At 40.0% G+C, this 57,671-nt stretch carries 58 protein-coding genes (2 of these 58 cut by a window edge); 7 read left to right on the top strand and 51 right to left on the bottom strand.

Annotation, left to right across the window (positions count from 1 at the left end):
* On the bottom strand, window positions 1-428 hold the 5' portion of the coding sequence (locus ACUW85_RS01810; RefSeq protein WP_182023065.1) for a DNA translocase FtsK. The gene continues 1,996 nt to the left of window position 1, outside the view; only the first 428 of its 2,424 coding nucleotides appear in the window; it begins with the start codon at window positions 426-428; its stop codon lies off the left edge, out of view.
* Between the two features lies 1 nt (window position 429).
* On the bottom strand, window positions 430-807 hold the full coding sequence (locus ACUW85_RS01805; protein ID WP_182023064.1) for a DUF1033 family protein: 378 nt from the start codon (window positions 805-807) through the stop codon (window positions 430-432).
* 192 nt (window positions 808-999) lie between these two features.
* Here ACUW85_RS01805 and ACUW85_RS01800 point away from each other — a divergent pair, with 192 nt between their 5' ends.
* Entirely contained in the window at window positions 1,000-1,278 is a 279-nt protein-coding gene (locus tag ACUW85_RS01800) for an acylphosphatase (RefSeq protein ID WP_016897631.1), read from the top strand.
* A 90-nt stretch (window positions 1,279-1,368) separates the two neighbouring features.
* Entirely contained in the window at window positions 1,369-2,295 is a 927-nt protein-coding gene (gene yidC / locus ACUW85_RS01795; RefSeq protein ID WP_182023063.1) for a membrane protein insertase YidC, read from the top strand.
* Between the two features lie 142 nt (window positions 2,296-2,437).
* Here the strand turns inward: yidC and ACUW85_RS01790 are convergent, their stop codons facing one another.
* The 6 genes from ACUW85_RS01790 to gndA all read right to left on the bottom strand — a co-directional run bounded on the left by ACUW85_RS01790 (window position 2,438) and on the right by gndA (window position 10,300).
* Complete coding sequence (locus ACUW85_RS01790) at window positions 2,438-3,655, bottom strand: cobalamin-independent methionine synthase II family protein (protein WP_182023062.1); 1,218 nt, start codon at window positions 3,653-3,655, stop codon at window positions 2,438-2,440.
* 248 nt (window positions 3,656-3,903) lie between these two features.
* Entirely contained in the window at window positions 3,904-5,682 is a 1,779-nt protein-coding gene (spxB, locus tag ACUW85_RS01785) for a pyruvate oxidase (protein WP_182023061.1), read from the bottom strand.
* A gap of 412 nt (window positions 5,683-6,094) precedes the next feature.
* On the bottom strand, window positions 6,095-6,442 hold the full coding sequence (locus ACUW85_RS01780) for an LbetaH domain-containing protein (RefSeq protein WP_259345332.1): 348 nt from the start codon (window positions 6,440-6,442) through the stop codon (window positions 6,095-6,097).
* 149 nt (window positions 6,443-6,591) lie between these two features.
* Entirely contained in the window at window positions 6,592-8,115 is a 1,524-nt protein-coding gene (locus ACUW85_RS01775) for a sensor histidine kinase (RefSeq protein ID WP_182023060.1), read from the bottom strand.
* Complete coding sequence (locus ACUW85_RS01770; protein ID WP_003143523.1) at window positions 8,115-8,822, bottom strand: response regulator transcription factor; 708 nt, start codon at window positions 8,820-8,822, stop codon at window positions 8,115-8,117. The genes ACUW85_RS01775 and ACUW85_RS01770 overlap by 1 nt, the downstream gene beginning before the upstream one ends.
* A 44-nt stretch (window positions 8,823-8,866) precedes the next feature.
* Window positions 8,867-10,300, bottom strand: a complete 1,434-nt coding sequence (gndA, locus tag ACUW85_RS01765; protein WP_016897637.1) for an NADP-dependent phosphogluconate dehydrogenase — start codon at window positions 10,298-10,300, stop codon at window positions 8,867-8,869.
* Window positions 10,301-10,541: 241 nt separating this feature from the next.
* Between gndA and ACUW85_RS01760 the strand changes: the two genes are divergently transcribed.
* On the top strand, window positions 10,542-10,712 hold the full coding sequence (locus ACUW85_RS01760; protein ID WP_259345331.1) for a MerR family transcriptional regulator: 171 nt from the start codon (window positions 10,542-10,544) through the stop codon (window positions 10,710-10,712).
* Window positions 10,713-10,782: 70 nt separating this feature from the next.
* Here the strand turns inward: ACUW85_RS01760 and ACUW85_RS01755 are convergent, their stop codons facing one another.
* From ACUW85_RS01755 to ACUW85_RS01720, 8 genes are all read right to left on the bottom strand, one after another.
* Window positions 10,783-11,277, bottom strand: a complete 495-nt coding sequence (locus tag ACUW85_RS01755) for a thiol peroxidase (RefSeq protein WP_182023058.1) — start codon at window positions 11,275-11,277, stop codon at window positions 10,783-10,785.
* Window positions 11,278-11,372: 95 nt separating this feature from the next.
* Window positions 11,373-12,590, bottom strand: a complete 1,218-nt coding sequence (gene thiI / locus ACUW85_RS01750) for a tRNA uracil 4-sulfurtransferase ThiI (RefSeq protein WP_182023057.1) — start codon at window positions 12,588-12,590, stop codon at window positions 11,373-11,375.
* Between the two features lie 13 nt (window positions 12,591-12,603).
* Window positions 12,604-13,749 carry a cysteine desulfurase family protein gene (locus ACUW85_RS01745; protein ID WP_048726813.1) on the bottom strand — a complete coding sequence of 382 codons (1,146 nt, stop codon included), beginning with the start codon at window positions 13,747-13,749 and terminating at the stop codon, window positions 12,604-12,606.
* Between the two features lie 246 nt (window positions 13,750-13,995).
* Window positions 13,996-15,711, bottom strand: coding sequence for a septation ring formation regulator EzrA (locus ACUW85_RS01740; protein ID WP_149314991.1), 1,716 nt, complete (start codon window positions 15,709-15,711; stop codon window positions 13,996-13,998).
* 288 nt (window positions 15,712-15,999) lie between these two features.
* Complete coding sequence (gene rpsD / locus ACUW85_RS01735; protein WP_003143535.1) at window positions 16,000-16,611, bottom strand: 30S ribosomal protein S4; 612 nt, start codon at window positions 16,609-16,611, stop codon at window positions 16,000-16,002.
* 222 nt (window positions 16,612-16,833) lie between these two features.
* Window positions 16,834-17,523: a 5'-methylthioadenosine/adenosylhomocysteine nucleosidase gene (locus tag ACUW85_RS01730; RefSeq protein WP_016897643.1), complete on the bottom strand. Its 690-nt coding sequence runs from the start codon at window positions 17,521-17,523 to the stop codon at window positions 16,834-16,836.
* Between the two features lie 40 nt (window positions 17,524-17,563).
* Entirely contained in the window at window positions 17,564-18,421 is an 858-nt protein-coding gene (locus tag ACUW85_RS01725; protein ID WP_048726561.1) for a hypothetical protein, read from the bottom strand.
* Between the two features lie 12 nt (window positions 18,422-18,433).
* Entirely contained in the window at window positions 18,434-18,979 is a 546-nt protein-coding gene (locus tag ACUW85_RS01720; protein WP_048726564.1) for an NUDIX hydrolase, read from the bottom strand.
* 279 nt (window positions 18,980-19,258) lie between these two features.
* Between ACUW85_RS01720 and ACUW85_RS01715 the strand changes: the two genes are divergently transcribed.
* From ACUW85_RS01715 to ACUW85_RS01705, 3 genes are all read left to right on the top strand, one after another.
* The gene (locus tag ACUW85_RS01715) at window positions 19,259-19,894 is read left to right on the top strand and encodes a 5-bromo-4-chloroindolyl phosphate hydrolysis family protein (RefSeq protein WP_182023056.1); all 636 of its coding nucleotides are present in this window, start codon (window positions 19,259-19,261) and stop codon (window positions 19,892-19,894) included.
* Window positions 19,895-19,906: 12 nt separating this feature from the next.
* Entirely contained in the window at window positions 19,907-21,112 is a 1,206-nt protein-coding gene (locus ACUW85_RS01710) for a toxic anion resistance protein (RefSeq protein ID WP_048726570.1), read from the top strand.
* A gap of 102 nt (window positions 21,113-21,214) precedes the next feature.
* On the top strand, window positions 21,215-21,460 hold the full coding sequence (locus ACUW85_RS01705; RefSeq protein WP_048726574.1) for a GlsB/YeaQ/YmgE family stress response membrane protein: 246 nt from the start codon (window positions 21,215-21,217) through the stop codon (window positions 21,458-21,460).
* Between the two features lie 171 nt (window positions 21,461-21,631).
* Here the strand turns inward: ACUW85_RS01705 and ACUW85_RS01700 are convergent, their stop codons facing one another.
* The 35 genes from ACUW85_RS01700 to ACUW85_RS01530 form a co-directional block, all read right to left on the bottom strand.
* Complete coding sequence (locus tag ACUW85_RS01700; RefSeq protein WP_026465385.1) at window positions 21,632-21,844, bottom strand: cold-shock protein; 213 nt, start codon at window positions 21,842-21,844, stop codon at window positions 21,632-21,634.
* 1 nt (window position 21,845) lies between these two features.
* Window positions 21,846-24,632, bottom strand: a complete 2,787-nt coding sequence (ileS, locus tag ACUW85_RS01695) for an isoleucine--tRNA ligase (RefSeq protein WP_182023055.1) — start codon at window positions 24,630-24,632, stop codon at window positions 21,846-21,848.
* A 355-nt stretch (window positions 24,633-24,987) separates the two neighbouring features.
* Entirely contained in the window at window positions 24,988-25,899 is a 912-nt protein-coding gene (locus ACUW85_RS01690) for a DivIVA domain-containing protein (protein ID WP_048726581.1), read from the bottom strand.
* Window positions 25,900-25,911: 12 nt separating this feature from the next.
* On the bottom strand, window positions 25,912-26,703 hold the full coding sequence (locus ACUW85_RS01685; protein WP_048726584.1) for a YlmH family RNA-binding protein: 792 nt from the start codon (window positions 26,701-26,703) through the stop codon (window positions 25,912-25,914).
* 100 nt (window positions 26,704-26,803) lie between these two features.
* On the bottom strand, window positions 26,804-27,055 hold the full coding sequence (locus ACUW85_RS01680; protein WP_016897656.1) for a YggT family protein: 252 nt from the start codon (window positions 27,053-27,055) through the stop codon (window positions 26,804-26,806).
* Entirely contained in the window at window positions 27,048-27,620 is a 573-nt protein-coding gene (locus tag ACUW85_RS01675; RefSeq protein ID WP_048726587.1) for a cell division protein SepF, read from the bottom strand. Before ACUW85_RS01675 ends, ACUW85_RS01680 begins: the two co-directional genes overlap by 8 nt.
* Window positions 27,621-27,635: 15 nt before the next feature.
* Window positions 27,636-28,316: a YggS family pyridoxal phosphate-dependent enzyme gene (locus ACUW85_RS01670; protein ID WP_048726590.1), complete on the bottom strand. Its 681-nt coding sequence runs from the start codon at window positions 28,314-28,316 to the stop codon at window positions 27,636-27,638.
* 1 nt (window position 28,317) lies between these two features.
* Window positions 28,318-29,586: a cell division protein FtsZ gene (gene ftsZ / locus ACUW85_RS01665; protein ID WP_016897659.1), complete on the bottom strand. Its 1,269-nt coding sequence runs from the start codon at window positions 29,584-29,586 to the stop codon at window positions 28,318-28,320.
* Window positions 29,587-29,609: 23 nt separating this feature from the next.
* Window positions 29,610-31,049: a cell division protein FtsA gene (gene ftsA, locus ACUW85_RS01660; RefSeq protein ID WP_048726593.1), complete on the bottom strand. Its 1,440-nt coding sequence runs from the start codon at window positions 31,047-31,049 to the stop codon at window positions 29,610-29,612.
* A gap of 190 nt (window positions 31,050-31,239) precedes the next feature.
* Window positions 31,240-32,646, bottom strand: a complete 1,407-nt coding sequence (locus ACUW85_RS01655) for a cell division protein FtsQ/DivIB (protein WP_225968910.1) — start codon at window positions 32,644-32,646, stop codon at window positions 31,240-31,242.
* A gap of 40 nt (window positions 32,647-32,686) precedes the next feature.
* On the bottom strand, window positions 32,687-33,784 hold the full coding sequence (gene murG, locus ACUW85_RS01650; protein ID WP_149314994.1) for an undecaprenyldiphospho-muramoylpentapeptide beta-N-acetylglucosaminyltransferase: 1,098 nt from the start codon (window positions 33,782-33,784) through the stop codon (window positions 32,687-32,689).
* Between the two features lie 28 nt (window positions 33,785-33,812).
* Entirely contained in the window at window positions 33,813-35,201 is a 1,389-nt protein-coding gene (murD, locus tag ACUW85_RS01645; protein WP_048726601.1) for a UDP-N-acetylmuramoyl-L-alanine--D-glutamate ligase, read from the bottom strand.
* 29 nt (window positions 35,202-35,230) lie between these two features.
* Window positions 35,231-36,178 carry a phospho-N-acetylmuramoyl-pentapeptide-transferase gene (gene mraY, locus ACUW85_RS01640; protein ID WP_016897664.1) on the bottom strand — a complete coding sequence of 316 codons (948 nt, stop codon included), beginning with the start codon at window positions 36,176-36,178 and terminating at the stop codon, window positions 35,231-35,233.
* 67 nt (window positions 36,179-36,245) lie between these two features.
* On the bottom strand, window positions 36,246-38,384 hold the full coding sequence (locus ACUW85_RS01635) for a penicillin-binding protein (protein WP_048726605.1): 2,139 nt from the start codon (window positions 38,382-38,384) through the stop codon (window positions 36,246-36,248).
* The gene (gene ftsL / locus ACUW85_RS01630) at window positions 38,384-38,824 is read right to left on the bottom strand and encodes a cell division protein FtsL (RefSeq protein ID WP_048726608.1); all 441 of its coding nucleotides are present in this window, start codon (window positions 38,822-38,824) and stop codon (window positions 38,384-38,386) included. The genes ACUW85_RS01635 and ftsL overlap by 1 nt, the downstream gene beginning before the upstream one ends.
* A 63-nt stretch (window positions 38,825-38,887) precedes the next feature.
* On the bottom strand, window positions 38,888-39,838 hold the full coding sequence (gene rsmH, locus ACUW85_RS01625) for a 16S rRNA (cytosine(1402)-N(4))-methyltransferase RsmH (RefSeq protein WP_182023054.1): 951 nt from the start codon (window positions 39,836-39,838) through the stop codon (window positions 38,888-38,890).
* 79 nt (window positions 39,839-39,917) lie between these two features.
* Window positions 39,918-40,349 (bottom strand): division/cell wall cluster transcriptional repressor MraZ, encoded by a 432-nt coding sequence (gene mraZ / locus ACUW85_RS01620; RefSeq protein WP_048726613.1) that lies wholly within the window; start codon window positions 40,347-40,349, stop codon window positions 39,918-39,920.
* Window positions 40,350-40,597: 248 nt separating this feature from the next.
* Window positions 40,598-40,972: a DUF3397 family protein gene (locus ACUW85_RS01615; protein WP_048726616.1), complete on the bottom strand. Its 375-nt coding sequence runs from the start codon at window positions 40,970-40,972 to the stop codon at window positions 40,598-40,600.
* A 233-nt stretch (window positions 40,973-41,205) separates the two neighbouring features.
* Window positions 41,206-41,391, bottom strand: coding sequence for a 50S ribosomal protein L32 (gene rpmF / locus ACUW85_RS01610; protein WP_016897670.1), 186 nt, complete (start codon window positions 41,389-41,391; stop codon window positions 41,206-41,208).
* Window positions 41,392-41,417: 26 nt separating this feature from the next.
* Window positions 41,418-41,975: a YceD family protein gene (locus ACUW85_RS01605; RefSeq protein ID WP_016897671.1), complete on the bottom strand. Its 558-nt coding sequence runs from the start codon at window positions 41,973-41,975 to the stop codon at window positions 41,418-41,420.
* A gap of 199 nt (window positions 41,976-42,174) precedes the next feature.
* Window positions 42,175-43,446, bottom strand: a complete 1,272-nt coding sequence (locus tag ACUW85_RS01600; RefSeq protein WP_048726619.1) for a nucleotidyltransferase family protein — start codon at window positions 43,444-43,446, stop codon at window positions 42,175-42,177.
* A gap of 33 nt (window positions 43,447-43,479) precedes the next feature.
* On the bottom strand, window positions 43,480-44,247 hold the full coding sequence (locus tag ACUW85_RS01595; RefSeq protein WP_048726622.1) for a class I SAM-dependent DNA methyltransferase: 768 nt from the start codon (window positions 44,245-44,247) through the stop codon (window positions 43,480-43,482).
* Window positions 44,248-44,256: 9 nt separating this feature from the next.
* Window positions 44,257-44,616, bottom strand: a complete 360-nt coding sequence (gene rsfS, locus ACUW85_RS01590) for a ribosome silencing factor (protein WP_016897674.1) — start codon at window positions 44,614-44,616, stop codon at window positions 44,257-44,259.
* A gap of 46 nt (window positions 44,617-44,662) precedes the next feature.
* Window positions 44,663-45,277, bottom strand: a complete 615-nt coding sequence (gene yqeK / locus ACUW85_RS01585) for a bis(5'-nucleosyl)-tetraphosphatase (symmetrical) YqeK (RefSeq protein ID WP_149358366.1) — start codon at window positions 45,275-45,277, stop codon at window positions 44,663-44,665.
* Complete coding sequence (locus ACUW85_RS01580) at window positions 45,267-45,929, bottom strand: nicotinate-nucleotide adenylyltransferase (protein ID WP_149358367.1); 663 nt, start codon at window positions 45,927-45,929, stop codon at window positions 45,267-45,269. Before ACUW85_RS01580 ends, yqeK begins: the two co-directional genes overlap by 11 nt.
* Before the next feature lie 16 nt (window positions 45,930-45,945).
* On the bottom strand, window positions 45,946-46,254 hold the full coding sequence (yhbY, locus tag ACUW85_RS01575; protein ID WP_016897677.1) for a ribosome assembly RNA-binding protein YhbY: 309 nt from the start codon (window positions 46,252-46,254) through the stop codon (window positions 45,946-45,948).
* Between the two features lie 113 nt (window positions 46,255-46,367).
* Window positions 46,368-47,495, bottom strand: a complete 1,128-nt coding sequence (gene yqeH / locus ACUW85_RS01570; protein WP_149358368.1) for a ribosome biogenesis GTPase YqeH — start codon at window positions 47,493-47,495, stop codon at window positions 46,368-46,370.
* A complete protein-coding gene (locus tag ACUW85_RS01565; RefSeq protein WP_026465405.1) occupies window positions 47,488-48,018 on the bottom strand; it encodes a YqeG family HAD IIIA-type phosphatase in 531 nt (176 codons plus the stop codon). The genes yqeH and ACUW85_RS01565 overlap by 8 nt, the downstream gene beginning before the upstream one ends.
* Before the next feature lie 215 nt (window positions 48,019-48,233).
* Window positions 48,234-49,121 carry a homoserine kinase gene (thrB, locus tag ACUW85_RS01560; protein WP_048726634.1) on the bottom strand — a complete coding sequence of 296 codons (888 nt, stop codon included), beginning with the start codon at window positions 49,119-49,121 and terminating at the stop codon, window positions 48,234-48,236.
* Window positions 49,122-49,130: 9 nt separating this feature from the next.
* Window positions 49,131-50,444 carry a homoserine dehydrogenase gene (locus ACUW85_RS01555; protein WP_048726637.1) on the bottom strand — a complete coding sequence of 438 codons (1,314 nt, stop codon included), beginning with the start codon at window positions 50,442-50,444 and terminating at the stop codon, window positions 49,131-49,133.
* A 62-nt stretch (window positions 50,445-50,506) separates the two neighbouring features.
* Entirely contained in the window at window positions 50,507-52,051 is a 1,545-nt protein-coding gene (locus ACUW85_RS01550; protein WP_048726641.1) for a Mur ligase family protein, read from the bottom strand.
* A gap of 128 nt (window positions 52,052-52,179) precedes the next feature.
* Window positions 52,180-52,407, bottom strand: coding sequence for a YkuJ family protein (locus ACUW85_RS01545; protein ID WP_016897683.1), 228 nt, complete (start codon window positions 52,405-52,407; stop codon window positions 52,180-52,182).
* Window positions 52,408-52,543: 136 nt separating this feature from the next.
* On the bottom strand, window positions 52,544-53,800 hold the full coding sequence (locus ACUW85_RS01540) for a glycosyltransferase (protein ID WP_016897684.1): 1,257 nt from the start codon (window positions 53,798-53,800) through the stop codon (window positions 52,544-52,546).
* 211 nt (window positions 53,801-54,011) lie between these two features.
* Window positions 54,012-55,745 carry a phosphoenolpyruvate--protein phosphotransferase gene (ptsP, locus tag ACUW85_RS01535; protein ID WP_029315811.1) on the bottom strand — a complete coding sequence of 578 codons (1,734 nt, stop codon included), beginning with the start codon at window positions 55,743-55,745 and terminating at the stop codon, window positions 54,012-54,014.
* Window position 55,746: 1 nt separating this feature from the next.
* Complete coding sequence (locus ACUW85_RS01530) at window positions 55,747-56,013, bottom strand: phosphocarrier protein HPr (protein ID WP_016897686.1); 267 nt, start codon at window positions 56,011-56,013, stop codon at window positions 55,747-55,749.
* Window positions 56,014-56,334: 321 nt separating this feature from the next.
* Here ACUW85_RS01530 and ACUW85_RS01525 point away from each other — a divergent pair, with 321 nt between their 5' ends.
* Window positions 56,335-57,671, top strand: partial view of an ATP-dependent Clp protease ATP-binding subunit gene (locus ACUW85_RS01525; RefSeq protein WP_182023053.1) — the 5' portion only. It continues 898 nt past the right edge of the window; 1,337 of the gene's 2,235 nt are visible here — the first part of the coding sequence; its start codon is at window positions 56,335-56,337; the stop codon falls past the right edge of the window.

Here is a 57,671-nt window from a genome sequence, read left to right as displayed (position 1 = left end):
AATAAACCACCTAAAAGCCCACCACCTAAGGATTGACCGGCACCTTCAACGGTAAAATTGGCGATAGCCCGTTGCCAAGTCACCTCTAATACAGATGCATCACTGGATAAGGCGATGGCTAGATAATCCCAAGCATGCATTAATATGGCTAGGATAGGTACTGCCCAAATCACCGTGTTCATGATTCTACCTAAAGCTAATGGGCCATGCCCTGTCACAAGCACCCAGCCTGTGAAGATAATTTCAATAATAAATACAGGAACGGCTAGTCCCCCAACAAAAAATTCCATCAGATGCATGAATACTCGGCCCATTGCACCAAGTTCTAACACACCAATAATGGCGAAAAATAATGAAATCCCAGAAAATAATTGCATGTGGAAAAGTTCTTGTTGTTTCTTAGTCCGTCTTTTCTTTTTTCTTGCCACGCTAACCCTCCTCTTCTAAATGATTTTTATCGCTCGAATGGCGATTGATATTGTCTAAAATACTGGTTAATTCTTTGACGCGTGCTTCACTTAAAGCTTGTTGGTTCTCATAGAGGACCAGGCTATGGTAGACTTGTTCATCATTGGCACAAGGTTCACACCAATCCGTTTCACCCGGTTGCCAGTAAGCGCGCATGCCTTCTACTCGACTACGCGTTTTCGGGAATAGGCCCTGCAATTTTAATGATTCACCTTGAAAAATAAGTGCTGCTTCCTCTAAGCTGTCAGCCGTTTCAACAGCGACGACATGCTCATGCCAGTCATCTTCAAACCACCATGGCTCGTCAAATCCATCTATTTGATATACTTGGAAACTCATCTTCTTCACTCTCCAATCAGCACCCTATTATACCAAACTTATGGTCGATTTTCATCTTGGTGACGTTTTGACCTAACGCAAACAAAGGACTTCATTTTAATAAAAAATCTATTCAAAACCAGTACTTAGTCTGATGTCAATTGGCATAATATCTAGTATAATTAAAGAAGCATAATGAAAGAAGGTATATTTATGAAAACAAGTCGAATTGTTGTAACCGGACGTGTGCAAGGTGTAGGCTTTCGTTATTTTACCGAAAGAATCGCCAAGAGAATGAAAGTTGCGGGAACTGTGGAGAATAAGAACGATGGATCAGTAGAAATTCTTGTTCAAGCAGATGATGCAACCTTGCGCGCTTTTATTGAAGAAGTCAAAGAAATGCCGGAAAACCCATCCGCCCATGTCGACAATATCCAAGTCGTTGAAACCTTCAATAGTGAGGAAATGGTGAAATTTCGCACGGTTTATTGAAATAGCCTCCTAAATTAGCTACAATAGTAACGTTAGTCAAGACACTTAAACAAGAATCAAATAACTATATAAATTAAAGGACGTGAAGTATTGTCAAGCCGTTTAAAAAATAAACGCCTATCGCTAATTTTGCTAGTGATGTCACTCGTGGTATTTTTGGGTGGATGTGCCAATCCAAATAATCCAGATGGTTTTATGTACCGCTTAACAGTAGAACCGATTGGTCAACTTATCGTATGGATTGCTGATCAGTTTGCTGGTAACTACGGAATTGCTATTATCATTATTACCATTGCCATTCGTATTATTCTATTGCCACTTACCTTGAACCAGCTGAAAAGCTCAACGCGTCAACAAATTAAGATGGCTGCTTTCCAACCATACTTAAAAGAAATTCAAGAACGTCAAAAAAATGCCACAACGCAAGAAGAGAAAATGGCATTAGCGACTGAACAACAAGAATTCATGCGCGAAAATAACGTTTCTATGTTTGGTGGTATGGGTTGTTTACCATTATTACTACAATTACCAATCATCTCTGGTTTATACACTGCTATTCGCGTGAGTGAACCAATTGCCAGCTCTGAATTCTTCGGTATCTCACTTGGAGAATCTCATATGGTATTAGCCGTTATCACCATTGTAATGTACTTGATTCAATCATTCATTACCTTGCAAGGTGTGCCAGAAGAGCAAAAAGCGCAAATGCGTTCTACCCTATTCATGACACCAATTATGATGGGATTCATTGTATTTACAACACCAGCCGGATTAACACTTTACTTCTTAGCAGGTGCCATTTGGTCAATTCTACAATCATTATTTACAACTTTCTACTTCAAGCCAAGAATCCAGGCAGAAGTTGATAAAGAAATGGCTGAGAACCCAATCAAGGTGAAGAAACCTTCTAGCGGCCGTAAAGATGTGACTGATTCTGTTAAGAAAGAATCTACAAACAAACGCTTAACAAATAATGACAGCAAAACAAACCGTAACGCTGGCAAACAACGGAAATAACAACTGATAACAAGGTAAAAGCCCTCTGACTTGGCGTTTTCTATACGCTAGCCAGAGGGCTTTTCTTACGCTATTAAAAAGTGCATAAAAGGGTTTGTGACAGCTCTGCCACAACCCTTTTTATATAGCTAAATAACTCGATTTATTCTCCGTAGAAGTGTTTAGAAGCGATTGCTGCACCTTCTACAAGGGCGTCTAATTTAGCCCAAGCGATTTGCTCGTGTAAACGTCCACCTAAGCCACAGTCAGTTGAAGCAACGACGTTTTCTGGTCCAACGATTTCACCGAAACGGATTAAGCGTTCTGCGATTAATTCTGGATGCTCAACCGCATTTGTTGAATGTGATACTAAACCAGGAATGATGTATTGGCCTTCTTTTAAGCGGCCTACTTTTTCCCATACTTTCCATTCATGCGCATGACGTGGACTTGATGCTTCAAAAGTAAATCCTGCTGCATTTACTTCTAAGCATTGGTCAACGATGTACTCTAATGGAATATCAGTTGTATGTGGTCCATGCCATGAACCCCAGCAAATATGTAAACGAACTAAAGCTGGGTCGATACCTTTTAAGGCACGGTTAATAGTGTCAATACGTAATTGTAACCAACGTTGGAAGTCTACAACTGATGGCTCTGGATTGATTTGGTCCCACGCTTCAGCCAAGTCTGGCGCATCAATTTGAACGATGAAACCAGCATCTGTGATTGCTTTATATTCTTCATGTAACGCGTCTGCTAAATCATTTAATAAGGTTTCTTCATCACCATTGTAGTAGTTATCTTGTAGACGAGCTGCTGAACCTGGAGATACAGCTGCAATAAATCCTTTATCTAAGTTGTTTTTAGCTAGTGAAGATTTTAAGAAATCTACGTCACGTTGTACTTGGTCTTGACCAACGTAAGTCACTTTATCAGCGAAAACTGGGTTCCCAACAGCTTTACGTTTACCTAAAACACCAGAATCTGGATCTTCATAGGCGGCTGAGAAAATTGCACGGTCACGACGATCAGGGAATGATGTTAATTTAATATTTCCTGGTGTTGAACGAATCTTTTCAGGGTTTGCCCACCGGTCTTGGTCAGTCATTTCTAAACCGCCTAAACGGTAGAATGAGTAGTTCCACCAGGCACCAAAGTCTACTGGCCCAGATGTGATATGACCATATTCACCATCATTTACAATGTCGATACCAAGTTCTTTTTGTTTTGCAACAACTTGATCCACTGAATCTTGGATGATTTGATTGTATTCTTCGTCTGAAATTTCATTTTTTGCACGACGGTCATTTGCCTCTAATAATGTTTTTGGACGTGGTAATGAACCTACATGTGTGGTTAAAATTTTCTTGTTTGTCATAGCTAAAACCTCCAACTTGTTTAGATAAATTGTAACACATCTACAAAACTATTATGTCTTGATCAAAGTATCGAAAAACTATCAAGCTTGATTAGGAAATTTTGAACACGATGGTTGGAAATATGGTCCAAATAACTATTTTCGCAAGAATTCTATATAAGCAAAAACAGGCTGGGGAGAGCCCCAGCCTGTTCTTATCTCGTCTGAATATAATAAATCTTAGTTACTAATCTAAGGTTACCAAATGATTATTTGATGTATTTAGATTCTAGGCCTTCAGCTTCTAAGTACTCTCTGAATGGTACTAAGTTAGCAGCTTCGTAACGTTCTTTGTAAGCTTTGATTTCGTCTTCGCTGTATAGTTTTGAATCTAATTTCAATGTTTCTACAGGGATTGGACGGTCTTGAGTAATCTTACAGTCGATAACTACAGTATGACCTGCTTTATTAGCTGCAACAGCTTCAGCCATTACACGGTCCATATCTTCGATACGGCTTACAGTAAATCCTTTAGCACCTTGTGCTTCAGCGATTTTAGCGTAGTCAACATCTGTAAAGTCTACACCGAATAAGTTTTTGTTAGTATCTTCATATTTGTTTTTGATGAAGGCATATTCAGTGTTAGAGAATACAACGTTGATTACAGGCATGTTGTAACGTACGTTAGTTACTACATCTGGGTAAGTCATAGAGAAGGCACCATCACCGATGATGTTCCAAACTTGACGATCTGGGTAAGTGTTTTTAGCACCTAAACCACCAGGGATAGCGATACCCATTGTCGCGAATAATGGAGAAGTTCTCCACATGTTTTTAGGTGTCATGTGTAAATGACGAATAGATGTTTGTGTTGAGTTACCAACATCGATTGAGTAAATTGCATCTTCATCAGCATGGTTGTTAATTGCATTGTACACTTGGTAGAATTGCAAGTCGCCTTCTTCTTTAGTTTCTAACATGTTGATGTATTCACGCCAGTTAGCGATGTTTTTCAAGTTAGCTGTCCACCATGCTGACTCTTCAACAGCGTCAACTTTGTTTAAGATTTCGTCGATTGCTAAACCAGCATCACCTAGGATAGCAACATCAGCGTGGTGACGTTTACCTAACATAGCTGGATCAATATCGATTTGGATGAAGTTATCCACGTTACGGAAAGTACCTTCAACCTCTGAGAATGGGAAGTTTGAACCAGCAAATAATACTGTATCTGCTTCTAAGATAGTTTCGTTAGCTGGTTTCCAACCTACACGGTAAGTAGAACCAGTTAAAGCTTCAAAATCATACTCGAAAGTTTCAAAGTTTTTACCAGTAGTGATAACTGGTGCTTTGATTTTACGTGCTAATTCTTGAACTGCAGGACCATGGCCCATAGTACCAATACCAGCGTAGATTACTGGACGTTTAGAGTTGTTTAATAATTCAACTGCTGCGTCGATATCTTGTGCTGCTGGAGCGATTGGTTCATATTTACGTAAGCTGTTTGCAGATGAGTACCATTGGTCGTTGTCGATTTCAACTTTAGCGAAATCACCAGGTACTTCTAGAACTGCTACACCACGTTTAGCGATAGCCATACGAGCCGCTTCGTCAACTAATTTTGGTAATTGCTCAGCGTAAGCTACACGACGGTTGTAAACTGCAATGTGGTCGTACATTGGGTTTTGGTTTAATTCTTGGAAAGCGTCCATGTTTAATTCGCGTTGTGGACGAGAACCTAAGATCGCAACTACTGGAATGTTATCCATTGCTGCATCGTATAAACCGTTAATCAAGTGAGATGCACCTGGACCACCAGAACCAACAGTAACACCTAGGTTACCGCCGAATTTGCTTTGCATTACAGCAGCCATAGCACCTACTTCTTCGTGTTTCACTTGTAGGAATTTAACGTTGTTTTCTTCTTCACCCATCGCGTCCATCAATGAACTTAAAGTACCTGAAGGAATACCGTAAATAGTATCTGCTCCCCAAGATTCTAAAATCTTCATAACTGCTAAACCGATGTTAATTTTGTTATCTGACATTTAGATTACCCTCCATTTGATTTAAAAATATCACAATTGAAATAATAGCACTTAAAACAGCTTATTCCAATGAATTGCCACAAATATCCTTTGTGAGGTCCATAATTAGCCAAAAATACCCCTTTTTTAGTACAATATTGTTTCGTTTACAATAAAGTGGTACAATGGCTTAAATTGTACTAGTACAGTTTCAGAGGTAAAAACCCTTGTAAATCAAGAACTTTTAAAAAGTAACTACTATTAACACTACTACACAAGTTTACTGTTGCAAAATTAAGTAAATTCCCTTCTTTTTCTCACGATTAAAGTCAGTAAACTTTGTACATTAGAAAGTTAGTGAAGAATATCTTTATTGTATGTAAATAGAAGAAATAACCAATGGCGGATATTTTTAGTACATTAATCCACATCGTTATAGATAGGCTATCCCTAAATGATCATGGCGCCCTTTTGGCATAATAGGATGGTTTAACGTAGAAATCATTGTATTAGGTCCAATCAACACGTCGTTTCCCATAGTCACTTTAGCCATATCAAGAATTGTCACATTATAATTGGCTAGAAAATTATCGCCCACTCCAATATTAGCCCCACTATCACAATTAAAGATAGGTGTCACAAAGGGTTCTTTCCCAACTTTGCCAAATAAATTGCGGATAGTCTCATCCAAGGCCTCTTTATCAGAAGCATCTACACTATTTAATCTCTTATAGCCTGCGATAGCTCTCAATTTTTGACCATTGCCCTCTTTGTCTAGCAAGAATAGGGTAGCCCTGCATGTAACTTTTCCGTTTCTGCTATGTTTTCAATGTTCTTAGTCACCTTATATACCTACCTTTGTATTTAAAATTAACTATGTAGAAAAACAGAAACCTCCCACTAGTTAGCGTAAGATTTCTGTTCGCATGCTTATATTTGATTTTTCTGGTCATTTGCTGCTTCTTCCAACAATTGATCAATTCGTTCACGATCAGCTGCTGAAATTTCGTCTAAGGTATTCAAGATTGGGAAGCGGACATGGAAAATAGACCCATTGCCCAGTTCACTCTCTACGAAGATAGAACCCTTGTACCCTTTGATTAATTCTTTCGCGATTGATAAACCTAGACCATTCCCTCCACGTTCACGCGACCGCGCCTTATCCACCCGGTAGAAGCGGTTAAAAATACGGTTTTGGTCTTCTTGAGACATCCCCTCACCGAAATCTTGGATGGCAATTTCAATATAATCAACGGCGTTGGTCGCAACAGAAATATGGATTTCTTGGCGATCAGTTGAATATTTGACAGCATTGTCCAATAAAATAATCAGGATTTGTTCAAGGTGGTTACGGTAAATCTGAATCTCATAATTACGACGCAGGTCATTTTCCAAGAAGAATTGAAAGTCTGGGTATAGGACCTTGAAGTTTTGGAAAACTTGATTGATCACTTCATTGATTAACGTCGTCTTATCGTAATACTGTGCATCAACCTGCCCTGCTCGAGATAAATCTAACATCTCTTGCACGAGGACTTTCATTCGTTCTAGCTCATTTACAGAGGCTGATAGCGACTCTTCAAGTATCTCTGGATCATCCTTACCCCAACGGTTTAACATGTTTAAATGCCCTTCAATGATGGCTACTGGTGTTCGAAGTTCATGAGAAACATCTTCTACAAAGTGAATTTGTTGGTCAATATACTCACTCGTTTGATCAAGCATCTGGTTGATACTTTCAGAAATTTCAGTGATTTCACCGCGGTATTCTGTTACGTTCAAACGGCGGTCAGCAATATTATCTGCAGTGATGTTCTTTAAGAAACGCTTCATCTTTTGAATCGGTTGAATAAAGTAATAAGCTACACCAAGACCAGCGACAACGGAGATGACCAAATTAACCCCCGCCATAATGATCAATTCAGTTTGTTTATCAGATAATTGATTGGCGACTGATTGGTAATCAAAGGTCGCAAAATAATACCCAATTTGGTCAGACCCATCATATAGTAATTGATAAGTCAGGAAGTCACCAGTTTCATCCGATTTTGTTCGGCCTGTCGTTCTATTAGTTGAGTAACTATCTACAGTAGTCCCTGAATTATAAACCAGGTTGCCATTTTCATTATAGACTTGGATTTTCACGTTATGTTCATTCAAGTAATCTTCTAATGAAATATTTTCAATGGCAATCCGTGATTGGAATCCTTCACGCACTTCTGAAGCTGGGCGCGACGCTAAAGAATTTAGATAGGTTTGTAAATACGTGTCAATTTGTGTAACCTCAGTCACATAGTCTTCTTCTAGCGCTCGTTGTTCTTGAATATTTGAAATGATGGGGCTCACACTCAAGGCCAACCAAAACAAGCTAGATAAAACTAAGCCCCACTTCCAAATTAATGAAAATGGGTGCTGCAGTTTTGTTTTAAAATCATTTAAAACGCTATTAAACATTATTCTGGAGTCCTCATTACATAGCCCGTACCACGGACAGTTTGAATGTAACCTGGTTGACCATCTACATCGATTTTATTTCGTAAGTAACGAATATAAACATCTACCACGTTGGTTTCAACTTCAGTTGTATAGCCCCATACTTTATTTAATAATTCTGTACGAGGTAATACCACGTTAACGTTCTCCATTAACATCACCAATAACTCGTACTCACGTTTTGTTAAATCGATAATCTCTTCGCCACGGCGAACGATACGATTTTCTTTTTCAACAGAAAGGTCACGGAAAGTTACTTTCGTTTGTTTTCTGTGTTGTTGTTCTTCTTCGATATCAATACGACGAAGTAATGCACGAATACGTGCCAATAATTCTTCAATCGCAAACGGCTTAACGATATAGTCATCGGCACCGTGGTCAAAACCTGATACACGATCAATAACTGAATCTCTAGCCGTCATGATGATTATCGGCACATCTGAAGTTGGTCGTAAACGACGACACACTTCAATCCCGTTAATCTCTGGCAGCATTAAATCTAACAAGATTAAGTCCCAGTTGCCTTCTTGGGCTTTCTCAAGCCCAATACGACCATCCTTAGCAAGTTCTGTTTCATAGCCCTCATGTTTAAGTTCTAATTCAACAAAGCGCGCTAAGTTTTTTTCATCTTCAACGATTAAGATGCGTTTTGCTTTTTCTTCACTCATAATTTCACCCTATTTCCTGCACAAATTCATGGGCAAGCCCAAAATTAAGCATCGATTTGTTCTTCTTTATCCCATAATAAGTGATAAGAACCTTCAGCATCAACACGTTCATAAGTATGCGCACCAAAGTAGTCACGTTGTGCTTGAATGATGTTCGCTGGTAAAGTTTCTGAACGGTAGCTATCGTAGTAAGACAAGGCAGATGTGAAACCAGGTACTGGAATACCAGACTTAATTGCTTCTGCTGCTACTTCACGAGTTGCTTGTTGGTAATCTTTAGCAATATCCATAAAGTATTCATCTAATAAGATGTTTTCTAAGTCAGCGTTGTTTTCGTAAGCGTCCATGATTTTTTCTAGGAAGCCTGCACGGATGATACATCCAGCACGGAAAATAGCTGCGATTTCTTTATAGTTCAAGTTCCAATCATATTCTTCTGACGCTGTACGGTATTGGTAGAAACCTTGCGCGTAAGACATGATTTTAGAGAAGTATAAAGCTTTACGAATTTTTTCAACGAAATCATTTTTGTCGCCTTCGAATGCTGTATTTTCTGGTCCAGCTAACACTTTAGAAGCACGAACACGTTGGTCTTTCAATGCTGAAATGTAACGTGCGTAAACTGATTCAGTAATTGTTTGTAATGGTACACCAACATCTAATGCTGATTGAGAAGTCCATTTACCAGTACCTTTGTTACCTGCACGGTCCAAAATCACGTCAACCATTGGTTTACCTGTTTCTGGATCATGTTTTGTTAAAATATCAGCTGTAATTTCGATTAGGAAACTGTCTAATTCACCAGTGTTCCAATCTGCAAAATGATCAGCGATTTCAGTAACAGGTAAGTCTAAATGACGACGTAATAAATCGTAAGTTTCAGCGATTAATTGCATGTCACCGTATTCGATACCATTGTGAACCATCTTAACGTAGTGTCCAGCACCATTGGGGCCGATGTAAGTTACACATGGTTCGCCATCGCTAGGCGCTTTAGCTGCAATTTGTTTTAAGATTGGTTCAACTATATCATACGCTTCTTTAGGACCGCCTGGCATCAAGCTAGGGCCTTTAAGCGCGCCTTCTTCACCACCAGAAACACCCATACCAATGAAGTGGATACCAGAACCGTCAATTTCGTTAGAACGACGAATTGTATCTTGGAAGAATGTGTTTCCGCCATCAATAATGACATCGTCTTTATCTAATAATGGCATTAATTGACTGATTGTTGCATCTGTTGCTTTACCTGCTTGTACCATTAATAAGATACGGCGAGGTTTTTCTAATGAATTCACAAACTCTTCCACAGTCTCAGTAAAAACTAAGTTTTTATCTGAATTTTCATCTACAACAGCTTTTGCTTTGCTGGTAGTGCGGTTAAATACAGCCACCGTATATCCACGGCTTTCGATATTCAACGCTAAGTTCTTGCCCATTACGGCCATTCCGACAACACCAATATGTGCTTCAGTCATTTATTTTCCTCCTTAAGGTAATAACTTGATGATAAAACCTTCTCATATAGTATCAAATAATCTCATAATTTAAAAGTATCTCATCATAATCATAGTAAATTTAACGCTTATTTTTAGCGCTTATTCATAATTCATTTCTTATTATACCACTATCTTGAAAAAATTCATTTAGAAGATACCGGAAGAAAGCAATATCCTTTTGTGTTATAATGGTCGAGAATTAAAAATGAGGAGTATTGATATGCGTAAAAGTCCAAAGAAACATACACTAGAAAAACGTGGCTTCGATAAAATGTACAATAAAAAAGACAAGAAAACCGGTAAAATCTTTACTTGGATCATGTTAATCTTGATTCTATCATCAGTAGTCTTGTCCTTAGGATTTGCCTTATATAGCTATTTCGGTATGTAACAATTTGAATATACTAGTAAAAAAAGGAGATGAGACAAAAGCGTCACACCTCCTTTTTACTATCTATTTTTTACGCTAGTGAGTCAACTACTTGAATAGCACTTTCGTAATCTGGTTCGTTTGTTACTTCATTAACGATTTCTTTGTAAACAACATTACCTTCAGTATCGATAACGAACATTGCACGCGCTAATTTGCCTAATTCTGGTAAGAAGATACCGTAGTCTTTACCGAATGTTGCTGCATCGTTTAACATAAGCATATCTGAATCATTTTCAGCTTTCCAGTTAGATAAAGATTCATCAGTATTCATTGATATTGTCGCAACTTCTACGCCCTCACCAGCTTGTTTAGCATAGTCACTGATGCGGTTTGATTGGATAGAACATACAGATGTATCAATATCTGGTACAACGGATAATAAAAGTACTTTACCAGCAAAGTCCGCTTTACTTACTTTGCCACCATTTACTTCATTCACCTCAAAATCAGGTGCCGCTTGGTTTACTTCTAACGGAGTACCTTCTAATTCTACAACTTCGCCTTTAAATGTAACAGTTGGCATAATGTTAATTCCTCCTTTGATTGATTAGCTTTAGTCTATCACTAGTATAACAATAACGTTAAGGAGAACTCAATTCAAAAGGGTTACACCTTACATTATAATAATTCGCTAAAAGCGTCTGAATCTTCCTTGTTGCGCGATCCAGGCATAATTTTTTCGCCCATAGCACCTTCAACAGCCCGTTGTACTAAACCTTCAATATCTAATTTTGCCTCGTAGTAGGCAATATCATCCAATTTTGGCTTAGTTTTTGGTGATGGTGGCGCAAAGACGGTACAACAATCTTCAAATGGTTGTATAGATAAGTCAAAGGTATCAATTTTTTGCGAAATATCGATAATTTCCACTTTATCCATAGCGACAACTGGACGGATAATCGGCGTTGAAGTCACTTCATTAATAGCGAACATTGATTCTAGTGTTTGTGATGCCACTTGGCCAATCGATTCACCGTTTATAATCGCTAAGCCATTGTATTGTTTTCGCAATTCATCTGAAATACGCATCATCATCCGGCGGGTAATGGTCATCAAGTAAGCCGGGTTTACATGCTCTTTAATGGCTTCCTGGGTTTCCGTAAATGGCACTTCCACAAAGTTAATCCAGCCACCAAATTTCGTCAGTTTTTCCGTTAAGTCCTTCGCTTTATTCAAAGCTTGTGGACTAGTATAGGGTGGTGAGGCAAAATGGACAGCCGTGATCCGCATCCCACGTTTCATGGCTAAATATCCGGCTACCGGTGAATCGATCCCACCTGATAACATCAATACTGCATTTGCAGATGTCCCTACTGGTAATCCGCCTGCCCCGTTAATCCATTCTGACGATACCAAGAAATCTTGTTCGCGCACTTTGACACGAATGGTTAAATCTGGTTTCTTCATTTGAACTTTTAATTCAGGGAATTCTTCCGCCAAAAAGCCACCCAAGGCTTGGTTGATATCATTTGTATCCATTGAATAGTTGTGGTCTGAACGCGATGTTGCCACTTTAAAAGATTGCACGCCATTTTTAGCGATTTCAGCCTTCACTAATTTAACGGCTGCTTCTTTTAACGAGTCGAAATCGCGCTCTAATTCAATCGCTGGTGAGAAACTTTGAATACCAAATACCTTTTCCAAACCAGCAAGGACCTCATCTTGAGGCGCCCCATTTAATTCCATAAACATAAAGTCATATTGTTGGTTGATTTTAATGTCTGGGTATTCACTTAAAGCTTCGCGGATATTTCGGCCTAGGGTTGTCACGAAGTTACGCTTGTTCTTACCCTTCGTCGATAATTCACCGTAGCGAATCATAATTAATTCTTTCATATTACCTCCCGTATTATTGAATGCGTTCAAATTTCTTCATTAGTTTCGTATATACATCGATAAATTGGTTGACTTCAGCCATGGTATTGTCTTTTCCAAAACTTAAACGAATGGCTTGTTTAGCCCAAACTGGATCCACCTTCATTGCCCCAAGTGTAGACGAGCTATTGTTGACGGCACGACTTGAGCAAGCACTAGTTGTAGACACGATGATATCCTCATCTTCCAAGGCATGAACCATCACTTCCCCGCGGACACCTTTTAAGGCGAAACATAGGACATGTGGCGCTGCATCTTCAGGACTAAAGACTTGGACAAGGTCTGTATGTTCGGCAAAAAAAGCGCGCAATTTGTCTTGCATAGCAACCTCTTTGGCCTTCACATCCTTGGCTTCAGCTAGAGCCATCCGGAGGACTTTTGCAGTCGCTGCAATCCCCGCTAAGTTTTCAGTCGTTGACCGTTGGCCCATTTCTTGGCCACCGCCATCAAGCAAATGACTAATCAAACGGTTTTGTTTCTTATATAAAATACCGATGCCACGTGGGCCGTTAAACTTGTGGGCTGAAAAACTCATCAAGTCAACACGGTCATGGATTAATGGTTTTTCAAAAGTTCCGACACTTTGCACACCATCAACATGGTAATGGATGGTCGGATATTTTTCTAACAAGTCACCAATTTCAGCAATCGGTTGAATAGCACCAATCTCATTATTGACCGCCATTACAGATACTAAAATCGTCGTCTCTTTGATCGCCGCAGCCACATCTTCAACATGGACTTTCCCCAATTTATCAGCCGGTAGATAGGTAATCTCAAAGCCATTTTGACTCAAGGTTTCCATGGTATTACGGACAGATGGGTGTTCCACACTTGAAACGATAATGTGGTTACCGTGGTATTTCAGCTTTTCCATCGCGGTTCCTTTGATGGCCCAGTTATTCGACTCCGTACCACCTGAAGTGAAAAAGATTTCCGTTGATTGTGCGCCTAGCAAGTCGGCAACTTGTTTACGCGCTGAATTTAATAGTTTTGATGCTTCAGTCCCCAACTTATGCAAACTAGACGGGTTACCGTAATATGTCTGCATGACTTGTGTCATCGTTTGTAGTGCTTCCGGCGCAATTTTCGTCGTTGCGCTGTTATCAAAATAGATCATTTCTGACATGGTCGTTCCTTCCTTTTTCCCTTTTCAACTCTTAACATATTATAGCCATATATCACAAATTGCAAGTAGCTGGCCCCAAAGTAACCAACCTTAACTTGACAGCCTCTATCTGGAAAATAAATACCCGCTAAATAGCCTGGATTCATCCTTTTCCAACCTAAAGCTTATAGTTGATAAATAGCTACTACTGACTAAAAACAGCAAAAGACCGAGCACATGTCTCGGTCCTTTCTAAAATTAGCCTACTTGATTTTCTTGGTCATACTGCTGAATGATTTCTTGTCTTGCACCTGGTTGAATTTGGTCAACCGCTTGGGCAATATTTTCAAAGGCATCTTCGTATAAAAATTCTTTATCGAATAAATAATATGACCGTTCTATTACCGCGTTCAACTCTGGATGTTGCGGACGGTAACGGTTCGCGTATTGGATCGCTGACTCTGTTAATTGGGCAGCGCGGACTTGTTTTTCAGTTTCATCATCCAAGTATTCAATCGCCTTAGCAATTTGATCGGTTAGATTTTCAATTTCTACCATGTCTAATTTGACACGGTTTAATGATTCTGACAATTGATCAATGCGGTCGCTTGTATCGAAGAAGTAATCTAAGTACTCATTAGTCAAGCCTGGTAAATGATGAATTTCTACTGAACGCTTGATGTTACGCAAATCAAGTTCGAACATGTATAAGTCATCGCGCGCATCACGCTCTCTTTGACGTAGGTTAGCCAAAGCCACAACAATCGCTGATTGACCTTTGTCAATTTCAGCTAACTGGTCATAGATTTCACGATAACGTATTTCCATATCTGAATAAGCAATTTGGTGTTCTGCTAATTGGTCATCTGTTGTTTTCAACACGTCTTTTTGCCGTTCAATCTGATCAGCGTATTCTTGCATTTTACCCATCTCATTGTCATATAATATGTAATTTTGCGCTACACGGTCAATTTCTAATGCCCCATAGCGGTTGCTTTGTGTTACTTGTTCCAAGCGGCGTTGAACAGCACCTTGGTTTTTCCCAATATACTCTCTTGAAGCAATTTCTTTCTCCATCAAAGTATAAGTATGGTCGATCTGTACCCCAGCAGCTTCCATTAGTTCAGAAGCTTGGGTCAAGTCTGCATCTGACACAGCCTTTTTAGCTTCAGCTACTTTCTTTTCAGAGGCAGAAATTTCTTTTGGAATATCAACATCAATAGGGAAGTGGAAGTTTTCCTCTTCCATATGTGCAAAACCTTGTTGCATATCGGCCACTTGTTCCACATATTCTTCGTTTAACTTGCTATACAAATTCGGAATTTTTTCCATCATTTGCTCTAATTCGTTCAAGTCAGCATCGATTTGTACCAATACCTCTTGAGCGCCTATGAAATCACCATCATTCATTTGTTGGTGATACTTAGTGAAATCAAGTTCGATATAAGCTAAATGGTGCTCTAAGGTTTCTAGGGCATCGCCAAATTTATAGCCGTGTGCCAGCAATTGTTTACGTAAGGCTGCGTAGCGCTCGTAAGTTTCTTCATGCTTGTCTTCAGATGCTTTTTCACTGGCTAATATTTCAGTTAAACGGTCGTTGATGCCATTCACTTCATCCTTCGTTTCTTCTAGGATGGTTTCTACTTCGTCAGCAACACTTCTTGCTTTAACGATGTTGTATTTATCCGTGTAATCTTGGGCAGAAACTAATGCTGCCTCGATCTCTGGTAAACGAAAGCGAGTGATGGTTTGCCACTTGGCTTGTTCACTCTCGTATACTCTACGCGTTGCTCCCGAAACATTCTTGTTGCGCAGTGTATATAGTTTGTCCGCTACCGGAGTAGACATGATCTCTTGTTTTTGTTCATCTAATTCAATATTGGCTTGAGTTTGTTTACGTCCTAAATAATAAATCAGTCCGTAACCAAGTAATACCAATATAATTAAGATTAACAATGCTATTAAAAACGGCACACGCACGCCTCCTTCTATCCGTTGATATTTTATAAAAATTTTTAAAGGTTATTTAACCCCTATATTATCATAATTCAAACAAAAAAAATATGCGTTATATTAAAATTGCATTTCAAATCAATCGATTAAACAGTTTCCAGCTGAAACCTTTTTCCCAAAATACAATTTCTCTAACAAAATGACGTCCATCGTTTCAATCTGACTATCTTTCTGGTTTGTATCCATCTCTACAGCAAATAAAAAAGCCGGAACAATGTCCCGACCTTTTTGCTAACAAGTCATCTAAAATTAGATTAATTTGTTGTAGTATTCAACGACTAGAGATTCGTCGATTTCTTGGTTCATTTCGTCACGTTGTGGTAAACGAATTAAAGAACCTTCTAATTTTTCAGCGTCGAATTGTACGTAAGGTACGTGACCGTATAAGCCTTCAACTGCTTCTTTAATTACTTTAACATCTTTAGATTTTTCACGTACAGAGATTACTTGCCCTGGTTGAACGCGGAATGATGGGATATCAACACGTTTACCGTCTACAGTAATGTGACCGTGGTTTACTAATTGACGAGCTTGACGACGAGTAGTCGCTAAACCTAAACGGTAAACTACGTTATCTAAACGTTGTTCTAGTAAGATCATGAAGTTAACACCGTGTTTACCTTCTTTGATTTTACCAGCTTGAACGAATAAGTTAGCAAATTGCTTTTCGTTCATACCGTAGATGAAACGTAATTTTTGTTTTTCTTGTAATTGTAAGCCGTATTCAGATAATTTAGCACGACGACCATTACCATGTTCACCTGGTGCGTATGGACGACGAGCGATTTCTTTACCAGTACCTGAAATTGAGATACCTAAACGACGAGAAACTTTCCAGTTAGATCCTGTAAAACGAGACATTATATATTCCTCCATAAAAATAAAATTTTGGAGTAAAATAACCTTTTAAATTGACCGCATTCGTGCATTTCACCTTAGCGCTTTCGTCTTCTGCAGCCGCAGACTACTTGGCTTACTGACGGTTGTCAGTGGTTGAAATGTTGACGAGCTTGCTTCAATTTTGCTGCATTATTTTACACGCAGTCCATCATACCATTATTCTTGGCCTTCGTCAATGATAACTTAATTTAAATGTTTTAAATAGTTCAGAGTCACTTTAGCGGCATTTTGCCCTGCCGTCACCACAAATTCATCAAAGACCACATTAGCGTCTTGTTGAGCGGTATCAGAAATTGCTCGAATGACAATACAATCAACACCAAACTGGTGGGCTACTTGCGCAACAGCAGCTCCTTCCATCTCAGCACATTGCGCCCCTCTAAATGTCTGATATAAATCATTCACTTTATCAGTATCGGCAATAAATTGATCTCCTGTTAAGATCAATCCGGTTGTCGCATTTAAATCTGTTTCATGATAAGCATCTAAGAAGCCTTGAATTAAGTTTTCTGGCGCCTTATAACGGGCTGGCATTGTAGGCACTTGGCCTAATTCATAACCAAATGCACGGGCATCCGCGTCATGGTACATCGTCGCTTCCCCAATGACAATATCCCCAATTTGACGGTCTGGTGCAAGGGCCCCAGCTGACCCAGTATTGATGATTAAATCTGGGTTCGTTTGGGCAACAAGTGTTGTCGCGATTGCGGCGTTTACTTTCCCAATTCCGCAACGGGCTACAATGATTTCGTGCCCTTCGTACGATGTTGTCCATACTTCTGTTGACCCAACAATTTCACTAACACTTAGGCCTAGGTGTTCTTTATAGTAACCAATTTCTTCTTCCATTGGGCAAATAATTGCTACTTTCATCTATTATATACTCTCCTCCATTTAAATTGATTTAATTTGATTAAACATAAAAAGCGATAATGGTCAAAATGATACTCCCTAGAGTTAACAGGATAATCGCGATATTTAGGAAACGATCAATTTTAGTTGGCCCAAAAAAGGACTTACCTTTTCTAGATTCTCTGTCCGTTTGTTTAGCATCCGCATCCAATTGACCTGCATGTTGACCAAACTGATTTGCCTTATCCGGATTCGCTTCAGCATTTCCTGCACCGAAAAAAGCTTGTTGTGATTGGTCACTTCCTTCATTATCGTCTACTAATGTTTCGTCATCTCTTTCATCCTCTACTTCTTCCTCAGAAGGGCCAAAAAGGCGTTCTCTAAATGACAGCCGTTTTTTATTTTCCTTAGTAGTCTCTTCTACTGAAGGTTCTTCCGCAAGCGGCGTCGACGTTCTAGCAGCGGTCACCACATGGTCGTCCTGGTTGGTCCAAGCACCCTGACCGTTAGAATACTGGTCGGTTGGTCTTTGGCTTGTCGGAGAAAAATTTGGATTTGTTCTATTTGTCATTGGTCGTTCTGGTCTAGATGCCCGGTCAGATTGACGAGCTTTTGCTTGCTGACTTTTCTTTTCATAAAGAGCTTGGTTGAGCATATCCGCAGAAAATTTCCTTGGCGCATCGAAGTCTTCATCACGTTTAAAGACATGAGTACTACCATCAGTTGCATCCCGGTTAAAGGTTGCTGATTTTTTGTGACGTGCATCACGAGCCGCTTTATATGTCGTTGATTGACTGGGTCGCTTACTTTCTTGAATTTCGTCCGCAACTTCACTAACCGTTTTGTCGGTGTGGTCGATCTTATTTTTCAAGGCCCGGTACTGGGCACGTGTTAATTGTGGTTCTTCATCTGGCGTCATATATGTCACCTACTATCCTTGTAATGTTAAAATTTGCCAATATTGAATGGCGTAAATGGTCTTCATATCGGAAATCTCTCCTGAGGCAATGGCTGCTTTCGCTTGACCAAAGTCTAGGTATACGAGTTCGATATTTTCATCGTCGTCTTGTGCGGGTGGCTCTGGTAAGTCAGTAACGTTTTGGCAGGCATACATTTGAATGAATTCATCATTATAACCTGGCGTCACATAGAAGCCGTCTAGTTGCTGCCAATTTTCACCAGCCATCCCTGTTTCTTCCGCAAATTCTCGTTTAGCGGCCACCAATAAATCTTCATTAGGATCTACTAATCCAGCTGGCACCTCTAAACTGACTGCTTCAATTCCTTTTCTAAATTGGCGGACCAATACAATTTTATCGTCCCGTAAAGCGAAAATACCGACTGCCGGTCCATGGAAAATGAGTTCACGATCTGCAAGTTCACCATTTTGCAAACGGACTTGATGCTTCTCTAAGTTTAGAATCTTTCCTTCGTATAAGGTTTCTTTTTTAATTGTTTTTTCACCAAATGTCATCATGGTCACCCTTTCTTAAACATTATATTCGTACTTTATCTTTATATGTATATGTATATTTACTGTGATTCTGCTTTTAATTTTGGTGGCTACTCCACTTCATTTTAGCATTTTTATCTACAGTATGGGCTAGAAGGCGAAATTTTAGGGATTTATTTACATTTTCAACTGGCTTCTATTGTATAGGAATAAGCTACTATTTTTAAATAAGACTAGAGGCCGATGTTGATTGACCCCTGGTCCACTATAATAAAGTTAAATCAATCAAAGGAGTGACTAAACATGAACCGCCCGCTTCAATACATCGCAAAAATTGGTCAATATCCTTTTTACTGGCCGATGAACGTGACAATCATTTTTCTATTGTTTGTATTTGGTACCCCCTACTACCAAATTACTTTCTGGGTGTTGGCACTATCTTTCTTAGTCTTTGTAATCAGTAATATTTACACGGCCAATATCGCTGACCATCAAAGTAACCGTGAAAGATATAAACCAAGACGGGTACCCAAATCAAGAAAGGCCATCTATGAGGAAACTGACTTAACTGACCAAGAGATTCATTTTTTCCGGTCCGAAATGGCTGAAGCCTTGGATACTATCGAAACAATCTTAGGGTATGAAAACTACAATACCCATTTAAATATGGTATTTAAACGTTATGATACAAGCAAAGTCTTGAAAAGTTATTTCCAAGCCATTACACAAGCGCCAGATCGTCTAAACCAGGCGACCGATTTCCTATATCATGTGCTCCCAAATTTAAAGGGCACACTTGAACAATATACGGCCATTAATCAAGCAATGGATAAATCGCCACGGAAAATTCAAAAGTTGACTAATTTACGTGAGGAAATCGCAGACTTAGCCCAACAAGGGCAAAGTTCATTCGATAGCTTCACTAATGACCCTGAGTAAAGGAGAACCTTGATGAAAGAAGACAAAAATCAACCAGTAAACAAGCAATCTGATAATATTTCTAAATCAGTAGATGATTTAATCGCCAACCCCTTCCAAGATGCGACTTTAGCCAATTCGCCCTTAGAAAACTTAGCCAATACCGATGAGGAAACTGGTATGGAACAGACCATCTACCAACAATTATCTAAAGACCGTCAAGACCAAGCTAAAGCCTTATCAGAAAAAATTGATGCTAGCGATAGCCAATCCATCGTTTCATATGGTGCCATGGCCCAAAAACAAATCGGTGACTTCTCACACCAAATTATCGCCCAAGTTCAAAACCAGGACTTAGACGTTGTCGGAGAACAGTTACGGGAATTATTAGCCCGTTTAAATGACACGGACCCAAGTCAATTAACCAACCAAAAGCAAAATCGCATTCAACGTTGGTTTAAGAAACAAAAGGCCTCTTTATATGAAATGAATGCCAAATACCAAAAAGTTGGCTACCAAATAGATGAAATTGCTGGCCACTTAACCCGTCAAAAGAATGGTTTATTAAATGACAATCTGCAACTGGATAGTTTATACCAACAAAACTTAGAATTCTTTGAAGCCTTAAATGTCTATATCGCTGCTGCTCAAATTAAAGCAGAACGACTACGTCAAGAAGAATTACCTGCCTTAAAAGATCAAGTTACGAGCGAACACGATCAAATGACCATCCAAAAAATTGCTGACTTAGAGCAATTTATTAACCGTCTTGAAAAACGAATCTACGACTTGGAGCTAACACGCGAAATTACTATCCAACAAGCACCACAAATTCGTTTAATTCAAAATGCCAACCAAAACTTGGCTGAGAAAATCCAATCATCTATTTATACAGCCATTCCTTTATGGAAAAACCAAATCGCTATCCAATTATCCCTATACCGTCAAAAAGATGCTTTGGATGCCCAAATCGCTGTGACAGATACCACTAACCAATTATTAACAGAAAACTCTGAATTGTTGAAACAATCATCACTAGAAACAGCAAGACAGTCTGAACGTGGTGTGGTAGATATTGAAACCTTGAAACACTCACAACAAAACCTGATTGATACCATTACTGAGACCATGCAAATTCAAGAAGAAGGACGGGCAAAACGTCTACAAGCTGAACGTGAAATGGTACAAATGGAGAATGAATTAAAACAACATTTACTTAATGGTAGTCAAAAAAAATAAAATGAACATTTTAAGGTGTTATCATTTCATCTGATTTAGCACATATGTTATACTATATATATGGACAAAACGTCCAATACAAAATGAAATGGAGGAATTATCATGGGCTGGTTATGGTCTTTAATCGTCGGTGGACTTATTGGTTGGGGTGCAGGTGCAATCCTAGGTAAAGATGTCCCAGGTGGCGTTATCGGTAACATTATCTGTGGTATGTTAGGTTCTTGGGTAGGATCTACTTTCTTACAAGACTTTGGTCCTGTAATTGGTGGATACGCAGTGATCCCTTCACTAATCGGAGCTATCGTATTAATCTTAGTATTAAACTTTGTCTTAAAACGTTTAAACTAGTTTAACTATACATTCAATTAAGGGCGCTGAATCAAACGGTTCAGTGCCCTTTTTTTATACCCTATTTTCAACAATCCTCTGACCCATTTGACGAGGAAGTCAAAAGCGGTAGCGACTAAGACTTAGTGTCTAATCGCTACCGCTTTATCTATATTATTCAATTAGCTATCATTAGCCTAATTCAATATTCACTGCTTGAGGCCCACGTTTTCCTTGGGCAATTTCAAACTGTACCTTTTGACCCACTTCTAATGAAGTTTGGTCTAAGTGACGTAAAGCTGAAAAATGCACGAAGATATCATCTTCTTCTGGAAAATCTGGTAACTCGATAAATCCAAAGCCTTCTTTTTCATTAAAAGTCTTTACAAATCCGTAATAGGTCATCTTAATTCTCCTCTTCAACTAAAGCTTCAGGATAGTGGTTGATGACGATGTCAGCACAACGTGCACATAAGTGCGGTGCTGCTTCAATTGTACCAACTTCTTCGTAAACCCCGCGACAACGGTCACATGTTTCACCATGTGCATGTTCAATCGCTAAGCTGTAACCTTCGTAAGCTGTAACATCTGCACCAGCTTCTGAAAGGTCATGGATTTCTAATTGCGATACCATCAAGTATGTCGCTAATTCTTCTCCGACACTATCAAGTAATGCTTTGGTTTCTTCATTGGCAAAAATATGTAATTTCGCTTGTAATGATTTACCAATCACTTTTTCTTCACGAGCCGTTTCTAATGATTTGTTGACATCAGACCGCAAGGCCATAAAGGCAGACCATTTTTCTTCTAAAGTGTCTGCATTTTCATAAGTCACTACTTCAGGGAAGTCAGCTAATTGGGCGTATGCTTCCTCTTCTTGTAGGTATGTCCAGATTTCTTCAGTTGTATGTGGAATAACTGGTGTCAGTAAAGTCGTCACGGCTTTAGCTACTGCATACATAACCGTTTGCATGTTACGACGTTTTGCTGATTCTGGTAATTCAATGTAAACAACGTCTTTAGCGTAGTCTAAGTAGAAGTTAGACATATCTAAAGTTAGGAAGTTGGTGATTTCATGGTTGACAGTCATAAAGTCGAAAGTATCGTAAGCATGACGTACATTGCGCACCATTTCGTTTAGACGGTTCATCATGTATTGGTCAATTGATGCTAGATCTTCATAGGCAACTGCATCTTTTTTCACATCAAAGTCATACAAGTTTCCTAGTAAGAAACGTACAGTATTACGGATACGACGGTAGTTTTCAGCAACTTGACCTAAGATATCGTCAGAGATACGGACATCGTAGTAAGTGTCTACTGAAGATACCCAAAGACGTAAAATGTCTGCCCCACGTTGTTTGATGACGTCGTTTGGTGACACTGTGTTCCCAATTGATTTGGACATCTTGCGACCTTCACCATCGTTAACGAATCCTTGAGAAAGGACTGAACGGTATGGTGCTTCATCGTTTACTGCGACTGATGTTAATAGTGATGAATGGAACCAACCACGGTATTGGTCAGAACCTTCTAGGTACATGTCAGCCGGGAATGTTAGGTCTTCACGTGTGCGTAATACGCCATGGTGAGATGAACCAGAGTCAAACCATACATCCATGATATCCATTTCTTTGGTGAATTCACCGCTTGGCGATGCTGGGTGCGTAAAGCCTTCTGGTAATAAGTCTTTCGCTTCGCGCTCAAACCAGATATTTGAACCGAATTCGTCAAATAGGTTGGCTACATGTTCGATTGTTTCTGGTGTACATACAGGTTCGCCATTTTCTGCGTAGAAGATTGGCAATGGAACACCCCAAACACGTTGACGTGAAATTACCCAGTCTTTACGGTCACGGATCATGTTGTAGATACGTGTTTGACCAGATGGATGCCACCATTTCACTTCATTGTCGATGACGTCTAAAGTACGTTCACGAATTTTTTCTACTGAACAGAACCATTGTGGTGTTGCACGGTAGATAACCGGTTTTTTCGTACGCCAGTCATGTGGGTAAGAGTGAGAGAAGTAATCTAGTTTTAGTAAACGATTATTTTCTTTCATTTTTTCGATTGAAATCTCGTTACCTTTTTCGTAGAAGACACCTTCAAAACCTGGTGCTTCATCTGTAAAGTGACCTTGGTCATCTAATGGTGATAGAACATCTAAATTATAGTTCAATGACGCAAAGTAGTCATCTTCCCCGTGTCCAGGCGCCGTATGGACTAAACCAGTACCTGATTCAGTTGTTACGTGGTCACCTAAGATTAGCAATGAGTCACGGTCGTAATATGGATGTTCAGCAACCATATACTCCAAGTCATTACCTTTAACTGGTTCGCCTTCAACTGTGTAATCTGCCCATTCTAATTCCGTTGCTAGGCTATTCACTAAGTCAGTTGCAACCACAAATTTACGGTCAGCAACAGCGACTACTGAGTATTCAAAGTTTGGATTTACAGCGATAGCCATGTTAGATGGAATAGTCCAAGGTGTTGTTGTCCAGATAATGAATTCTGCATTCTCTGGTAATTTGCCTTTTGTATCGCGTGCTTTAAAGGCTACGTAGATTGAAGGTGATTCAACGTCTTGGTATTCAATTTCAGCTTCAGCTAAAGTAGATTCTGAAGATGGTGACCAATAAACTGGCTTAGCCCCTTTATAGATCAAGCCTTTTTCATACATGTCACCGAATAAACGGATTTGTTGCGCTTCAAATTCTGGTGCTAATGTTAAGTATGGGTTCTCCCAGTCACCAGCAACACCTAAACGTTTAAAGTCATCACGTTGGCCGTTAATTTGTTTCCAAGCGTATTCTTCACATAATTTACGGAATTCAGCATCTGTCATTGACTTACGGTCAACACCTGAATTGGTTAAGGCTTGCTCGATTGGTAAACCGTGCGTATCCCAACCTGGTACGTAAGGTGAACGGAAGCCAGACATAGATTTTGAACGGATGATAATATCTTTAGAGATTTTATTCATGGCATGTCCAATATGAATGTTTCCATTTGCATATGGTGGGCCATCATGTAGGACCCATGGTGTTTTATCTTTATTTTTTTCTTGACGTTGTGCGTATACGTCTTCTTCGTTCCACTCAGCTTGGCGCTCTACCTCTTTAACAGGTAAGTTACCGCGCATTGGGAATTTTGTTTTTCCTAAATTTAATGTTTCTTTCATTTTCATCGCGTAATGCCTCCTCATCGATTTCCTAGAAATAAAAAAAGCCCCATCCGCAAAAGGGACGAAGCTACCGTGGTACCACCCAGATTTTGTATACCACAAATAATGCGGTATACACTCAATAACTTTATCGCAGTCAACGGTTTACCTACTTGGGCAATAACGCATTACCTGTTCAACAAACTACTCCTGGATGATAATAAATAACTTTTCTCGCTCTAATTCGCAGCTAACATAGATTCTCTTTCGATAAATTACGTTATTTATTGTGTTCCACTCTACGTGTTCTATTTCCATACGTCATAATATTACTATAAAAATATTGTAAAAACAACTTTTGTCGCGCAAATACTCCTGATTATTCTTCAGATTTATCTGCTGCATTGGTCAAATCAGCTTCTGTTGACTCGGATTGTACCAGTTCGTCTGTCACATCTTCCGCGTCAGTTGTTGGTTGGTTTGTATCAGTTTGATCAGTAGTTTCAGCTGCTACCACTTGTGTTTCTTCAGCCGCATCAGGTGTATTTTCTGAACCAGTATTTTCTGATGAAGCAGTTTCTACAGATTCGCTAGCATTTTCTGCTACAGCACTTGTTTCTGCTTCCTCTACTACCGGTTCACTGTCTTTAAAACCACTAAAAACTGGCGCAATAGCTGGAATATCATTGTTAAAGAACTCTTCTTTACGTTGTTCTTTTTCAGCTTTTTCAGCAGCTGCCTCAAAGATTGCTTCCCCTTTATTTGACCGTACTGGTAGATCATAATCTTTCACCACTTCATCTAATTGTGGCGTCGGCACATCACCAACTGGTTTTTCAAAGAATAAGTTCTCCCAACGTGGGTCTTCGTACATATCTTTGGCTTGTAAAATCATACCAAAAGATTGGTGCAAGTAAGTACGAGCAGCTTCTTGTAGATTATCTGTTTCCGTATTAATAACAGCCGCTTTCTCAGCAGCTTCAGCAAGCAAGCGACGGGCTTCTTCTTCAGCACTTTCTACAATTAAAGAGGCTTCATTTAACGCTTCTTCACGCAAACGGTCAGCTGCTTCTTGGGCCACAAAAATCGAACGGTTAACTGTCGCTTCCTTGCGGTGGGCAGCATCTACTTCTTTATTCGCTTCGTTTAATTGGTCTTGTAAAGATTTATTTTGGTCCTCTAACTTCTGCATTGAGACGCGGACTTTATTCAAATAGTCATCTACCTCAGTTTTACCGTAACCTGAGATTTTCTGTTTAAATTTCATATTTTTAATTTCTGATGCGCGCATAAAATGAGCCTCCTATTTGTTTTTGATGATCTCAATCGCTACTCTAATTTTACCCTTTTTGGTTTCCATTTGGGTAGCCACATATTTCAATCTGCCATAGCCTCGTATTGAAGCAATATCCCCTGGATTTAATAGCCTTTTCGCGTCTTGCACTTGCGCCCAATTGAGTTTAGCAGCGCCACCCTCAATCAGTAACTTGGCCTTCGCTCTTGGAATTCTAAATCCATCTGAAATCATAGTATCAAATCTTAATGAAGAAAGTGTGATTTCCATGGGTTGCCAGTCAGATTTTGGTTGAATAATTTGGTCAAAATGATTAATTTTCACCAGCTTGACTTTCGAACCACCTATCTTATCCATTTCAAAGCTAAGAAAATCGGCGATTTTCTCGTCGACGAAGAATTGCCATTTCTCCCCAGCCTGGATAATATCTCCGATACGGTTACGTTCAACCCCTTGACCTAGAATAGTTCCTAGTATTTGCCGGTGCTCAATAGTATTAAACTTGCTGGCATAGTGAATATCAAATGGGGTAATTTCAAAATCAGCCGGTTGAATTTCGTAATAAGTCGGCGCTAGTACACACCGTTGGTTCTCCGCATTAGGATAGCCACCGAAAAATTCATAATGAATTTCATCGTCTTGGCCAATGATCATTGATACAATGGCCACTTCTCTTGGATTCAAAAACGGGGTCACTACCGGTGCATATTGGTCTAAGACCAGATTCATCCAGTCCGTCACTTTTTCAACAAAGGCATGTTCGTCTGGTTGAAAGTGCTGTAAAACTTCATAGTTTGCCAAGAGTTGTCCATCCCTTTCTATCAGTTGCTTGGTTCTATTATACAAAAAAATCGGGTAGATACCTAGACCCACCCGTTTGATTTAAAAGTTATTGTTATGGTTAGCGTAAAATATTTAAGCCGTTAGAAGCTAATTGTAGGACAAGAACGCCCACAATCACTGAAAATGAAATGCCTCCTAAACTAGGTAGGATACTATCAAAGAATGATAAATATGGGTATGCTAGTCGGTCAATGATTTGACCAAATTTAGAATCTCTAGCTCCTGGGAACCAAGATAATAAAGCATATACTACTAGCACTAGTGTATAGACATAGATTAAATCTTGAAGAATGTTCACTAAACTATTCACGACTTTCACCCTCTCGATCCCAAATATTGCCACGGTCGCGAGATGCTTTGCCATGTGTATTTGTATATTCTTCATACAAACCTTCAATTTGTACAGTTTCTGGAACGGCAATAAATACGTCAGTTGCTACACGTTGTAAGTCCCCATTCACGGCATATACAACGCCTGTCATATAATCGATAAATCGACGTGCATCTTCATCTGACATTTGTGACAGATTTAAGACCACTGATTTATCGCCCAATAATGATTGACTGATTCGCTCAGCCTCAGCAAAAATGCGTGGTTTAAAAATTTCTACAGTAGCCACATTTTTACGAGACTCACTTAAATTCACTACATTATTTCGCGTTGCATCGTTTGCCATCGTTTTGTTTTGCTCCTTAGTTGGTTGTTCAAATGTAAATTGTGCTTGACTAGTTTGAGCAGCTTTAGCTGGATTTTCAGCAACTGGCTCTTCAAATGACTTTGAATCACTAGTATCTACCGTCTCTTGCTCATAGTAGTCGTCTTCAAAATCATCATCATTGTCAAAGAAATTTGCAAAATAGTCTTTAAAACCCATATTGGATTCCTCCGTTTACTCGGTTTCTGTGTTAAATATAGCTGAACCTACTCTGACAAAATCAGCGCCCTCAGCGACTGCAATTGGATAATCACCTGACATCCCCATGCTCAAGTGTTGGCACGGTGCATAGTCTTTACCCAAAGCTTGCACTTGATCTCTTAATTGACGCAAGTTGGCAAAATAATTGTGAATCTCTTCATCCGTCGCGTCAATTGGTGCCATTGTCATCAAGCCCACAATCTCTACTTTAGGAAATTCCGCCACTGCTTCGATAAAGGCATCAAGCTCAGCTGGTGCAATCCCATGCTTAGATTCCTCGCCAGAAACATTGACCTGTAGGAAGCATTTGATAACCTTGTCCGCCCGCTTGTCAATTTCCTTGGCCAGTTTTAACCGGTCAAGGGCATGGAAATAATCGATCTCATTAATGATATCTTTGACCTTACGGGTTTGCAAGGTGCCAATTAAATGCCATACAATATCGTCTGCCATAGCAGCAGATTTTTCCTGGAAGCCTTCTGGACGATTTTCTGCAAAATGTCTCACGCCTGCATCATATACTGTGTTTGCTTCATCTATTGAATGGTACTTAGAAACGCAAATCAGCGTCACATCATTTGATGATAACGCTGATGATTGTTGTGCATTTGCAATAATGCCTTCAATAGACTGCACGTTATTGCGAATTGTCATATTAACGACGACGCTTTCTGAAGAATGGTGGTGTATCTAATTCATCGTCATCTGAGTTGTGTGATGAGTAATCATTTTCTACAGGTGCAGATGGTGCGTCATCAAAAGTTCTGCGTGAACGGTTTGAATCTTCATAACGGCTGCTATCGAAGTCGTTGAAGATGTCGCGGTTTTCTTCTTGGCGACGTTCAGTCACTTGTTTTTCTTTAAAGTTGTCTGGTTGGTTAGCGAAATCGCGACCTGAACTTTGTTGGAAAGCAGAGTGGCCGCCAGAACGTTTAGCACGTTTTTCATCGCGACGTTTTTCAGTATCAATACCAGTTGCGATAACTGTTACGATAACTTCGTCTTCTAAGTCTTCAGCAATTGTAGTACCAAAGATGATGTTTACTTCTGAAGAAGAAGCTGCTGCTACGATATCCGCTGCATCTTGTGCCTCGAATAGCGTTAAATCGTCGCCACCCTTGATGTTTAATAGGATTTGCTCAGCACCATCAATAGAAACTTCTAATAATGGAGATGAGATAGCTTTCTTAGTTGCTTCAGCTGTACGGTTTTCACCAGTAGAAGCACCGATACCCATTAAAGCAGTACCTTGGTCAGCCATTACTGTACGAACGTCAGCAAAGTCTAAGTTTACGTAACCAGGTGCAGTAATCAAGTCAGAGATACCTTGAACACCTTGGCGTAATACGTTGTCAGCTTCACCAAATGCTTCACGCATAGGTGTTTTCTTGTCAACGATTTCTAATAAACGGTTGTTTGAGATAGTTACTAAAGTATCCACATGTTGTTTCATTTCTGCGATACCTTGAGCAGCTGAGCGACCACGTTTTGGTCCTTCAAAAGTGAATGGACGAGTCACAACACCTACAGTTAGCGCGCCGATTTCTTCTTTAGCGATACGGGCTACGATTGGTGCGGCACCTGTACCAGTACCACCACCCATTCCGGCAGTGATGAAGATTAAGTCAGCACCTTGTAATGCTTCGCGGATTTGATCTTCTGATTCTTCAGCAGCTTTAGCCCCAACTTCTGGTTGAGCACCGGCACCTAAACCACGAGTAGATTTAGGTCCAAGTTGGATTTTAATATCAGCTTTTGAGTTTTTCAAAGCTTGTGTATCAGTATTTGCAACAATAAATTCAACGCCACGTACGTTCTCCTCGATCATACGGTTAACAGCGTTGTTACCACCACCACCAACACCAACTACTTTGATTGATGCGTTATTCATATCCATGTTTTCGTATTCGAATTCCATATCCATTTTATATCCTCCTGGTAATTAAATTAAACAAAAAAGTCTTTGAAGAAATTTTTAATTTTATCAACTGGGCTTTCTTCTTCGCCCGCTTCAGTTTCGTCATTTAATTCATCATATTGGCTAGCTGGTCTTTCTTCATAATAGGTTTGTTCATTATTAGAAGGCGATACGCTAGGTTTATCGTTAGCACTATCATCTTTTACTTGTTTGTAATTGTCAACTGATTCTGTTTGCTTTGTGCTAGCAACTGGCTCTTTTGGCGCAACAGTTGGTTGACTAGTCCGAGTAGTTGGTGCGACCTGTACTTGTTGCCCATTATCTTGTGCTAAGTGATGAATGTCATCTAATTGCGCCACATATTGGATTAAACCAACCGCTGTGGTAAAGATTGGGTTACGCAAGCCGACGTATTCTGGAATGTAGTAACGCACTTCATGGCCAAACACTTCTTCAGCTAAATCTAAAACACCAGGTAATGATGCTGCCCCACCGGTCACAATAGTACCACCTGGTAAAGCAAAGGCTTCGATTTTATCTAGAGGTTTTTTCAATGTTTCGAATATTTGACGTTCCCGAGCTTCAATAATTTCAGCTAAGTAATGTTCACTCACACGTTCTGGATTCACCTTACCAATTGTTTCAACTGGGAAGAATTCTGAATCGCTCGTATCTTTAGGTAGGGCATAGCCATATTCTAATTTGATTTGTTCAGCATTTTCAATTGAGGTATTCAATATAGTCGAGATATCTTTTGTAACAAGTTCCCCACCTTCGTGGTCAACCGTTGCAAATTTCAATTGATCATCGTGGAATACAGACACACTTGTTTGTCCGCCACCCATGTCAATTAAGATTGTCCCAAATTCACGTTCACTCTTACTCATCGCAGCGTATGCATTTGCATAAGATTGAACAACTAGGTCACGAATATTCAAACCTGCCATTGCCACGCAACGACGAATATTATGAACGAGTGTTTTTGGACCAGTGACTAAGCTAGCGTATAACTCTAGTCTTACACCAATCATGCCACGTGGGTCTTTAATGTTGTCAAAGCCATCAACAATGAATTCCTCCGGCATCACTGAAATAATTTCTCTTTCAGCTGGTACTGAACGAACTTTTGCTGCCGCTAAAACATTTTTGACGTCCTTATCTGTAATCTCTCTGTTGTCATTTGACACAGCGATCATACCGTAACAAGGTTCGATGTTCACCTGATTACTTGGGACAGCTACAATGACATCGTTAATCGTATAATTAGCTTTTTGTTCGGCTTTTTTAATCGCGCGCTTGATAGACTCAACAGTCTTGTCAATATCTACAATCACACCTCTACTGAGTCCTTGTGAGCGCTCATGACCTACTCCAATAACATTAATTTGTTGGTTAACATATTCTGCAACTACTACTTTTATTGAAGTGGTTCCAATATCTAAACTTGCAAAAATTTCTGGCTGAACCATGTTTATTGAAACCTCCTAGAAAATTTAATATTTAATCGTATCGTTACTATTTTAACATAGACGGTACCAATTACCAACGGAATTACCGCTACTTCCTCATAGAAATTGTTGACATAGTCACGGTCTGTCAATGTGATGACGTTTTCCTACACGCAAATGTTTTTAATTGCCTTCACATGATTTCGCCACTTTATTCACTCACTGATTCAACAACTGAATTGCCACTTGCTGCATCCGTTTCTACACTAGAAGATGCTGCTTGTGCATCAGTACTTTCGACCTGACTACCTTCACTAGATGATGCTGATGAAGCATTTGACCCGCTAGTTGATTCAGTAGTTGAACTATCTGTCGTCTCACTCCCTGAATCTGTTGATGAAGCATCTAGTTCACTAGCTTCACTTTCACTCGCTGCACTTGATTCTGCAGCCACCGATTCATCATAAGCCTTTTTATCTTCTTCTAAAGCGTAAGGGTTATTCCCATCATTTAATTCAGTGAAATAAATAGCTACTTCCATATCGATTAGTCCCGTTTGCCCGTCCAATTGACTGGCAATACCATTATAATAACTCATCCGGTCACCAATTGAACTAATGAACCCTCTCACCACATTCCCGTCAACCATTTGTAAGGCAATCCGGTCAGTATTACTTTCATCACCTGTATAAGTCACTAAGGAAATTTTTTGAATGATATCATCTGACAGACTTGATAGGGCCTTAACCGTTTCTGTTAGCTTGGCTTTTTGATCTTCATTGGCAATATCATAACCTTCAAATAAGGGTAACTCTTTTTCAAGTGATGGCAGTGGTGTATCGATGATTTCATTATTTTCTAGTAAAGGGTAGAAAAAGTCCGCAATCTGGATGTAGCCCAATTGGCGGTAGGCTGACACGTTCACAGCTACTTTATTCCAATCCGATACATTCACAGTTGCTGACTTGACCGAAGGATTTTGGTTTACAATAGCTTGTTCCACCTCACCCTTGGAATTTTTCAAATCCGTCACCGACATCCCTTCATTTAGGGGAGATAAATTCATGCTTTCTGTATCCTCCACACCTTCAACAGTGATTGAAGCCACATGATTAAGCGGGGAAGCATAGTAACCAGCCACAAATAATGCAATTACAAATGGTAATAATAATAGGACCATTTTCTTCCAGTTAGTTGGTTCACTTTTTTGTACCTTCTTAACTGGAGGCATCCCCTGATTACTTGTCACCTGCTGCTTTCGCTTGCCGGCTTGACCTTGCTTTTGTTTCTTCGAATTAGCTTTGCCTTTTATATTGAATTTAGGCAATCGCCACTTGGCTTTTTGTTTTGCTTTTTTCTTCACAGGTTTTTGCTTGCTACTTTTTTGTTTATTTTTATTTGACGCTGCTTGTTTCTTTTCAAGCTTAGCTTGGTCCTGGTCTTCGTCTTGACGACTGCTATCCACACCATTTTGCACTGCATCTTGGTTTGACTTGTTAGCACTTTTGTCTTGCCTTCTGGCGACATCTGTCCGAGCATTTTCAGCTAATTTTTCATGCAAACGACGTCTTCTCTCGCGTCGCTCTTGGCGAATACGTTCTTCTTCCCAATCCATCATCACGCCCCCTTTCTATCTATTTATTTGGAAAAAGGACTTCCTATTTCACAAGGCTTTCGATGATCTTGATTAAACGGTCACCCGCATCTGGCACCCCTTGGTTCAAGGCGTTCGCCGCAATCCGGGCACGTTCATTTTTATCAGCCATCAAGCCATCAATTTCATCTAATAAAACATTTACATTAAGGTCATTTTCTAAAATCATGCGGGCTCCGTCATGCTTCACTAGCGAGCGGGCATTCATTTCCTGATGGTTGGCCGTTACATTAGGACTTGGAATCAAAATAGATGGCGTCCCTAAGGCTGTTAATTCAGTCATAGTTGTTGCGCCTGAACGACACACGACTAGGTCAATGGTATTGAACAAGGCGGGCATATTATCGATATAGGACACAATTTGTACATTATCCCACTCATTAAAGTCAGAGAATGCTTCTTTAAATTCTTCGTAGTAAGTATCCCCTGAAGCGATCAATACTTGATAATCTTTTTCGATAAATGATGGAATAGCTTCTTTAACAGTTTCGTTGATTCGTAAAGCGCCACGACTACCACCGAAAATCAATACTGTTGGCTTGCCGTTTTCTAGACCATAAGCAGTTAAATCTGCCTTGTCTGTAATAGACGCTACCTCTTGGGCACGCGGATTGCCTGTGAAAACTACTTTGTTCGCGTATCGTTTAAAATCTTTCGCTACATCCTCAAAGCAAATAGCTATTTTTGCCATAAAAGGCGCTAAAAACTTATTGGTCATGCCGGCAACGGAATTTTGTTCATGGATAATACTTGGCACACCTGTACGTGCAGCTGCAAATAAAACCGGCGCACAGACATAACCACCTGTACCAATCGCTACATCCGGGTTAAAATCGCGGACGATTTGCTTTGCCTTACGGATACTATCAAACATGTAATAAACTGTCCTAGCATTATCTAAAGACAATGACCGTTTGATCCCTTGAATTTGGATAGTTTTGAAATTGACCCCTTCATTAGGCACAATTTTTGATTCCAATCCACCTTCAGTCCCCACATACAGAAATTCTGCATCCGGATATTGCGCTAAAATTTGTTTTCTTAGGGCTAAGGCTGGGTAGATATGCCCCCCAGTCCCACCACCGGAAAGTAAAATTCGCATAATAAACTCCTTTTTCTCGCTAATTAATTTATTTACCTAAGTCTTCAATCGCTTTGATATAACGGTCACCACGGACTTCAAAGTTTGGATATTGGTCCCAAGAAGCTGAAGCTGGTGACAATAGAATGGTGTCACCAGGTGCTGACATGTCAAAGGCTGCTTTAACAGCTTCTTCGATCCATTCTACTTTTTCAATTTCTGTTAAACCTTGACTTTGTCCTAGGTCAGCAAATTTATCTGCTGCTTGTCCGAATACAACCATACCTTTCACACGGTCCATATGATCTGCTAATTCAGTCACTTCATTCCCTCGGTCTAAACCGCCCGCTAACCAAATGACATTGTCATGTTTTTGACTGAATGAATCAAGGGCTGTAATGGAGGCATCGTTATTTGTCGCTTTTGAATCATTGTAGAAACGACGACCGTCGATTTCAGCAACAAACTGTAGGCGGTGTTTCACGCCGTGGAAGGCAGATACGCCGTTTTTGATTTCTTCGTTTGAAATTCTTAGTAATTTACCAATAGCAACGGCCACTAGCATATTTTCTAAGTTGTGGTGTCCTGGTAGGAAGAAATCTTTTCTATTGAAGACAATTTCATCATGCCACATAAAGTTTTGGCTATCTTGATCAAACCAAGCACCGTCAGGTTGAATAGTGGTCGCTGAAAAAGGCACAACTGTTGCTTTTGTCGCTCGGTCGCCAAATACGTCCATTTGGTCGGCATTTAAAATCAAGAAGTCATCTACAGTTTGGTTGGCAGTGATTTGCCATTTTGCAGAAATATAACCGTCCATTGAACCATGATAGTCTAAATGGGCAGCGTAAATATTGGTAATGGCTGCAATGTGTGGTTTAAATGCATCTGTACCCATTAATTGGAAGGAAGATAATTCTAAAATCAACCGGTCATCTGCTTCAGCTTTTGAAGCGATGTCTAATGAAGGAATCCCAATGTTCCCCCCAATGTAGCTTTCACCTGTAAGTGAATCTGCTTTCCCTAACATTTCGCCAACTAGGCTAGTAGTTGTTGTTTTACCGTTAGAACCAGTGATACCAATGATTGTGGCATCGGTCATCTTATCTGCAAGTTCGATGTCGGTATAGACGGGTAGGCCAATTTCTTGCGCGCGAACGACCATTGGGTTGCTATAAGGAATACCTGGGTTTTTAACCATAAAGGCGAAGTCTTCGTCTAATAGTGATACGGGATGACCGCCAGCAACAACACGGGCGTTATTTTCCTCAATAAGGGATTGGGCATCTTTATTTTCTTCAAGGGGTTTAAAGTCGTTGACAGTAACAATTGCCCCCAGTGCTTGTAGATGTTGCACGACTGAAACACCAGTCTTTGCAAGTCCGAGTACTAATATTTTTTTATTGCGAACTGATTCGCGCCATTGTGATGCTTCCATAATGATTTCCCCTTTAGTAAAAATTTAAATTAAAAGAATAATAAGCCGATGATGGCTGTGACTAAACCGACTGCCCAAAAGATAATATCTACCTTCCACTCGCTCCAACCAATCATTTCAAAGTGATGGTGGATTGGTGACATTTTGAAGACACGTTTACCGGTCAATTTGAATGAAGTGACTTGTATGATAACTGAAGCTGTTTCAACTACGTATACGAATCCAATCAATAGTAATGACCAAGGGTTGCTTAACATTACTGAAATAACAGCTAATAAAGCACCTAGAGCTAGTGACCCGGCATCTCCCATGAAGATACGAGCTGGTTTGCGGTTAAAAAATAGGAACCCTAATAATCCGGCAACTATAGCGATACAGAAGGCCCCAATTCCGCGTTCACCCATTCTAAATGCAATCAGTGCATAAGTTGAGAATGAGATGACACCAAGACCTGATGATAGGCCGTCAAGTCCGTCCGTTAAATTGAAGGCATTTGAAAACCCTGTGATCCATAGTAATAAGAAGACGAAGACGAATAAGACGTTTGTAATGCCTGTTGTAAATGGAAATGGAATCGACACATGGAAGGTAATCACACGCATTAATAATACGATTAGCGCTGAACCCACAATTTGTAAAATCAATTTTTGCAGTGAAGTTAAACCTTCATTTTGTTTCTTGAAAATCTTTAAGAAGTCATCGGCAAATCCGATACCACCAAAGAAAATCATTGTCCCAACTAACAACCAAACTTCACTGTGCCATTGCCCAGTAAGAATAGACCAGATCAATAATCCGACTAGGGCTGCGGATAGGAAAACGACCCCACCCATTGCTGGGGTACCAGATTTGGCTTTATGCCAAGCTGGTCCCTCATCTCTTGTAACTTGTCCGAATTGTTTTTCACGCATAAATTGAATGAAAAACGGCATACCGACTAGCGTTAACACTAGTGTCGTGATAAATAGTAATACCATAATTTTCCCTTTCTCTTCCCTTATATTTATAGGTTAATGTAGATTTATGTTCCTTGTTTTTAAGTGTTTATGACTCAGCTAATTGTAACACAATCGTCTTATCGTTATTGACTTGTTCACCTACTGCGATCGACTGCCCAACAACGACGCCTTCACCCTCAAGTTCTACTTCAATACCAAGTAATGAAGTTAACGCTTGACTAGCTGACGCGTTCAATCCGGTAAAGTCTGGCATGGTTGGATTTGTATCATCAGACATCAAGAAGATTGGTTGTGTAACAGACACTTCCTCGTTTACTGCAGGGGTTTGGCTGACGATTTTTTCCCCATCACCAATCACTTCTACATTGACGAAGCTAGCATCTGATAAGTTTTGTTGCGCCTCTCCGACAGTTAATCCTGACACATCAGGGACGGTTGCCGTCACAACTGACTCACTATCACCTAAGGCATTATATTCTAGGGCCCTAGTTAATAGTGGTGTATAAATTTTTGTCATCATATCGCTTGCGGTTGTTTCCAAGTTCTTCGGTTGTTCCGCTGTGATATAGAGGACATATTGCGGATCTTCACTTGGGACAAATCCAACTACAGAGTATAAGTATTTGGTTAACCCTGCTTCATAAGTGTTGGTTTCAAGGTTGAAGACCTCAGCAGTACCTGTCTTAGCGGATACTGTATAGTCGTCTAAGTCATAAGCGGCCCCGGTACCTGTATCTGCATAAACAACAGATTGTAAGTATTCAAGGGTCTTATTGGCAGTTTCTTTTGAAATTGGTGAAGAAACTACTTCTGGTTCAACAACTTGCATGGTCCCATCTTCTTCATAACGGTTAACCAATTGTAATTTCATCATATTCCCGTCGTTAGCAATTGCGGTGAAGGCTTGCATCATTTGATAAGGTGTTACGTAAATCCCTTGTCCAAAACCAGTCGTTACTTTATCTGCTTCATAATCATAGTTCATTGACCCACTTGCTTCGTTGGCAAATCCTGAACCCGTTTCTTGCAGTAGACCGAACTCACGGATATAAGATTCCCAAACGTCATAACCCATCTCTTTTACTAAATGGATCATCAGGGTATTTGATGATTGTGATAACCCCTCTAGTTCGGTAATCACACCCCAACCAATTCCGTTATAATCGGCAATCGTTGAACCGCCCATAGTTACGGGACTTGAATCGTAGAATGAATCTGGGTCAAATACCCCTTCTTCAATGGCTGCTGCTACAGTTAATACTTTAATCGTAGATCCTGGTTCATAAGCTTTTTCAACTAGTAAGTTTTGCCACATATCGTCGATACCTTCTTTTGTTTCTAGGTTGAAGGTTGGTCTTTGTGATGCTGCAACAATTTCTCCAGTTTCTGGTTCAACTAGCATAACTGTCATTGACGTTGGTTCATATTTTTCGTAAACCTCTGTCATCAAGGTTTCTAAATAAGTTTGTAGTCGTGAATCTAAGGTTAAATATGCGTCAGACCCATCGGTAGTTTCTTCCTCCACTTGACCTGTTCCACTTAACTCAACATTGGTCGAACTTGATTGGTAAGATTTACGACCATTGGTACCTTTTAGGATGCCATCCATAGACAGTTCCAAGCCCATTTGGCCGGTTAAACGACTATCGATAGCAGTGCCAGCTTCCATATACTCAGCATACCCAATTAAATGAGAGGCAAAGACGCCGTTTGGATACATTCTAGTTGGCGTTTCATTAAACATAATACCTGGTAGATTTTGATCGTCAATAGCCTTCATCTCAGCGTATGTCAGGTCTTGCCCTGCCGTACCAAACTCTACTTGAGAAGCATCTTGAGTGTTTAGTCGTTCTAAGATTTCATCAGCCGTCAGGTCGATATATTGCGACAAGACTTGAGCAGTATTTTTCTTATCCACTACATATTGCGGGTCCTCTGGTTCAGACCATTCATCCGTTAAAACAGCGTACAATGAATAAGAAGTAGCATCCATTGCCAATGGATTTCCACCTACATCATAGATGGTTCCACGTTGTGCTGACAATATGCTACTTCTATCATAGAGGTTTTGGGCCTGCTCCGATAAATCTTGACCGTTCACAGTCCCAAAAACCATTATTTGTGTTAAACGAATGCCAAATATGAGTAGTAAAAAACCTGCCAATCCCATCATCGCTCTAATTGTTTTTTTGCGATTCTTTTTGAGTTTTTTACTGTCTTTCATTATTCCACATTCCTTATATTTTCTTCATTCATATTCAACCCTTGTTCTTCAGCGATTTCTACCACTCGTGAGTAGTTAGATAATTCGTGGACTTCTTGGGTTAAGTTCTCTTTTTGAACACCTAAATCTTCTGCATTTTGTTGTACTTCTTGTAACTGCTGTGATGCTGCATTCACGTTAGCACGCATAATGGTAACCCCTAATAGTCCTGAAATCATAAATAGAAAGGCTACTGTCATCAACATTTTTTGCATCAGTGAGAATTTTACTTTTGGTCTACTTTTACTGGCCGGTATACTCGCCGGAAGAGTTGTCATATTCCGCTTTGGTTGTGCATGTTGACTTTCTTCTGGGTAAGCCGGAATATTTGGAATGGCTCTTTCGGCCGGCATAGCATTCATTTTAATATTTACTTGGTCTTGTAGTAGAAATATTGCCATAAATACTGCTCCCTTCTATTGGTTGGCTTCCTTTTGCTTGTTGGTCTAAAGTTGTGTAAATGTCTATTTAATGCGTTCGATTAAACGCAACTTGGCACTTTGTGCGCGTGAGTTATGCGCCAATTCTTCTTCACTGGCGTAAATTGGTTTTCTATTAACCAATTTAAATGGGGCTTCAATATCCGCATTAATCACCGGTAAATTCGCCGGTAATTCATCGCCTGTTGATGCGTCCTTGAACATTTGTTTCACAATGCGGTCTTCTAATGATTGGAAGGAAATTGTAGATACTCGCCCACCAATATTTAATAGATCCAAGGCTTGTTCTAATGAATCTTCAATCGCACCTAACTCATCGTTGACTGCAATACGCACTGCTTGGAAAATCCGTTTAGCCGGATGTCCACCCTTACGACGGGCTGGTGCCGGAATCGCTTCCTTAATAATGTCCACTAATTCCTCTGTACGCGTAATACGATGATCCGCTCTTCTTTGCTCAATTTTACGGGCAATTTGTTTAGAGAATTTTTCTTCTCCGTAGCGGTAAAAAATACGTACAAGATCATTGAAATCCCACTCATTAATGATGGTTTCTGCTGTTAATGCTTGGGTTTGGTCCATACGCATGTCTAATGGTGCATCTTGGTGGTATGAAAATCCGCGTTCAATCTCATCTAATTGCGGTGAGCTCACGCCAAGGTCATACAAGATACCATCTACACCAGTAATACCCATTTTTTCAAGTTCTGACTGGATATGTCTGAAATTATTGTGGACAAGGGTTACCTTGCCACTTTCAATTTCCGCTGCCAATACTTTCTCGGCATTGCCAATGGCCACTAAATCCTGATCAAAGGCGATTAAACGACCTTCGTCAGATAGGGCTGCTGCGATTTTAGAACTATGTCCAGCACCACCCAAAGTACAATCAACATAAATACCATTGGGTTTGATTGCCAATCCGTCTACTGATTCGTTTAACAACACTGAGATATGATGGAATTCATCTGCCATTCTTCTGCCATCCTCTTCTTCTATAATTCTTTATCTCTTCAAAATTTGTTACATTTAGTTTTCTAATTTAAGTTTTTAATTAAAGGCCAAAATCTAACATGTCTTCCGCAATTTCTTCAAAGCTTTCTTCAATTTCAGAAGAAACACTTTCCCATTTTGTTTTCGACCAAATTTCAATACGGTCAGAAACACCTAAGACCAAACATTCTTTTTCAAGACTGGCATAGTCTACTAGGGTTGATGGGATATTAATACGACCCTGTTTATCAATTTCAGCTTCAGCCGCTGCAGAATAGAAAAATCGTGTAAAAGCACGTGCTTCTTTCTTAGCTAGCGGTAATTGTTTCAATTTCTCTTGAATTTTCTCCCAATTTTCTAAAGGATAGCCAAAAACACACCCATCCAAACCACGCGTAATTACGAACTTAGCGCCTAAGTCCTCACGTAATTTAGCTGGAATGATGATTCGCCCTTTGGCGTCGATATTATGTTGGAATTCTCCCATCAACATCATTTATCACCCTATGTGCCTAACCTTAGCCTTTATTGGTATAAGTCTACCATATCTCCCCACTTTTCACCACATTTCCCCAAAATTTTGCTATTTTTTGCACTTTTTGTGGAAAAGGCGTAGTTGCGGGATTTTTTCACACAAAAAAGAAGTTTTGAACCTGTTTTTAACAAGTTCAAAACTTCTTTTTTGTATATTTTTAAGAATTTCAAGTTTCTACATAATAGAGATTGATGACTAGCTAATGTTTACATTGTCACTACTTGAATAATTCGGCAGACGGTTACCAACACATAAGTAATGAAAGTAATGGAGAAAGCAATATTTACAAGCATTCGGTAGAATTTTTTAACAATAACTTCTTCGTTTTTCACAAGTCGCCAAACCAGAATACCAATCGCCAACAAGGAAATCACAACCACTAAGTGGGGAATAATTGAAAAGAACAATAAATCCTTGGAGATAAAGTGGAGGCAAACCAAAAGAATAGGAAAAACAACATCAATCGGTGCAAATTTAATCCGCTTGTTAAAGTAGAGGTAAGGTTTTCCTACTGTGCCTACAAGTAATAAGCTCACGATGGGTAGTAGATAAAACAGTATTTCGCTCCATTTGAAAGCCATAATCGTCAACCTTTCCTTTATTTTCTATATCAACCATAAGTATGTCATCCATTAATACTAGCTAAGATGGCTAAAAATGTCTAGATTGATTTTCCCTTTAAAAAAGGAAAACAAAAAAGGCACTAACCAAAAGCGGTTAATGCCCTTTTAATTATATATAATCAAAGTAAACATTTTAGTTTCCCACATATCAACTATGCAGTAATCCTCAATGAATCTTGCGCTAAATAAAATTATTCAGCTGCTGCGTCAGTCATTACATCTTTACCATCGTAGAAACCGCAGTTTGCACATACATGGTGAGATTTACGTAATTCACCACAGTTAGGGCATGCGTTCATTCCAGGTACTTCTAACTTGTAATGTGTACGGCGTTTGTTTTTTCTTTGTTTAGACGTTTTACGTTTTGGTACTGCCATCATTACACCTCCTAATTAAATATCAATTATGCTTCATCCGACGATTCTGAATCTTTAAACAAATCTTGAAGTTTAGCGAATTCAGGATTGATAACTTCCTCTTCATCACGTTCAGCTTCAAACTCTGTTTGGCTTACAACTCGCCAGTCATTCCCTTCAGGAAACGCATCGTCAGCCTCTTCCTCTTCAGTCAAAATCTGAATTGGTAGATTTAGAAGAATGTTGTCACGAATAGATTCTCGCAAATCTAACGTGTAGCTATCCATAGATAACTGAACAACGTGTTCTTCATCGACAATATCTGTCTCCCAACCGTCTTCAAGAAAACGTTCGGAAACTGGTAATTGTAGATCCAGCACTACCGGCTCTAAAGACCGTGTAGATGGCATCGTCATTTTTAGTGCTAATCGTAATTGTGTCAATACTGTATGTTCTTCATAGAGAACCATACCATCAACTGAAACAGGTGACATGTCGATCAACTCAGGTATTACTGCCTTCATTTGCTCTTTCATATCGACTGATTCTTGAATCATCATTGGTTGGGATGCGATTTGACGCAACTCTTGAATAGACCATTTCATTATTGACCACCTAATAAGCAACAAGAAAAATTATACTAAGTTTAAACTTATTTGTCAATGTTTTTTCCTTGACAAGGTCATTAAATTAAACTCATTATCACTTTTTGACTGTCATATTTACAGGATGAAACGTACTTTCCCATACTACTAGGTCTCCATCAAAAAGTAAACTATTTTTCCTCTGCTCCCTTTCCTTTTTTTATTTCGTAAATATTGGCGGATGATTGAAATTTTGTGTATCAATTTGTGGTTTTAGTATTTCATACATCCGGTCAACCTTCAACCACATTGGCCATTTTTCTTCACTCGTCTGGTCCACACGACTCACCAATTGCCACAGACTATCCGCCCCACTCAAATCCGCCTTAACCGTCTTCAAATAAGCCCGTCCCTTCTCAGTCGCCCCAAGCAACATCAAAGGCTGTCGATGACTAGGTGAAAGCACTGCCTGCATCTCATCTTTTTGAATATTCAAAGCCACCATCAAAGCCGTCCTTTGCACCCGATTTGCCGACCAATTCCGATTCTTCACCCGGTCCACAAAATCATAGAAATTATCCACCTGCTTGATCGCCTCAACCATCCGATTTTCCATACCACCCACCATCTGATAGATACCCCCTAACTCCCCGTTAGAAGCCGTCAACAAACGATAGCGCAGATAAGGAAATAAATCCGTCCACGACACCAGCAGGTCCGCCTCAACTGCCTTACATAAAGCCTCAGCCATATCACTAGGCACCATCTTCTCCAATTCATTCGACTCTTTAAGACCCTTTAAATCTTTGGAAAAGAGGTAGTGACGTATGGCTGACCCAGACGTATAAAGACTAGTGTCTTGGTCTAATTGGCCTTCATTTAAGGCATTTAAACGATGGTTGTCCCCAATCCGTTTGACCGGCACCATCTTTAAAGGCGTCTGTAGCTGGGCATTGACCTTAGCATAAGCAAAAGCCAGTAAGGTATTGGCGTTTTCTTTAAAGTTGACCTTTAAATCCGTAATTTCTAGATGGGTCGCCTGCAAATATTGAATAGCTGCAATCCGTTTTTCAGCGAAAGAACGGTTGTCTAAATTCTCTACATATTGGTCAGCGGCCGCTACTTGATCAGGGTGGGCGATCATCCATTTGGCCAATTGTTCATAATCAGAAAAGTGGTCGTCTTCAACCCCAAAAGAAATAGCTGATGCACCAAGGGCCACCAAAGCTTTTACCCCGCCTTCAGCGAAGTAGTCAGCTGGTTGGGTAGCAAACCAAAATGGTAACTCAACCACTAAATCACAGCCGTTCTCCAAAGCAACGGCTGCCCGCGCCCACTTGGATACTAGGCTTGGTTCCCCACGTTGAACGTAGTTACCAGACATGACGCCAATTACAAGGTCGGCCTCGGCCTGGTATTTGGCTTTTTTGATCTGATGGGCGTGTCCGTTATGGAACGGATGCCATTCGGCAATAATTCCGACAGCTTGCATAGGGTCACCCCTTTTTCAAAGTGTTTACATTACTTATTTCTGCGCTGAAAAGAAGATACGTTTAGAACTCTCATCCGGTGCGTCTTGGCCAAAGTCTGCTGTGACACGGATGTTCTTGAAGCCTACTTGGGTCAAAATTTCCTGGTAAGCTTCAATAGGCAAGGTCTGTTCGTAGTGCATTTCTTCAAACCGTTGGTAGTTGTTATCGTCTGTGTTTTGAACGAATACGTTAATGGTATGGTCGATGGTATTTTCGCCACGGAACTGGTCTGATGTCCAGGTAAATACGGCGTCATCCCACTCAACGACAAAGGATGTTTCTGGATAGATGTCATTCATTTGATGGATAGAATGAACGTCGAACATGAAAATCCCACCATCTTGTAATTGCTGGTAGATATGGGTAAAAGTAGTTTTCACCGCATTCGCGTCCGCTAGATAATTAAAGGTATCGCAGAAACAGGAAATGACTGCTGCTTGGTCCCTTAATTCAAATGTGGTCATGTCATCTTGCCAGAATTCAAGGTCTAACTTAGCTTCCTTAGCGTTCGCTTTGGCTGCAGCGACCATTTTTTCAGATAGGTCTAGCCCCTTGATAGGATAACCTGCTTGGGCCATCAAAATAGCGAATTGACCGCCACCTGCGCCAAGGTCCAACCAATAGTCTTGGCCCTCTATGAATTTGTCGAAGGCCTGCATGGTTTCTGTGGCGAAGGTAAACCAAGATAGGTATAGACTGTCATCAAACAAGATTTCGTAGACATCGGCGAATACGTCATATTGTTGTTGATTTTCTGTCATGGTTGCGCCTTAGCTAATCCATTCTTCAACGTTGACTAATGGTGCTTCAGCCCACATTTTTTCTAAGTTGTAGAAACCACGTTCTTCACTTGTAAATACGTGTACAATCACGTCGAAAGCATCGATTAAGATCCAACGGTTACCGTCTTTTCCTTCGATACCCTTCACTGAAAATCCTGCTTCTTCAATTGCGTCTTCAACAGCGTCCACAATGGCTTTAACTTGACGATCGTTACGACCAGACATGATGACAAAATAGTCAGCCATTGGTGTTGTGTTGGCAACGTCTAAGGCTACGATATCTGTCGCTAAGCGGTCGTCCGCACCTCTAACGATTGCTTCTAATAATATTTCACTCTTTTTAGTCATAAATACTCCTTTATTATTGCTGTTTTATTCTGATTACTTGTTTTTATTACTTTTTTTTGCTGCTAAATTTTTTAACCCAATCATTGTAGATGGCGATTGTTTCTGGATATACTTGACGGCCTGATTCAACCAAATGGACAATAGATTGTTTGATTTTAAAGTCTACTGCCGCATCTAAGTCAGTCTTGGCTAGATCTCGTGCTTGTTCAACGCCCTTAAAGTCACGACCTGGTTCGATATAGTCGGCGATAAACAAGATTTTTTGGTCTAGAGTCATGTCATAGCTCCCTATAGTATGGGACCAAACAGCCTGTAAGATATCTTCATCTTTGACCCCAAATCGAGTATTTGCAATCATAGCGGCTAATGGACCGTGCCAAATGGCAGATCCGTAATTTAACCACTCTGGGTCGTATCCTGGATAGTCTTTAAACTCAGATAAGTGGTTTTCGCTATCCTCTTTAGCATAATCATGGAGTAAGGCTGCTATACTGGCCTTATCTACGTCCGCTTCAGGGTATTGTTCAGCTAGTTCAATAGCTGTTTCTTCCACCCGTAAGACGTGCTTATACCGCTTGTTGGTTAAACGAGCTTGCAGTAATTTCTCAAGTTCATCCCGATTAATATTAATCAGATCCGGATTTAATTCTCTAGCTTTCATGTGCTTGATATAACCCCTTTTCTTGAATGTAGGCAACAACAGATCCTGGTGTCAGGTAACGGATAGAGGCTTTTTCTGCCACCGAGTTTCTGATCCCTGTTGATGACACAGTCATCCCTTCAGCGTCTACAAAAATCAATGGATAGTCCGTATCATTTTGATAACCCTCACGGCCAACACCTACAAAATGCACCATCTTAATCAAATCATCAATCCGATGCCATTTAGGTAAGTTTTCGATCATATCCGCCCCAATGATGAAATAGAACTCATAAGTTGGATACAGGGCCGTTAAAATCTCCATAGTATCCACCGTATAAGATTTCCCTACCCGGTCGAGTTCAATTGCTTCTAGACTAAAATGTGGATTGTCTTGGATTGCCAATTCAATCATATCTACCCGGTAGGCGTCGTCTAAGGTTTCTTTGGTTTCCGAATGGGGTGGCTTCTTGTTTGGCATAAACCACACTTCATCTAATTTCAGCTTGTCATAGACTTGTTCAGCCATCAATAAATGACCGTTATGGATGGGGTTAAAGGTACCCCCTAGAATACCAATCCGTTTATTGGGATTGTCTTCAAACGCTAATTCTGTCTCTGGTTCATTTATTAAACGAACATGTTCTTGATCTAAAAATGATACCTTTGCCACAATTTGCCTCCTGTAATTAGCCTAAAGCTTTTACTTGCGCTGAAATTTCTTGATACTTAGATTCAGAAGAAGGACGGTATAAAGTAATCACACGCCCAATTGTTTGGACAACAAATGCATCTACTGCTTCAGCGATTTCTGTTGCCGCTTCACTAGTTTCTTCATCTGTATTTTGTAATAAATGTACCTTGATCAACTCACGTTTTTCTAGGACTTCATCAATTTGCACCATAAATTCTTCTGATAAACCGTTTTTACCAATGTTGGCTACGGGGTTCAAATGATGGGCTTCTTTACGTAAAAATTTCTTTTGTTTGTTATTCAAAATGAATAGTCTCCTTTCATAACAAGGTGTAAGAGCCTACCTTCCATTTATGCAGGCTCAAATCCGATTTTGCTCTAGCTGATATGCTATGCGACTTTTAAAGCGACTAAAATCTAGATTAATTTTTCTCTGGTAATAATATCAACACCCTTTGGCACGTAAGCCGCAATTCGAACTGGGTCACTTACTGAAACCCAGCCTAAACCTGGAAATACGATATCTGTTGGTGTTTTGATTGAGAATTCTTTGCGGACTAGTCCTGGGAAATTGGCCTCATTTTCTGGGTAAGGCGGTTGTAAAATCCCACCAAGATGTTCTTGGTAAAATTCGTCTGAACCCTCTAATTTACGACGGTGAGGTTTTATCTGACCAGACATATAAACCGTGAAGGACGTCCGTTCACCAGCAATAAAATCAAGACGGGCTAAGCCACCAAAGAACAATGTTTGTTCTGGATTCAGCTGGAAAGTCACAGGTTTGATTTCTTTATTCGGTAAAGCATCCACCAATTCTTTTCCTTCTAAAATAGAGGTCATCTGGCCTGGGTTAATGATTCCAGGTGTATCAATTAAGCTAGCTTCATTACCATTTGCATCGTCAAAAGGAATATCGATTAAATCTAAAGTCGTTCCTGGGAACTGACTAGTTGTAATGACATCCGCTTCAACACCTGTGGCTTGAAGAATACGGTTAATCAATGAAGATTTACCAACATTAGCCATACCAATCACATAAACATCACGGCCATCACGCATTTCATCGATTTTCGCTAATAAATCATCAATATTAGCCCGCTTTTTAGCTGAGGTAAGGATTAAATCATCGATTTTAATTCCATTATCTTTCAAGTATTTACGCAACCAATTTTCAATCCGGTTGTGTTTCACTGCCTTTGGAATGGCGTCCATCTTGTTGGCAACCATTAGGATAGGGTTAGACCCTGAAAAACGGTTCAAGCCGTTAATTAAAGAGCCTGCTACGTCAAAGATGTCAATCACGTTAACAATAAGGGCATCTTTTTCACTAAGGGTGTTTAAGATGGCTAAAAATTCATCTGCAGATGTCGATACTTTCTCAAGGGTATTATAATGACGCAATTTAAAACAACGTTGGCAGTATAATAATCCTGATTCGATACCTTTTTGGTAGGCAGATTGCGGGGTGTACCCGCGTTTGTCTGGTTGGTCAGTCTGAATTTCAGCACCACAACCAACGCAATATAGTGTTTCTTCGTTAGACAATATTATTCCTCCACTTCAAGTCGGGATGTTTCTTTTCAATTCTCTTGAATAAGAATTTTTCAATTTTACGGTTTAATAGGGTCCATACCAAGTCTGTTTCAACTAATGGCATGACCAAGATGCTGCGAATGCCTAGGCGGTTACCACCAAAAACATCGGTTAAAAGTTGGTCACCAACAATGACTACTTCATCCTGGCTGACACCAAGCATGTCAATGGCCCGTCTAAATCCTCTACGAGAAGGTTTTTTAGCATCTGAGGTAAAGAGTACCCCTAGCTGGTCAGCAACACGTTTCACACGGCCGTGATGGTTATTGGATAAGATGACAACAGGTATCCCCGCTTCTTCCATGGTTTGTAACCAAGCGCGCAGCTCCGGTGTCCCATCCGGGTTGTCCCATGCAATCAAGGTGTTATCTAGGTCGGTGATTACGCCTTTGATATTATGTTTGGCTAATTGATCAGGTGTCAATTGATAGATACGTTCTATCATCCAGGTTGGTTTAAAATAGTCTTTTTTCATGCCGGCCTCCCTTATTTTCATGAATAGTATACCATAAGCGGCCCCTTGATTCACTTATGTAAAGGCCTGTTCACCGCATGTTTCATAAGTATAAACTTTTGGCAAAGCTGCAAGCCAAGTTGGCGGATAGTAGCCATTTTCCAAAAAGCAAAGCAACAAAAAATGCTACGAGCATATCAGTCTGACATGCTCGTAACATTATCAATCGTCTAAAATCACATATTCTCTACTATAACCCCATCTGAGGCAAAGTCAAGTGTCTTTATCTGTACGTCAAGATTTAATTGGCTGATTGCTTCAACAATTTGATCTGAGGCAGTAGCTTGGACAAGGGTCATAATAGTTGGGCCGGCACCTGATAGGTAAGTCCCGTAAACCCCGTCAACTCTTGACAAAACTTGGCGGATTTCACCTAATTCTGGCACTAATTGTGCCCGGAATGGTTCATGCAGCTGGTCCATTTCCATCAAGGTACCCACTGCTTCAATGTCCCCTTCTAACAACTTACTGACGAAGACGTTGCCAATACCATTCGCTCGAACTGCATCTGCAAAGACCAATTCTTTCGGCAAAACGGCTCTCGCTTGTTTAGTTAATAGCTCACGGTTAGGGACGGTCGCAATAAAATGCACATCCTCTAATAAAGACTTCGTCCACAAGACATGGGTTAAATCCATGGCTACAGATACTACTAACCCGCCCGCTAAAGCTGGCGCAATGTTATCTGGGTGCCCTTCGATTTCGTTAGCCATGTTAATCTTTTCATCCATTGACCAATTAGCCCCCGCTAAAATTTCAGCAATGGCAATACCCGCCACAATGGCTGAAGATGATGACCCTAAACCACGGGCTGTCGGGATGTCACTAGTCATATTTAAATAGTGGGGCTTGGCATCCGGTGCGAACCGTAAAATTGTTTCAATCACCATGTTGGATGCATCAGTTGGAATCCCTTCGCCTAGGTCATGGTCAATTTGCCATTGTTCACTAGGGCTAAGAATATCCACCGTTAAATATAGGCTAACGGCAACACCGATTGAATCAAAGCCGGGTCCCATATTGGCTGAAGTCGCCGGGACTTTCACACGTACCTTTTCTACCATATCGGTCACCTACTTCGCTTCAGGCAACACAGAATAGTAAGAAATCAGGTTTAATTCAGGACTATCTTGTGTGGCTTGGTTGATTTGTTGTAATTGGGCTTGTGACATTTCATGAGTGACAACCACAATTTTCGCTGTCTTATCGTCAGATGACGGTTCTTGGAATACCTTGTCTAAGCTGACTTTCGCATCGTCAAAGATTTGGACAAGCTTGATGAATTGCCCTTGTTTGTCTTCAGTTTCAAAATGGAAGAAACCGACAGATTTGATATCTTCAGCCTTTTTCCAAGCGGCATCTTGACTGTAATTCGCAAATGGTTGACCAGTCGTTTCTGTGTGAATATGCTGACCAATGGCCATAATATCTGAAACTACCATAGCACCTGTAGGTAATTCGCCGGCACCAGGCCCGTAGAACATCATCTCGCCAGTCGCTGCTCCCTCAGTAAAGACAGCATTCATTTCGTTACGAACAGTTGATAATGGATGGGTTTTTGGTACTAAGGTTGGCCCCACTTCAGCGTATACAGTACCGTCTACAAAGTTTGCACGACCAATTAGCTTGATCACATAACCTAATGAGCTAGCAACTTGGATATCACGAGCTGTGACATGACGGATTCCTTTGACTGGAATTTCGTTCAAGTCGACAGTCACCCCAAAGGCCATTTTCGTTAAGATTACAATCTTACGGGCTGCATCTAGACCATCAACATCGCCTGATGGGTCTGCTTCTGCTAAACCTAAAGCTTGCGCTTCCGCTAAGACTTCATCGAAGCCACGACCTTGTTCCACCATTTTTGTCAAAATGTAATTCGTTGTCCCGTTGACAATACCTGATACAGAGAATAACTTGTCTGACGCTAGTGGCGTACGTAAACTATTTAAAATTGGAATACCACCAGCAACTGCCGCTTCATATAAGAAGTCTAATTGATGGTCTTGGGCATATTGGATTAAATCTAAACCGCGTTTAATCGCCACCAAGTCCTTGTTAGCAGTTACGATGTGTTTACCAGCGCGTAAAGCAGATTCAATACAGTCAGCTGCGAATGTTGTTCCACCCATCGCTTCAACGACAATATCAATTGAAGGATCGTTGATGACATCATTGAAATCAGTTGTCAATTGAATGCTTTCTGGTAATCCGGGATGTTTCGCTTTTGATTTTTCAATATCACGGACAAAAATCTTCGTTACTTGGTATTGAATACCTTCCGTATCTGACATTTTTTGTGCGTGATCGTACATAATTTTGGCTACACCGCCACCGACTGTACCTAGACCAAGTAATCCAATATTAATTTGTTTCAAATTTGCCACCTCTTTAGTTCATTGTATTTTATCATGTATATTTCATGATATTCTCATAAATTTCTCTATTCTTAAATTCTACCCTTAAATTCATAAAAAGCAATCAATTGTTGAACATATTCAAAATCAGGAACATAGATTTCGTTACGGCCATTAATTTTGATCGTATCTTCAGACCCCTTACCAGCTACCACAATGGTCGTCGGTTTCCCGGACGCAATCGCATCCTTATAGGCCATATAGATTGATCCGGTCCGATCTAAATTGCTTCTTACTTTAGCATCTGGATTGACCCCGTTAATGGCTTCTTCAATTTCAGCCATGATTTTATAAGAGTCTTCAAAGTTTGGATCATCACTGGTTAAATAAATTTCATTGGTATTTAAACCAGCCACATGGCCCATATCAGCACGTCTGTTTTCAGCTTTACCACCGGCTGATCCAAAAACGATGCGGATTTCATTATCAGGGGCCATTTCTTTAACAGATGAGAATAATTCTTCAAAAGAAATCTTGTTGTGCGCGAAATCAACGACGAAGGTTAATTGATTGTCCGCACTACGATAAATTTCCATCCGGCCATCAGTTTTGGCATCGCCTAAAGCCTTTTGAATTGTTGCCCACTCTACATCGTTTTCACGCGCAATCGCCGCAGCCACTAAGGCATTGTTGATATTAAAGTGCCCTAAGACATTTAAAGCCATCGGAATCGCTTCACCTTGGTTTTTCACCACAAAAGTCTGTTTGGTTTCACTAAAAGCTAATTCATCGGCAAAATAATCAGCCGCCGGGTTCTTGCGTGAAACAGTCACAATCCGTTCAATATTTTCAGCATCTTGTGCTGCTTTTAAAATTTCTTCATAATGGTCCGTATCTTCATTGATGACGGCCACTTTACCGTGGTCAAAGATCCGTAATTTTGACTGGAAGTAGTCAGCAAAAGTGGGATGTTCAACTGGTGAAATATGGTCTGGTGAAATATTTAAAAAAGCCACCACTTGCATCTTCACGTCATCAACTCGGTGGTATTTTAAGGCTTGACTGGATACTTCCATAGTTGCCCGTTTCACACCATTGTCTCGCATTGTTGCTAGCATTTCATATAAATCCATGGCTTCCGGCGTAGTAAGGGTTGATGGCGTTTTTTCTAGGCCATCATAGTTAAAGGTAGATGATACGAAACCAGGTAGTGCTTGCCCTTTCTTCTGACTGTCTAGAGTCAAAATTTGGTTAACAAAACCTGCAGTGGTTGTTTTACCTTTGGTACCTGTAATCCCTGAAATGGCCACGTCTTGCCAAGGTGATTGGTAGAAGAAGTTGGCGAGCTGAGCCATCGCTAGGCGGATATCTTCAACGATAATGCCTGGGATGTCTGCTGCGTAATCTTGTTCTGATAGGTAGGCCACTGCCCCGCGGTCAACGGCATCTTTTAGGTATGATGCCTTAAAGTTTAGCCCCTTACAAACGAATAAGGTGTTGGCTGTCACCGCACGCGAGTCGAAGGTGATGCGATCAATTACGACCTCGTCTGCAGTATTTTCTTGTGTAATGGTTGTTGCGCTGCCACTGTCCTTAAAAAAAGCTATAGCACGCGATAATTTCATTGAATCTGACATGTTAAACTCCCTCTACTCCATATAAATAAAAAAAGGATCGTGATGCCACGACCCTCTATACGACACAGAATGTCTGCCATATTGGTAGTTCTAGTAGGTCACCCTACAATTTCAACTGCATTGGTTAATTATTGAATTAACTCGTAGATTTCCATTGCGACTAAATCAATGTCATCAAATTGGAAAGTTTCGTTGATTGTTAAGTCCTCTAATTCAAAACTTTCAGACTCTTTGTTAAAGCGTACAATACACTTCTCAACGCCCTCTTTTTCAAAACGACGTACTTCGATTTCTGAGTCATCAGAAAGCATCGCTTTTAATCGGGTAATAATTGCTTCTAATCGAGATGATTGCATAATAATCTCCTTTCGCCTTCTTATCTTTGTCATTTTAACACTCTTTGGGTGAATAAAAAACCTTTAAGTGCATAAGAAATGAATTAATTTCAGCAAAGCCTTTTCATTGAAAAATGACGGCCCGTATTAAGGCTGACTATTCATCTTTTCTGCGAATATAGAAAGACGGAAAGTACTTGCTGGTCCACTTCAAGGGCTTATGCAATTCTGCAAAAGAAGAAGATAGGTAAACACTTCGGCCAATTAGATTTCTCGGTTTCTCTGACTGCAATTCAATCATGTACTGATAAATATGGTACAAGTCTTCATAGAAAGCGTCCGCCGACACATGGTAAATCAATGGCGCTAGCCCTTCTGTTAATGTAGATTGCGTAGCTGCAATAGCCTTCACAGATTGCGGAAAGTCTGTCACTTCGGTTAATAAATGACCGAACGTTGCAATATCTTCAAGGGCCGCTAGATAAGGCGTCTTCATGGCAATCACCGGTAAATGGTTGGTGATGGCTTCAATAAAGGTTAAGCCTTGCGTTTCTGAAGTTGATAAATTCACATAAACATCCGCCGCTTGGTACAAGACGTTGACTTGGTCATGAGCCACGAAGCCTGGGAAAACGACTTTATCCGTCAAGTTCAGTTCGGCTGTTAACGCTTTTAACTCTTTTAATTGTGGCCCGTCTCCAGCAAGTAATAACTTTGCATTCGGAATATCCGCTAGCACCTGAGGGAACTGCTCGATAATCGCGATTAAGTTTTTTTCTTCAGCAATACGGTTAATCGATAATAGTAAATACTCATCTTGTGCAATACCCCAGCTTTGTCTAAAGTTTTTTAAGACATCTTGGTCAATTTTCTTAGGTAACTTTACCCCGGTTGCCAAGACATGAATAGGTTTTTGAATTTGATAGTCTCGTAAAACATCTTTCATCTGACCGCTAGGTGAAATGACCAAATCAGCTTGATCACAGAAAAGTTTAGACAAATGAACGACCGTTTTTCGAGAAATTAATTTGCCGTTCAAAATATAATGGAGGTATTTCTCATACCAAGTGTGGTAAGTGTGCACTAGTGGAATCCTCATATAGCGCGCTACGCTTACCCCCATCAACCCCATAGAAAACTCCGTTTGGGAATGGACGATATCAATTTCTAACTCTTTACATTTACGGTAAATCGATGCAAAAGAAGGAATCGCCACTCGTCTATCCTTGAAGAACAGAAAAGGAACTGATTCATAGCGAAAGACATGGTCTTCAATTTCTGCCTTTGGATCAGATGTCGTAAAGATATAGACTTGATGTCCGTTATCCTCAAACGTTTCTTTTAATGTTTGAATTGATGTAGCGACCCCACTTACTTGTGGAAAGTAGGTATCGGTAAAGATCGCGATATTCATCTAAACACTCCTTAGATGCCCTTTTTGTTTTAATCCTGTCATATATCCTATCATAACAGAAAAATTGTAATTAAAAAATCACCTGAAGGCAACTTAATTGTAAAGAATACGATAAGGAATCTGTTTGCTTTGGTTTGTTACTAAGACGATGAGAAAACCCCACCAAAATCCATGATCTCAGTGAGGTTTTCAGTATGTTTATTTGAAATGATTATAAGTCAGCTAATTCAGGAACTGCTGCTTTAATTAAAGCTTCAGCTTCGTCTGAAGAAGTTGCTTCCGTAACCACTTTGTTGGCTAATTCAGCCATTTCGTTTGAATCTAATTTAGAAATTAATGATCTGATTTTCAGTACAGAAGATGCAGACATAGAGAATTCATCTAAGCCCATACCTACTAATAATGGGGCAGCCATTGGTTCACCGGCCACTTCACCACACATACCAGTCCATTTACCTTCTTTATGACTAGCATCGATAACGTTTTTAATTAATCGTAATACAGATGGGTTAAATGGTTGGTACAGGTATGAAACGTGTTCGTTCATACGGTCAGCCGCCATTGTATATTGGATTAAGTCATTAGTACCGATAGAGAAGAAGTCAACTTCTTTAGCGAATTGATCAGCAATCACAGCGGCTGCTGGGATTTCGATCATGATACCCACTTGGATGTCATCCGCAACTTCAACACCTTCTGATTCTAATTTAGCTTTTTCTTCCTCGTAAATTGCTTTCGCAGCGCGGAATTCAGGTAAATTAGAAATCATCGGGAACATGATGCGTAATGAACCGTATACAGACGCACGTAATAAAGCACGTAATTGTACACGTAATAATTCAGGTTGGTTTAATCCGATACGGATTGCACGATAACCTAAGAATGGGTTCATTTCTTCTGGTAATTGTAAGTAAGGTAAGTGTTTGTCCCCACCGATGTCCATTGTACGAACAACGACTGGATGACCATTCATACCTTCTAAAACAACTTTGTAAGATTCGAATTGCTCATCTTCAGTTGGCATTTCGTCTGAATCCATGTATAAGAATTCAGTACGGTATAAACCAATTGCTTCAGCACCGTTTGAATGTACACCTTCTAAATCTTTTGGCGTACCGATGTTGGCAGCGATTTCGAATTTCTTGCCGTCTTTAGTTAAAGTCTCAGCGTCTTTAAGTTTTTCCCACTCAGCTTTACGAGCTAAGAAGTCAGCAGCAATTTTTTCGTACTCTGCGATTGTTGCGTCGTCAGGATTTACAATAACATCACCGTTTAAACCATCAACAATGACAGTGTCACCGTCATTAATTTCTTTAGAAACATTACCAGTCCCTACAACCGCTGCAATTTCCAATGAACGAGACATAATCGCTGAATGTGACGTACGTCCACCGATATCAGTCGCAAAACCTTTAACAAATTGGCGGTTCAATTGTGCAGTATCACTTGGCGTTAAGTCATAAGCCACAACAACCACTTCTTCATCAATTGTTGAAAGGTCAGGGATTTTAACACCTAATAAATGTGCTACTAAACGATCAGTAACATCTTTGATGTCAGCTGCACGTTCTTGCATATAAGGGTTGTCTTCCATACCTTTGAAGATTTCGATGTAGAAGTCAGCTGTTTGACGAACAGCAGATTCTGCATTCAATGTTTCATCATCAATTTTTTGGGTGTAAGCTTGCTGCAATTCCGGATCTTCAAGGACCATTAAATGCGCGTCAAAGACTTGCGCTTCCTCTTCTGACAAGGATTTAGCTGCAACCGCTTTAATTTTTTCGATTTCTACTTTTGAGTCGGCTATAGCTTTTGCTAAGCGTTCTTTTTCTTGTTGTGAATCATTAGATTTTGAAATTTCAAAACTTAAATCAGGTTCTTCAACTAAGAACGCTTTAGCGATGGCAATGCCATCGCTAGCCGCGATTCCTGTTAATTTTGTCATATTATTCTGATAACCCTTCATTTTTCATAGTGTCAGCAATTGTTTGGATTGCTTCTTCTTCGTCATCACCTTCAGCAGTGATTACAACGTCAGAACCTTGACCTACACCTAAAGACATTACGCCCATGATAGATTTCAAGTTTACAGATTTACCTTTGTATTCTAAGTTAATATCTGAGTTAAACTTGCTTGCAGATTGCACCAATAAAGTTGCAGGACGTGCGTGGATACCAGTTTCAGCTGTAATGTTAAATTCTTGTTTTTTCATAATCAAAAATCTCCTTTAAAATGTTTTATTCATACCTTTATAAATAGGCAAGAGTTATTATAGCTTATCTATTTGCAAAGTAAAACGTCACAAACTAGACTATACCACAATTAGAAAACTCTTTCACTTATAATTTACCAAAAAAATAGCGTTTCCACAAGGTTTTTCACTTGGATAGCACATGAATTATTTTGGTTGAGACCTTTTAGTTGAAAGTCAAAATTGGTCAGAGTATAATAGAGTTATTAGCAGTTATATTGAAATGCTGCGAATTAAAAATTGCAAGCAACCCCCTTAGCATTAAATAAAGGAAGTGTTTATATGTTATGTCAAAACTGTGGCGAACGCGACGCCGTCATTCATGTATACGCAAATGTGAATGGCCGACGTGAAGCAGTGAACCTCTGCCAAACATGCTACTCACAGCTATCTCAAGGTAAACAAACCAATAATTTAAATAACAACAACAGTAACGGTAACAACCCCTTTGGTGGCTATAACTTTGATGACTTATTACGTCAAATGCAACAACAAGGCTTTTCTACTAATTCGCAAAATAAAGCGCAAGCTCAAGCTGGCCAAGGTGGCAACAATGACGATTCTATCTTAGGCAATTACGGGACCAACTTGACTGACCAAGCTAAAGCTGGTTTAATCGACCCAATTATCGGTCGTGACGATGAAATTATCCGAGTGATTGAAATCCTGAACCGTCGGACAAAAAACAATCCTGTTCTAATTGGTGAACCAGGTGTTGGTAAAACAGCGGTTGTCGAAGGACTCGCTCAAAAAATTGTTGAGCACGCTGTACCGGAAAAATTGCGCAACAAAGAAGTCATCCAATTAGATGTTGCTTCGCTTGTTCAAGGGACTGGTATCCGCGGTCAATTCGAAGAAAAAATGCAACAATTAATGAATGAAGTCCGTGAAAATAAAAATATCATTCTATTTATAGATGAAATTCATGAAATTGTCGGCGCTGGTTCAACCGAAGGCGGCTCACTAGATGCTGGTAATATTCTAAAACCAGCCCTAGCCCGTGGAGAACTCCAATTAGTGGGTGCTACTACTTTAAATGAATTTAGAAAAATCGAAAAAGATGGCGCCCTAGCCCGTCGTCTACAACAAGTCATGGTAGCTGAACCTTCTGTAGAGGAAACCCTTGAAATTATTAAAGGTATTCAAGAAAAATACGAAGGTTTCCATAACGTGAAATATAGTGATGAAGCGATTGAAGCGACTGTCCGTTTATCTGACCGGTATATAACTGACCGCCAATTACCAGATAAAGCCATCGATTTATTAGATGAATCTGGTTCTAAAATGAACTTAACTATTCCATTCTTAGACCGTGAATCCTTGAAAAATCAAATTGATGAATTAACCAAACTAAAAGAAATGGCCACAGAAGCAGAAGATTACGAGAAAGCAGCCTACTACCGTGACCAATTAAATAAATACCAAGGCATGTATGATAGCAACCAAAATGTGACTGAAAAGACCCCAACGGTTACTGCTAGCGACATCCAAGCGATTATCGAAACCAAAACCGGTATTCCTGTTTCAGACTTGCAAGAATCTGAGCAAAACCAGTTAATCAACCTAGACGAAAACTTGAAACAACACGTCATTGGTCAAGACGATGCTGTAGAACACAT

Source organism: Aerococcus sp. 150760013-2 (genome assembly GCF_053627715.1).
Note: the sequence above shows the minus strand (reverse complement) of the source record. Positions and strands in the feature narration are given on the sequence as shown.

Excerpts from the sequence above, each read along its gene's own strand:
- ACUW85_RS01805 (WP_182023064.1), bottom strand. The coding sequence starts at position 807 with ATGAGTTTCCAAGTATATCAAATAGATGGATTTGACGAGCCATGGTGG.
- ACUW85_RS01800 (WP_016897631.1), top strand. The coding sequence starts at position 1,000 with ATGAAAACAAGTCGAATTGTTGTAACCGGACGTGTGCAAGGTGTAGGC.
- ACUW85_RS01790 (WP_182023062.1), bottom strand. The coding sequence starts at position 3,655 with ATGACAAACAAGAAAATTTTAACCACACATGTAGGTTCATTACCACGT.
- spxB (WP_182023061.1), bottom strand. The coding sequence starts at position 5,682 with ATGTCAGATAACAAAATTAACATCGGTTTAGCAGTTATGAAGATTTTA.
- ACUW85_RS01775 (WP_182023060.1), bottom strand. The coding sequence starts at position 8,115 with ATGTTTAATAGCGTTTTAAATGATTTTAAAACAAAACTGCAGCACCCA.
- ACUW85_RS01770 (WP_003143523.1), bottom strand. The coding sequence starts at position 8,822 with ATGAGTGAAGAAAAAGCAAAACGCATCTTAATCGTTGAAGATGAAAAA.
- gndA (WP_016897637.1), bottom strand. The coding sequence starts at position 10,300 with ATGACTGAAGCACATATTGGTGTTGTCGGAATGGCCGTAATGGGCAAG.
- ACUW85_RS01760 (WP_259345331.1), top strand. The coding sequence starts at position 10,542 with ATGCGTAAAAGTCCAAAGAAACATACACTAGAAAAACGTGGCTTCGAT.
- ACUW85_RS01755 (WP_182023058.1), bottom strand. The coding sequence starts at position 11,277 with ATGCCAACTGTTACATTTAAAGGCGAAGTTGTAGAATTAGAAGGTACT.
- thiI (WP_182023057.1), bottom strand. The coding sequence starts at position 12,590 with ATGAAAGAATTAATTATGATTCGCTACGGTGAATTATCGACGAAGGGT.
- ACUW85_RS01745 (WP_048726813.1), bottom strand. The coding sequence starts at position 13,749 with ATGATCTATTTTGATAACAGCGCAACGACGAAAATTGCGCCGGAAGCA.
- rpsD (WP_003143535.1), bottom strand. The coding sequence starts at position 16,611 with ATGTCTCGTTTTACAGGATCTAACTGGAAAGTTTCTCGTCGTTTAGGT.
- ACUW85_RS01730 (WP_016897643.1), bottom strand. The coding sequence starts at position 17,523 with ATGAAAGTAGCAATTATTTGCCCAATGGAAGAAGAAATTGGTTACTAT.
- ACUW85_RS01725 (WP_048726561.1), bottom strand. The coding sequence starts at position 18,421 with ATGACGCCAGATGAAGAACCACAATTAACACGTGCCCAGTACCGGGCC.
- ACUW85_RS01720 (WP_048726564.1), bottom strand. The coding sequence starts at position 18,979 with ATGATGACATTTGGTGAAAAAACAATTAAAAAAGAAACCTTATACGAA.
- ACUW85_RS01715 (WP_182023056.1), top strand. The coding sequence starts at position 19,259 with ATGAACCGCCCGCTTCAATACATCGCAAAAATTGGTCAATATCCTTTT.
- ACUW85_RS01710 (WP_048726570.1), top strand. The coding sequence starts at position 19,907 with ATGAAAGAAGACAAAAATCAACCAGTAAACAAGCAATCTGATAATATT.
- ACUW85_RS01705 (WP_048726574.1), top strand. The coding sequence starts at position 21,215 with ATGGGCTGGTTATGGTCTTTAATCGTCGGTGGACTTATTGGTTGGGGT.
- ACUW85_RS01700 (WP_026465385.1), bottom strand. The coding sequence starts at position 21,844 with ATGACCTATTACGGATTTGTAAAGACTTTTAATGAAAAAGAAGGCTTT.
- ileS (WP_182023055.1), bottom strand. The coding sequence starts at position 24,632 with ATGAAAATGAAAGAAACATTAAATTTAGGAAAAACAAAATTCCCAATG.
- ACUW85_RS01690 (WP_048726581.1), bottom strand. The coding sequence starts at position 25,899 with ATGCGCGCATCAGAAATTAAAAATATGAAATTTAAACAGAAAATCTCA.
- ACUW85_RS01675 (WP_048726587.1), bottom strand. The coding sequence starts at position 27,620 with ATGGGTTTTAAAGACTATTTTGCAAATTTCTTTGACAATGATGATGAT.
- ACUW85_RS01670 (WP_048726590.1), bottom strand. The coding sequence starts at position 28,316 with ATGACAATTCGCAATAACGTGCAGTCTATTGAAGGCATTATTGCAAAT.
- ftsZ (WP_016897659.1), bottom strand. The coding sequence starts at position 29,586 with ATGGATATGGAATTCGAATACGAAAACATGGATATGAATAACGCATCA.
- ftsA (WP_048726593.1), bottom strand. The coding sequence starts at position 31,049 with ATGGTTCAGCCAGAAATTTTTGCAAGTTTAGATATTGGAACCACTTCA.
- ACUW85_RS01655 (WP_225968910.1), bottom strand. The coding sequence starts at position 32,646 with ATGATGGATTGGGAAGAAGAACGTATTCGCCAAGAGCGACGCGAGAGA.
- murG (WP_149314994.1), bottom strand. The coding sequence starts at position 33,784 with ATGCGAATTTTACTTTCCGGTGGTGGGACTGGGGGGCATATCTACCCA.
- murD (WP_048726601.1), bottom strand. The coding sequence starts at position 35,201 with ATGGAAGCATCACAATGGCGCGAATCAGTTCGCAATAAAAAAATATTA.
- mraY (WP_016897664.1), bottom strand. The coding sequence starts at position 36,178 with ATGGTATTACTATTTATCACGACACTAGTGTTAACGCTAGTCGGTATG.
- ACUW85_RS01635 (WP_048726605.1), bottom strand. The coding sequence starts at position 38,384 with ATGAAAGACAGTAAAAAACTCAAAAAGAATCGCAAAAAAACAATTAGA.
- ftsL (WP_048726608.1), bottom strand. The coding sequence starts at position 38,824 with ATGGCAATATTTCTACTACAAGACCAAGTAAATATTAAAATGAATGCT.
- rsmH (WP_182023054.1), bottom strand. The coding sequence starts at position 39,838 with ATGGCAGATGAATTCCATCATATCTCAGTGTTGTTAAACGAATCAGTA.
- mraZ (WP_048726613.1), bottom strand. The coding sequence starts at position 40,349 with ATGTTGATGGGAGAATTCCAACATAATATCGACGCCAAAGGGCGAATC.
- ACUW85_RS01615 (WP_048726616.1), bottom strand. The coding sequence starts at position 40,972 with ATGGCTTTCAAATGGAGCGAAATACTGTTTTATCTACTACCCATCGTG.
- rpmF (WP_016897670.1), bottom strand. The coding sequence starts at position 41,391 with ATGGCAGTACCAAAACGTAAAACGTCTAAACAAAGAAAAAACAAACGC.
- ACUW85_RS01605 (WP_016897671.1), bottom strand. The coding sequence starts at position 41,975 with ATGAAATGGTCTATTCAAGAGTTGCGTCAAATCGCATCCCAACCAATG.
- ACUW85_RS01600 (WP_048726619.1), bottom strand. The coding sequence starts at position 43,446 with ATGCAAGCTGTCGGAATTATTGCCGAATGGCATCCGTTCCATAACGGA.
- ACUW85_RS01595 (WP_048726622.1), bottom strand. The coding sequence starts at position 44,247 with ATGACAGAAAATCAACAACAATATGACGTATTCGCCGATGTCTACGAA.
- rsfS (WP_016897674.1), bottom strand. The coding sequence starts at position 44,616 with ATGACTAAAAAGAGTGAAATATTATTAGAAGCAATCGTTAGAGGTGCG.
- yqeK (WP_149358366.1), bottom strand. The coding sequence starts at position 45,277 with ATGAAAGCTAGAGAATTAAATCCGGATCTGATTAATATTAATCGGGAT.
- ACUW85_RS01565 (WP_026465405.1), bottom strand. The coding sequence starts at position 48,018 with ATGAAAAAAGACTATTTTAAACCAACCTGGATGATAGAACGTATCTAT.
- thrB (WP_048726634.1), bottom strand. The coding sequence starts at position 49,121 with ATGGTAGAAAAGGTACGTGTGAAAGTCCCGGCGACTTCAGCCAATATG.
- ACUW85_RS01550 (WP_048726641.1), bottom strand. The coding sequence starts at position 52,051 with ATGTCAGATTCAATGAAATTATCGCGTGCTATAGCTTTTTTTAAGGAC.
- ACUW85_RS01545 (WP_016897683.1), bottom strand. The coding sequence starts at position 52,407 with ATGCAATCATCTCGATTAGAAGCAATTATTACCCGATTAAAAGCGATG.
- ACUW85_RS01540 (WP_016897684.1), bottom strand. The coding sequence starts at position 53,800 with ATGAATATCGCGATCTTTACCGATACCTACTTTCCACAAGTAAGTGGG.
- ptsP (WP_029315811.1), bottom strand. The coding sequence starts at position 55,745 with ATGACAAAATTAACAGGAATCGCGGCTAGCGATGGCATTGCCATCGCT.
- ACUW85_RS01530 (WP_016897686.1), bottom strand. The coding sequence starts at position 56,013 with ATGAAAAAACAAGAATTTAACATTACAGCTGAAACTGGTATCCACGCA.